We start from the raw sequence: 57,671 nt of genomic DNA on the forward strand, positions 1-57,671 counted from the left end.
CTATTGTATTTAATCAGGATAATGTTGAGATAAACTTTGTAGAAGTGGTCGGTGATGCAAGATTCGAACTTGCGACCCCTTGGACCCAAACCAAGTGCGCTACCAAGCTGCGCTAATCACCGATATATTCTATTTTTCATCGAAGGTAGAAGAAAAATGGGGTGGCTAATGGGACTTGAACCCACGACAACCGGAATCACAATCCGGGGCTCTACCAACTGAGCTATAGCCACCATAATTTCTTTGGCACGCCTGTGTTATATGGCACGCCCTAAAGGATTCGAACCTTTGACCCACGCCTTAGAAGGGCGTTGCTCTATCCAGCTGAGCTAAGGGCGCACAGTACCTTATAACAGGTTACTTTCAACTTTTTATAAAAAAAGAAAGTGGTCGGTGATGCAAGATTCGAACTTGCGACCCCTTGGACCCAAACCAAGTGCGCTACCAAGCTGCGCTAATCACCGACATTCGTATAATCACAAACTTTAAAACATGCTTGCTTTCAACGGGTGCGGATATTACCTAGTTGGCTGTTCTGCGTCAAACGTTTTTTACAAATAAATGTCCGTTCGCTCACTTTTACAGCAACCTTTACTTATCGTGAAACTATTTGGTTATTATTAATACTAACAACTAAATAATAGACGAATTAACTTTTACCTCAAAGATGATAACCAATATCTATAACATATCAAAAAATTCACCTACACCTACGATTGAATTTATGAGAAAATGCGTTGTTTTTTCATATCGACACCTTAGGAATTATGACTGCATCACTTATTGATGGCAAAGCCATCGCTCAACAATTAAGAACTTCGGTTAAAGAAAAAGTTAGTGCACGAGTAGCACAAGGTTTAAGAGCTCCGGGTTTAGCCGTTATTTTAGTCGGTAGTGATCCTGCTTCAGAAGTGTATGTCGGCAGCAAACGTCGCGCTTGTGAAGAAGTAGGTTTTGTTTCTCGGTCTTATGATTTGCCGGCATCTACAACAGAAGCAGAGTTATTAGATCTTGTATCCACATTAAATAATGATGATGAGATTGACGGAATTCTTGTACAACTCCCCCTACCTGTTGGTTTAGATGCAAATTTAGTGATTGAGCATATTGCTCCCAATAAAGATGTTGATGGTTTTCATCCTTCTAATGTTGGCAAGCTTGCCTTACGTTTACCAGGATTAAGACCTTGTACGCCTAAAGGCATTATGACGTTAATTCAATCTACCGGAGTGAAGCCTCATGGTTTAGACGCTCTAGTCATTGGTGCATCAAATATTGTTGGCCGCCCGATGACCTTAGAATTATTATTGGCTGGTTGCACCATTACTACGACACATCGTTTCACTAAAAACTTAGAAGAAAAAGTACGTAATGCTGATTTAATCGTGGTTGCCGTCGGTAAACCTAAATTCATTCCTGGCGAATGGATAAAAGAAGGTGCAATTGTTATCGATGTCGGTATTAATCGTTTAGACAATGGAAAACTAGTTGGTGATGTTGATTTTGATGTCGCGAAAGAAAGAGCCTCTTTTATTACCCCAGTTCCAGGAGGTGTTGGCCCGATGACAGTAGCTAGCTTAATTGAAAACACGTTAATAGCTTGTGAAAAATTCCATAGTTAGTCGCCGCCACTAAATCTAAATTAACCTCATAAAAAAACCAGCATATTGCTGGTTTTTTATTACTTATAATTAACCTTCAATAAATAATGACTACGCTTTACGCCAGGTGGTTTTTCCTGCGCTGTCTTCTAAAATAACGTTCAACGCTTTTAGTTTATCGCGCGCATCATCAGCGCTAGCCCAATCTTTATTAGCTCTAGCATCATTTCGCTGCTTAATTAAGGCTTCAATTTCTGCAACCTCATCATTATCACCACCGCCTTGAAGAAAGCTAGCAGGATCTAGTTGAAATAGACCTAAAATGTTTCCTAATGCTTTTAAGTTACCAGCAAGATATACACTTTCATTAGAACTGAGTTCATTTTTCGCTATTAAACTTTTTGCATGATTAAGCTGCTTAGCTAAATCAAATAACACTGACAATGCTTGCGGTGTATTAAAGTCATCATCCATTGCTTTGATAAACGCCAAAGCATGCGGTGATGATTTATCAAGTTGAAAACCTGTTGGTACATCAACATCACGTAATGCGGTATATATACGTTCAACAGATGCACGTGCTTGCTCTAAATTTTCCGTAGAATAATTTAGTTGGCTACGGTAATGCCCCGTGGTTAAAAAGAAACGTGTGGTTTCTGCATCATACTGTTTCAATACATCACGAATGGTAAAAAAGTTACCAAGAGATTTAGACATTTTCTCTTGGTCAACCTGCACCATCCCCGTGTGAATCCAATAATTCACGTAAGGGGTATCAAGTGCACAACAACTTTGTGCTACTTCATTTTCGTGATGCGGGAATTGTAAATCTGAGCCACCACCATGAATATCGAAATGTTTACCTAACACTTTGGCATTCATTGCCGAACATTCGATGTGCCAACCGGGACGACCAGCTCCCCATGGAGAATCCCAACTTGGCTCTTCTGGTTTTGCCGATTTCCATAAAACAAAATCCATAGGATTACGTTTTGTTTCATCGACTTCAACACGAGAACCTGATTGTAGTTGCTCTAAATTTTGGCCACTGAGTTTGCCGTAATCTGCATAGCTTGAAACATCAAATAACACATCGCCTTGTTCATTATCGCCAGCTATGTAAGCATGTTTTTTGGCGATTAACGTTTCGATCATTTCAATGATCTCTGGCATATGAGTTGTCACGCGCGGCTCAAGATTAGGGCGAGCCATATTTAATGCATCAAAATCTTCATGCATTGCAGCAATAGTACGTTCGGTTAATTGCTCGGTTGTTTCATTATTCTCAATGGCACGATTGATAATTTTATCTTCAACATCCGTTATATTGCGAATGTAATTAACGTCGTAACCAGAAAAACGCAGATAACGGGCAATATTATCAAAACTAATATAAGTTCTCGCGTGACCAATATGACATAAGTCATAAACAGTACAACCACAAACATACAAACCTACTTTACCGGGTTGAATTGGTGTAAAAATTTCCTTTTTACGGGTTAAAGTATTGTATATCTGTAACATGAGGTTGTCTGACTCCGAATTGAAAAGAATAATTTGAGATAAAATTTTCGATAATTGTACCCGAACTATTAACTATGGTCATCACTTCCCTTTACAGATTCTTGCTTTAGGTTACAATTCCCACATTATTTCTTATGAGTACATTAAAATGATCACATTTAAAACGACACTAGGTGATATCAAAATTGAATTAGATTTTGACAAAGCCCCCATCACCGCTAAAAACTTTCAACAATATGCTGAAGATGGCTTTTATAACGGCACTATTTTCCATCGAGTGATCAAAGGCTTTATGGCGCAAGGCGGTGGGTTTTCATCAGGTATGGGCGAAAAAGAAACCCGTGAATCGATAGAGAACGAAGCAAGTAATGGTTTAAGCAATAAACGTGGTACGTTAGCGATGGCTCGTACACAAGATCCACATTCAGCATCGGCTCAATTTTTTATAAACTTAGTGGATAATAACTTTTTAGATTTTAAAAACGAGTCTGTACAAGGTTGGGGTTACTGTGTTTTTGGTGAAGTGGTAGAAGGCATGGACATCGTTGATAAAATGACCTTAGTTGATACTGGTCGTTTAGGTCATCATGATGACGTACCAAAAGAAGAAATTCTGATTGAAAGCACGATTGTAGAATAAGTATCATGACAACACCTGATAAATCAGCCGTGACTTATTTCATAGCTGATTTACATTTAGCACAAAACAGGCCTGATATTACGGCCTGTTTTTTATCATTTTTAAAAAACGAAGCGGTAAACGCTGAAGCTTTATATATTCTCGGCGATTTATTTGAATATTGGATTGGCGATGATGATACGAGCGATTTTATTCATGAAATTGCTGCCGCCCTAAAAAGCCTTGCCGATAAAAATATTCCTATTTTTTACATACATGGTAATCGCGATTTCTTGTTAGGAAAACGCTACGCGAAAATGTCAGGCATGACGCTTTTACCGGAAGTCACTTTAATCGATTTATATGGTGAACCCGTAGTTATCATGCATGGTGATACTTTATGCACACGAGATGTCGACTATCAAGCATTTCGAAGAAAGTCTCGTTCGTGGTGGTGGCAAGCAATCATTAAAAGTTTACCCTTGTTTGTGCGAAGAAAAATAGCAGAAAACTACCGCTCGCAAAGCGCTGCCGCTACCGCGATTAAATCACAAGATATTATGGATGTTACTGAATCTGAAGTGGTGACATGCCTAGAGCAATATCAATCTCAAGTGTTAATCCATGGACATACCCACCGACCTGACACGCATCAACTAACCGCTAATAGTCTCCCAGCTCAAAGAATTGTTCTTGGTGATTGGTACGAACAAGGGGCTTGGCTTAAAGTAACACCTCAAAAAAAAGAACTGTTGTATAACCCACTATAAAGACGAAATGATTCACAATAATGCGTATCCTGTTGTACATATAACCTAAACGCACAAGCTTTTCATTTTTATACAAAAGTATAATTTACCTAACGACAAAATTCATCTAGACTATAAAAATGCTATTAGTAAGTTAGTGAGTTGTTAAAAATTAATTAATAGCAAAACGAGTATATAAGGAAGTTACGCTCATACTTAGCATTACTCATAGTATCCATTCTTCCTTACCAACAATGTAAATGATCCGTTCAATCATTTTTATAGAGTTTGGTTGTCGCTTATAAATGTTAACTGTTATCGGTAATAATTTTATCGTTTGTTGCCAAAGTTAGAGTTATTTTTAAGGAAGAGAAATGAATACTCAAGATACTTATCCCTCTGCTGTCAAACTTAGTGAAGAAACAATTAAGTTCCTCAGTAATTATGAAGTGGCGCCTACACCAATAAATTTTTCCGTCATTTATTATTATTTATCGAAAAAAGATGAAAAAATGAATCTTTTACTTGATGAATATATCAGTTGGAATGGCTCATTAGACGCCGTATTTATTGAATCAATCTTTCTCGAGTTTTTTTCAAATTCTGAAGATGTTGAAAAAGTATTTTTTACCCCTTTTGAAAACACTTTAACATCTACAATAGAACAGTTAGAGCGCCAAGCGATAAATGGCGAACAAATCACCAAAAATTTCAAAAAAGCGGATCGCGTACTCGCAAATTCTGATCAAGCCAATTCATTAAAACCGCTAGTGAATTTTATCAATTCCACTTTAATAGATTCCCAACAACAGCATAGCGAGCTGGCCTGTGAGCTTGAAAAAACTTATAAGCAAGTGAATCAATTGAAGTCACAATTAAAAGCCTCTCGAGAAGAAGCCATGCGAGACTCACTTACGGGGTTATACAATCGTCGAGGCTGTGAAGAAAAACTGAAAGATTTAACACTTGAAAGCACACATAGTTCTGTTTCAATTGATATTGATCATTTCAAGAAATTCAATGATGATTTCGGGCATACTATTGGTGATAAAGTCATTCAAAGAGTCGCCACTACCATTGAAGAACATATTAGTGCAGATGACTTTGCTGTACGCTTTGGTGGTGAAGAGTTTATGGTGGTATTAGCTAATAAAACTAAAGAAGAAGCTAGAAACATTGCCGAGAAAATTCGAATTGCTATTACAAATTTGAAATTAAAGAAGAAAAATTCGAATACCTATTTACCCTCTATTTCCATCTCAGCTGGTATCGCTGAATATCAAGAGTATCAAAATTGGAAGTCAGTATTTGAATTGGCTGATTCTGCGCTCTATCAAGCGAAACACGCGGGAAGAAACTGTTGTGTAGTTTTATAGGTGTTAATGCAAAACACGGTTATTTATCGCAACAAAAAAGTCAGCAATTACGCTGACTTTTTTACACTTAGCTATGAAATCACAAGTAACCGTATGATTTATTTATCAAGTTAACAATAAAATCAGCTTGTTTTCATGCTATCGATCCAATTGGAAACACGTAGCTCCAATGCTGATAATGGCAAAGCACCACCACTTAATACGGTATCGTGAAAACCTCTAATATCAAATTTGTCACCTAACATTTTTTCTGCAAGTGCTCTCAATTCCATTATTTTTAACATACCTATTTTATATGACGTCGCTTGTCCTGGTAATACAAGATAACGTCTAACTTCAGAAACAATCGCTTCTTCAGCAATAGGTGTTTTTTCTTTAAAATATTCAATCGCTTGTTGTTCAGTCCAACCTTTGGCATGCAAACCTGTATCAACAACCAACCTTACTGCACGCCACATTTCATTGACTAATCGGCCAAAATCAGAATAAGGGTCTTGATAGCCCCCCATTTCTTTGGCTAATAGTTCGGCATATAACCCCCAGCCTTCACTATAAGCAGTAAAGTTAGCTTGTGTTCTAAATTGAGGGATTGAGGTTAGCTCTTGCGCAATAGAAATTTGCATATGATGGCCTGGATTACCTTCATGATAAGCCACCCCTTCCATTTCATTTTTTGGCATTGCACTCATATCTGAAAGATGCGCATAGTAAACACCGGGTCTTGAACCGTCGGGGGTACCAGGAAAGTAATGTTGTGCAGCCCCATCTTGCTCTCTAAAAGGCTCTACACGTTTTACCACTAATTCAGCTTTAGGCAAAATACCGAAAAAATTTGGTAGTTGTTGATTAATTTCCGCTAAGTGTTTTTCGGTTTCGCTAATATAACCCAACCTTCCTTCATCTGTATTAGCGAAGAAAAACTGCTCATCAGTTTTAATGAAAGTAAAGAAGTCTTGTAAATCTCCTTCAAAAGCTACTTTGTCTTTAATTGCATTCATTTCAGTTGTAATACGAGCAACTTCTGAGAGCCCTAAACTATGAATTTCATCAGAAGTTAAGTCGGTCGTCGTTGAAGCTTTTAACATGAAATTATAAAAGTTATCACCATTAGGCTGACTCGACACCCCTTTTGAGTTAGCATCGGTATTGGCTAAATCTTTTTTGAACCAGGCAATGAGTGCTTGATAACTTGGCAAGAAACTATTATTTAATGCTGATTTTGCTTGCTCTTTAAGTTCTGCAGCACGTTTATCATCTATCTTGTTACTTGCAACTAAACTAGCAATTTTTCTTTGCGCATCAGCCCATAAAGGCACATCGTTATCACTTTCGACAAAAGGTGCACCATCAATTAAATTATTTGCTTGCTCAATAACTCCTTGATAGGCAAAACGAGGAGGTCTAACACCTTGACTAGCATTGACTTTAGCTCGAGCTAATAATTGTTCAATTGCCTTGGCCACGCCAGATATACGCTTATTATACGCTATCATATCCTGTTCATTTTCTACTTTATGAAAATTGATCAGAAATTGTGCGGCAAATGCCTGAACACCATTAAACTGGGTGAATATATATTGATTATGTTTATACTTTTGACCCGCTAACGCTTGCTCATATTGGTGTAACCAAACGCCATAAGAAGTTTTAGCTTCATCATCTAACTTTTCAAAATCAAACTGACTTTTTAAATCTTTTACCGTTTGTGCTTGCCACTCTAGTTGCTTTTTTTCTGCCGCTTCTGACATATCATCAACTTGATCATACTTTTCTTTTCGCCCTAAAAACGTCAACATCATTGGGCTCATTTGCAAACTTTCTTCATATTTAACGGCAAACCATTCATTTAAACGTTCACTTTCCGAAAGCGAAACTTCCTCAATGCTTGATATTTCCTTGGCAGTTGAAGCTTTGCTAGTGTCTTGTGAGGTAGAATTAGGCTGGCAGGCTGTTAAGAGACCTAATGCAACTAAGGTTAGTGCTATTTTCATGTATTCATTCCCTATTTTATTTTTATATCAGCGGTAAAAAGGCAAGCGGTTCTGTTCAATCCTTTAAGATAATAAACAGAACTTAGAAAAAATGCGAACATGTGGCAAAGTTCAAGCAGGTGAGCCACTATGAAACTTAAAATCATTGTCTGGAGAAGAAATTAAATCGGCTTCTATTTCCGCAAAAAATTGTATGCGTTCAGAAATATCTTGTCCTGATATTTCTTCTGCTAAAGTTAAATAATCTTGATAATGTCTTGCTTCACTGCGCAATAAAGAGAGATAAAAATCTCCTAATCGTTTATCAACATGCGGTGCTAACATTGCAAACCGCTCACAAGAACGCGCTTCGATAAAAGCGCCGACGATTAACTTGTCAACTAATGCGTCAGGCTCAAAAGTTTTCACATTGCGCAGCATGCCTTTTGCGTAGCGACATGGCGTAATACTTCTATATTCAACACCATACTCATCCATAATTTCTAACACTTGATAAAAATGATGTAACTCTTCTTTGATTAACACCACCATTTTATCGATGAGATCTTGACCGTATTTTGAATCTGACTTTGGGATCACCGCTTTGGTTAATTTGTTTTTCAATGGTAATTCCCGCCAATCCCCTTCCCGTTTATAAATAAACGTCTCAAAAGGTTCAAGCCACGCTAACAAGGCGTTCGCACTTTCTTTATCAACCGCATATTTACGAATTAAAAACATTGCACTTTGCGCAGCCTTTAACTCACAAATTAAGTGATCAATTAAAATTATGGCTAAATTTTCTTTCTTTATCGCTTCATCAATCCACGCTTGCGGGGTTGGACATTTTAGAAAAGATAAAATTGGCGTTAATAATTCCTGAGTCGACATCTGTGATCATTTTTCTTTTTAACTTAACAGTATGCGCCAATTTTATCATACGCTTTATAGCTTCACGTCATTTTTTTATATTAAATTGGACTTAAAAATATAACCTCGAATAACACTAAAAAATAACAAAGGCATCACAGTTTTCTTTTTGTCTTACCTTCAAATCGCACTAATGATAAAAATTTAAATTATGTTTTTCACATTAAACTTATGTTAAAAATATAGCTAATACATTAAAAAACAAACTAAAAATAAACTATTGTCTTTAGTTATACTAATATGAGTATTATGAATTTAAGAACTTACCTCTATTGTTTTTTCATTGCTGCCTATTTATGCAGCCTTAACGTATTAGCAGAAGAAGAAACAAACAAAGACAATATTCCTTTACATATCATTGCCCTAGAAAACAATTTTCCTTTTAGTTTTAGGTTACCCAATGGCTCTCCAAGTGGGCTGTATGTTGAGTTTTGGCAATTATGGGCAACAACTAACAATATCCCGATTAAAATATCATTGCTTTCTCTTGAAGAAGGTTTGCAATTAACCAAACAAAAAAACACCTTGCACGCAGGGTTATTTAAAAATAATGAGCGAGAACAGTGGTTAGACTTTACTTCACCTATTCATAATGTTCAGACCGGCGTTATTTACAAAAGAACTTTTGATAAATCCACGAAACTCAGTGAACTTGATGGAATAAAAATATCAACTAAACGCCTGAGTTTTCAAGAAGCTTATGTGCAAAAGAAATATCCCAATATTGACTTTGTTCAACACGAAAACTTTAATCAGGCGATCACCCGCTTATTAGCTGATACCAACAATGAAGTTCAAGGTGTTATCGCTGAATTACCCCATGCCATGGCAGAATTAGCAAAAATGGGGGTTAGTGGCGTTTTCGTTATTTCAGATGAAGTAATATTATCTAACAATGTTTATGGCTTAATAGCAAAAGGACAACCAACATTATTATCAAAAATAAATAAAGGCATCGACAGTATTCCCGTCGAAAAAGTCGTGGCGTTAGAAAAGCAGTGGTTCCCTACCCTAAAGCCATTTTTTGATTCATTACCGCATGTTCCATTATTAACCGATGAAGAAAACCGATGGTTATCTGAAAATAACCAATTCAGTTTAGGAGTTGACGTAAATTGGGCCCCTTTTGAATTTTATGATAATAAAGGTAACTACAGTGGTATTTCAGCTGATTATATCAAGCATGCTGAATCTCTTCTTAAAGTAAATTTATCTCCTCAAAAAAAGTTGTCTTGGTCACAAGCTTTTGACGAGTTTAAACAAGGTAAAATAGATGTAATGCCGGCTATTTTTTATACCGACGAAAGAGCTAAAAACATCAACTTTACAAACCCTTATTTTGAAATATCCTTGGTACTAGTCAGTAAAGCGAATGCGTTTTATGCCGAAAGTCTAAGCTCACTAGCCGGTAAAAAACTTGGGTTAATCACCGATTATGTCTATGACGAACTTATTCAACAACAGTATCCTAATATAGAATTAGTCAGTGTTAAATCTGTTGAAGAAGGATTAAAGCTATTGCAAACGGGGAAAATAGATGCCTTTATGGACTCTATTGCCGCTATTAATTATCAAATCAATAAAAATAAAATCAACGATATTATCATCACGGCATTTACCCCATACAGACTTGAGTTAACCATGGCGGTTCGTAAAGGGCTTGAACCTCTGATCCCTATTTTAAATAAAACGTTTCTATCTATGTCAGAAAAGCAACGTGCCGCCATCGCAAATAATTGGTTATCTATTCATGTGCAATCAGGTGCAAATATCACGACGATTCTTTTTTGGTCGCTACCAACCCTCGCCTGTTTAATCGTGATTATTTTCTTCTTTTATCGAATGAACCGCCGTCTAAAGAAAGAAGTGTCTATTCGCCAAGAAAATGAACAGCAATTAATTGCGACACAACGTGATTTAGCCGCTCAGAAAAAAGCAATGGACGTACATTCGCTCGTTTCAGTTTCAGATATCAAAGGAAATATAGTCTATGCAAACGACAAGTTTTGCGCGGTTAGTGGCTATACTCAACAAGAACTAATAGGTAGAAATCATAGTTTACTAAAGTCGGGGCAGCACCCTTCTTCCTTTTGGCGCGGCATGTACTTGATTGTTTCAAAAGGTGGTCATTGGAATGGTGAAATTTGCAATAAAACTAAAGCTGGCGAACGCTTTTGGGTTGATACAACTATAGTTCCATTCTACAACAATGAAAATAAACTGACCGGTTACATTTCAGTACGAACAGACATTACCCATCAAAAAGAAGCCATATCACGTTTAGCTGAAGCAAAAAAACAAGCGGAAGTTGCAAATGAGTCGAAAAATGAATTTTTAGCAAACATGAGTCACGAGATCCGTACACCAATGAATGGCGTAATAGGAATGACCAACCTTTTACTTGATACCGAATTAACCCAAGAACAAATTAACTTTGCTTCGACCGTAAAATACAGTGCTGAATCTTTATTAATTATCATTAACGATATTCTAGATTTCTCCAAAATTGAAGCGGGTATGTTAGATCTTGAACCACTTGAATTTAATTTAGGCTTATTATTACATGAACTTGGTAGCAGTATTGCTTTTCAGGCTCACGATAAAGGCCTGGACTTTATCTGCCCTGGCAATAGCATGTCCAAGCAGTCTTATATCGCGGACCCTGGTCGTATCAGACAAATACTCAATAATTTAATCAGTAATGCTATTAAATTTACTGACAAAGGTGAAGTTTCTGTATTTTGTCATGTCGTTGAACAGTCAAAGCAACGAACTAAATTATGCTTTGAAATTAAAGATACTGGCATAGGGATCAGTAAAGAGAAACAGCACCACCTTTTTGAAAGGTTTAGTCAAGCAGACAATTCAACGACTCGCAAGTTTGGTGGCACAGGGTTAGGTTTAACTATCAGTAAACAATTAGTTGAACTGATGGGTGGAGAAATTGGTGTAAAAAGCAGCCCAGGAAAAGGCTCAACATTTTGGTTCACATTAAATGTTGAAAATGCCAACTCCACTGTATCTAAAGAAACTTTAGTTAGCTTACAAAATCAAAAAATCTTAATCGTCGATGACAACTTAACAAACAGAACTTTATTAACACAATTATTAAATAAATGGCAGGCAAAAAACAGCGCTGTTGATTCAGGTAAAAATGCTTTAATAATACTTAATGAAGCGGCAGATCAAGGCACTCCATTCCAAATCGCTATTTTAGATATGCAAATGCCTGAAATGGATGGTGTTCAGTTAGGAAAAGCCATTAAAAACAGTAAAAAATTGGCAGATACACGCCTAGTAATGCTGACTTCTCAAGGGCTAAGAGGCGATACCGATACACTCAAAGCTATTGGCTTTAATGGTTATTTAAATAAACCAATTGATGAGACAATTTTGTATAAAACACTAAAAAAAGTGTCGGGTGTGCATGCTTCTGATAAAAAACTGACGAACCATTTAACTGCTCATCAAATTCCTCAATTTCAGGCTAGAGTACTCGTTGTTGAAGATAACGCCATCAATCAAAGAGTAGCGCAAGGCTTACTGGAAAAATTCGGCATACAAGTTGATCTAGCAGCAAATGGCAAAGAAGCGTTAACGTCTTTAAAAACGTTACCGTTTGATTTAGTGTTAATGGACTGCCAAATGCCAATAATGGATGGTTATGATGCAACGAAAAAGATACGAGAAGAGCACTCAGAAGTACTTAATAGAAAAATTCCAATCGTCGCGATGACAGCAAACTCAATGAAAGGAGATCAAGCTAAATGTATTGCTGTGGGAATGGATGATTTTATTTCGAAACCTGTTAACCCGAATAAATTGGAAGAAGTTTTAACCCGTTGGTTAAAATAGAATAACTAGGCCGATTCATTTAAAGTACCGCTTTTTTAAAAGCCTTCATTTGCCATTACTCACTCACAATAGTGCCTAAATTAATTCAAAAAAACGCGGTTAAGGTTACCCTGCTATGCTGTGTACCTTAGCAGGCAAGATTAACATGCTGAAATCTTATTTCTTGCTCCTATTTCGCAATAACTATCAAAAGTAAAAATCGAGATGAATTGACGTTCATGACACATATAAAAAAGGAGCGATTATTCGCTCCTTTAAACTTAGTGGTTAACGGCATTAATCAAAACCGTTTTCTAATAAAGTTATTTACTTTCATTTGGCACAGGAAAGCCACGTTTTTTCAAGATATACTTAACTTCAGGGTCACGACCACGGAATTTACGATACGCTTCTTTACGATCTGTTTCGTTACCTGTCGCTAATATCACAGAGCGGAAACGTTCAGCGGTTTCTTTATCCCAAACATTTCCTGCTTCTTCAAACGCTGCCCATGTATCTGCATCCATAGTTTCAGACCATAAATAGCTGTAATATCCTGCTGAGTATGAATCAGAAGAGAACAAGTGATTGAAGTGTGGCAAACGATGACGCATAACAATCTCTTTTGGCATATTAATTTTATTCAAGGTTTCACGCTCAAAGGCATCTGGATCAGTAACCGGCTCTTCGCGATTGTGCAACATCATATCGACAATAGCTGAGGATAAATATTCAACGGTGGCAAACCCTTCATTAAAGGTTTTAGATTTATTGATTTTATCCACTAATGCTTGCGGCATTGGCTCACCCGTTTCAGCATGTTTTGCGTAATTATCTAAAATGTAACGAGTCAGTAACCAGTTTTCATTTACTTGACTAGGATATTCCACGAAATCTCTTGGTGTGCCACCTAAACCTGGGTAAGTAATGTCATAGTTTAAGTAATGTAACGCATGACCAAACTCATGGAACAGGGTTGACGCATCATCAAGACTGATAAGTGTAGGTTGACCTTCACCGCCTTTAACAAAGTTATTGTTATTTGACGCTAACACATAACGGTTTTTACCGCCTAAATCATGCTGACTACGGTAAGTTGTCATCCAAGCACCGGAGCGTTTCCCCTCTCTGGCAAAATTATCAAGGTAGAAAAGTCCAATGACTTTATCACCACGTTTTACCTCAAACGTGCGCACTTCTGGATCAAAAACAGGCACATCACCCGTATTCTCTTTAAATGACATACCATATAGCTTACCTGCCGCATCAAACATCGCATTCACCATGTTATCCAGCTTAAAGTAAGGTTTAATTTCCGCTTCATCTAAGTCATATTTTGCTTTACGGACTTTTTCCGCATAAAAGCGATAATCCCAAGGGGCGATGGTAATATTTGCGCCTTCAGCATCTGCCACTTTCTGCATGTCAGCCACTTCTTCTTTTACACGACCAATTGCAGCAGGCCAAACTTTCATCATCAGATCCATAGCTGCTTCAGGATCTTTGGCCATTGTATCGGCCATGCGATAATGAGCGTGAGTTTTAAAACCTAACACTTTAGCGCGCTCAGCACGTAACTTTAAAATTTTCGCGATAGTGGCATTTGTATCGTTAGCATCACCATTATCACCACGATTAATATAGGCATTATATACTTTCTCGCGTAAATCACGTCTGGTTGAGTTTTGTAAGAAAGGTTGCATAACTGAACGAGTATTTTTCAGTGCCCAACCTTTTTTACCTTGTGCTTGTGCAGCACCCTGAATTGATGAAATAAAACTTTCAGGTAATCCTGCTAAATCAGCTTTATCAGTCAAATAAATATAGGTTTCTTCATCTGCTAATACTTTATTTGAAAATTCGTTAAAGGCTTTTGCTAACTCAGTATTAAGCGCAATAAGCTTTTCTTTATCATCACCTTTTAATAGAGCACCATTTCTGACTAATTGTTCATAATTACGCTCTACTAAACGTAATTGTTGCGCATTTAAATTCGCTGTTTTTCTGTTGTCATAAACCGTTTTCGTTTTTTCAAGTAACTTAGGGTCAAGCGTTAACTCATTAAAAAATGCGGATACTTTCGGCATCCATTCCCCTTGAATCTTACGCACTTCTTCATTGGATAAATTGCTAGAATGTACCCCCCAAATAGAGAACACTTCATCTGCGACGCTGCCAGCAAGTTCCATTGGTAAGGTAAAATTTTCAAAAGTTGCTGGTGCAGGATTATCGCGAATTACATTAATTTCTGATTTAACTCTTTCCATAACCGCTTGAAAGGCACCTGGAAAATCAGCAACGTTAATTTTATCCCAAGCAGGAACACCATCATAAGGTCCTTGCCAAGTTTGCAATATACTATTGTTTATTACGGCTGCGCCTTTTTCTTTCATTGCTGCAACTTTATTTTTGGCATTGGCCATTGTCTTTCCATGATCGTCAGCTATTGCTGGTGTGGCTGCTATGCCTAACATCGCAGCACTAGAAACGCTTAATAAGAGTTTCCGGCTTAAAATAGTGAATCGCATTGATACCTCTCTAAGTAATTAGCCTTTAAAATTTGGCCTTAAAAAAACGCCATAGGCGCATTCAGTAATTATTGAGAATAAACTATGCCAATGACCGTTACAATAACTGAGATCCGTTAAAGGTGTTTCTAAACATGTCTGGTTTGACATGGAAGTAAACATTTTTGAACATAATCCTCGTCTTATGCTTTAGGGTTTTAACGAGTAAAGACTCACAGCCCAACACTTAAAAAATCAATCTTAATAAAGAAAGCGAAAATGATATGTAAATTGGTGCTCAATCTTCATTCGATTGAAATTTTTCAACTATCATTGAAACTTCAACGACCATTGAATAAGCTTGAATAAATGTTCAATTTTACTAGGAGAGTTTCCATGCGTATTCGTATTTTATTAAAATCGATTTTGTCTGGTATTGCGTATTTAATTGGGGTAGCTAGCGTTAATCAAGCATTGGGAGTAGAACTTATCGAAGATAACGAGCAGTTGAAAGGTAAGGCGTTAGTTGAGCAATATTGTACCAGCTGCCATCGCATCAATATGATCACCCGCAGCTCTGGTTACAGTGTTAAGGATTGGAAACTCTTAACCCGCACCATGATTGATTTATCAAACCAACCGAAAATTGAACAGAAAATTTTTAACTATTTAGCAACACACTACTCGCCAAATACCCTACGTACTCCTACTCTCCTCGGTGGTGATACAAAAATTAGCTTTACTCAATGGCAAACGCCTACTTTAGGTCAACGATCACGTGACCCTATCGAGGCCGATGACGGGACTATTTGGTGGGCGGGTCAACGGGCAAATTTAATTGGTCAAATTAATCCCAAAACAGGTGAAATGAAAGAATACTTTTTGCCAGATAACGCCATGCCCCATTCAGTTACCACAGATCAGGCTGGTAATATTTGGTATACAGGCAATAAAAACGGCAGTGTTGGCAAATTAGATATTAACTCCAAAAAAATCACAGAATATAAAATGCCGGATGAAAATGCTAGAGACCCTCACACCGCGATTTTTGACGATAAAGGCATATTATGGTTTACCTTACAACACAGTAATATGATTGGCCGATTAAACCCTGAGAGTGGCGATATAAAACTTGTCACCATGAATGCACCTCGCTCAAAACCTTATGGTATTAAAATAGATAAAAATGGTACGCCTTGGGTGGCTTGTAACGGTAGAAATTGTTTAGTTAAAGTTAATCCCAAAACCATGAAATTAACCGACGTGATGTTACCAAATGAAGCAACGCGTGTCAGACGTTTAGATATCGCCAGTGATGGCATGATTTGGTATGTCAATTCATCACAAGGAAAATTGGGGCGGTATAACCCTTACACAGAAGAAATAAAGGAATGGCCATCACCTAGTGGCAGCAAATCGCACCCTTATGCAATAGCCGTCATAGATAAGATGGTTTGGTATAATGAATCAGGTATGCGACCAGATGCCTTGGTTAAATTTGACCCAACAACTGAAACATTTCAAAGTTGGGCAATTCCTTCAGGTAAAGTATATGCCGGTATTATCAGACATATGCGCGCTACTCGCGATGGCGATTTACTAATTCATCAAAGTAGCACCAATAAAATTATTAGAGTAAATATTGAATAAACAAACGCTAATTCGTTTATAAATCGCTCAGTTAGAATCCCTTTATTATCATCCGTGGGATATTAACTGAGCGATAAAATCAACTGATTATCGCTAACTTTGCTGATCGATAAACGCAATGGAATGCTCATTAAAGGCTGCCGGATTTTCAACGTTACATACATGTCCACAACGTTGAATAGTGTGCAATAAACTATTTTTATGCTGTTTAACCATGTCTTTGACGGGGCCAAGAAACATATGATCTTCTTTACCCATAATATATAAAATAGGTATATCGATTTCCTTTTCTTTAAAGTATTGCATTAAAGGATTTACTTCCATGGCTAATTTAAACCAGCGAAGAAACTCTTTTTGGCACAACCGTTTCGCTTCTCTAACGAACAATAATCGCGACTCTTTATGACGTTTTTTCGGCATCATAATAAAAGCAAATAACCGATATAACCACATATATGGCACACAATATTTAAAAGCATTACCTAAATAAACCAACGAGTTACTGCGAGTATTAAAGCGAGTAATTGCCCCACCAAGCACCATACTTGAAACATATTCTGGGGCTATTTCAGCTATGTTACGTATGATGATAGTACCTAATGATATCCCGACAAAGTGTGCATGTTTGATCTGGTTATAGTCCAAAACATCAATAATGTCTTCTGAAACACGATTGAAAGAATAATTATTATCGACAAACGATTTCACTAAGTTAGTTGATTTTCCATGTCCGCGAAGATCTAACAGAAGAATATTATATTTTTTCTGATATGCTCTGATTTGCCTAAACCAAATAGCAGAACTACCACCCGCACCGTGGATAAACACCACCCAAACTTTACTGGTTTTATGTGGGTAAATGGTATGAAAAAGAATTGATTTTTCCATCAACGAAAACGACCTACTCGAGATAAATGACAACTTAAGATCTTAAGTATAACGAATTATCAAACATTCTGAGAGTAAGTTTTTAAAAAACTAGCCTCCACCACACTAAATAAAGTAGTCGCTTTAATAAGTAGCTAAAAAAAGTGATAAAGAATACTTTATCACTTTTTATAACCTAAATTTTATTTTCCGCTTAATAGCTAAATATATTGGTTAAAATTCATTAAAATTTAGCGCTGATCCATAACCAAAGTTTATCCGTATCTACTTTGCCTGTTGCTACATCACCGGCAGAATAAGCTGAATATTTAATTCCTGCAGTATAATGTTTCGAAAACTTTTTAGTATAAACCGCATTGATTTCTGAACCAAAATCATCAACAGTATCACTTGCTTTATCGGCATTAAAATTATGATAAATAACCGCCCACTTCCCTTCCAACACCTTACCACTAAGACTGGCATATAAATCAGTTAACCCTTCTTTTGGCGTTGTTAAAAATTGATCCGACCAACCATTAAACTTATGTAATGTCGCTAATGGTGTAGAAAAGCCATACATACCTTCATCAGAACCAAGTAGTTCATAACCAACTTTTAAGCCTAAACCTGATACATGTGTGCCAAGTTCAGCAGATAAATAATGACTGGAAAAGCTCGTTCCTGCACTCTCAGTATCTTGTAATGCATAGTCGAATGAATACGTGAATTTTTGACTGTCGAACTTACTCGCACCATTAAAGCGTATTCCGTATGTATCAAGGGCATTGTCAATATCATTATCAATTTCTAGTAGATAGCTATACGCAGTTACCGTTCCTGCGCCTGTTTTGTAACTGGCATTGATTAAATGATCTTTTGAATCGATATCTTTAGCATCAGCAAAAATTCGATTTCGTTGCGTTATATAGGCGTACTTCAACGATAATTTTTCTGATGCTTGATAATCAAAGCTAATACCGTCGAACGTTTGTCTATCTTGTCGCCAGCCAACGTGACCAACAAATCGATGGTTATCCATGGTGATCACTTGACGACCCAGTTTTGCGGTAAAATTTGCTTGTTTGTATTGTAAAAGCATCTGATCAAGCTCGGTTGTTTCTGGATCGGCAATCACTGAATAATCATTATTTCTACCTAAGGTATTTTTATAATCATTTATACCTAAAACATTACGTGAATCTTCAAATTCTACCAATGACGAAAAGCCATTCACTGCTTTGCTAGCATAGCTTAATCGGGTACGTAACGTTAATGCACTTGCCTTTTTTAAGGCGTTATCTTGGTCAACACTTTCATAGCGTAAATTTAAGTCAACGGTTGCTTTGCCATTAGCTAAAGCAGTAGAAATATCATTTGCCATAACTGTCGTTGAATATGAACTCGCTAATGCTACAGCAAGATATAAAGTGGTTTTATTGAGTTTCATGCGTTATTTCTCTTTAGGGTTTTATTAAAATTCTTGCCGCTGATATTCATCAACAAAGGCACTGTTCTTTTAGTTATTATTTAATCTAAGCGCCTGTTAATTAATACGATAATAATGAATATACTGAACTGAGCTCTTCACTTGAAATATATCGATTCCTGACACTTTTGTGAGTTGTTTTTAGATCCGCGTATATTGAATAATTGAATATTATCATCGTTGGATTATGGCAAAGGATGATCACGATCAAGATATTGTTCTATTGTTTTTATTAATTAAAACAAGGTTATAAATTCTTGTATCCATAGCATATTGCATGAATTATATTTTTTATTTACAACCTTACTTTCCTAATAAAATTACTCGAAAAAATTAAATACGTTGCTCAATGACCATAAAAATTATGATCTCGCTGGCGATAACAACTGACAAACATCAATAATATTTTTTGCCACTATTGCTATTGAACAACTTTGATCGAGTGCCATTTTTCTTAGTGTCTTATGTGCCTCATTCGCACTCATTCGTTTTTGCTCCATCAGTAAATTTTTCGCTCTATCAATATACTTTTTGCTTTCAAGTTGCACTTTTGCTTGTTTCAATTCATTCCGTAAAGATTGCTCAGCTTTAAACCTTTCATTTGCCACTGAAATAATACTTTGGATTCTTTGCGGTAAAATCTCATTCACCACATAAGCACTGACTCCTGATTTAATCGCTTGTTGAATAACATTAGGTGAATCATTTTCAGAAAAAATAACAATAGGCAAAGGATGTAATTTATTTACTTCCGCTAAATTTTTTAGCACTTTATCACTGGGTGAATCTGTCACTAAAATCAATACTTCCGGAGAACATGTATCGATCAATTCCAAAATATTGTCACTGGCCGAAATATGTTTTATTACGTGATAACCAAAATCAATTAATGCTTTCTTTAACACTGAATGATTACTTGGGTGTTTTTCGATTAACATTACCGTGATTGATTTTTTCGCAAATTCAATCGGTAATATTTTATTTTTTAATGTTTGTTTCATAGTATGTCTCAATTGAGTTACCTGAATGTGTTCCCCATATATTTAAATATGGCATTACCTTTGGTATACAAAATCCGCACCATTATGAATAACCAATAAATATCAATAGGTTAAATAAATTTAACTCAAATAGGACAACGCGTTGCACCAAAATAAAAGTGCAATTGAAATAAAACAAACCAATTCACAAAATATTTGAATACGGCTGTTTATCACGCATAGATAGTAAAATGACTGACAGTTAAATGAATCATCAAACGAGGGTAATTAACACGGTAATATCGCTAGCGGCTTAACTATTCACTGAAAGTTCCGTAATATAAAACAATGTTTCCTGTTCAGATCATCTCAAATCAATAATTGAAAACGATATGTCACCAAAAAATAATATTAAAAAGCTGATTGATAAGCACCAAGACCTTGTTCATAGTGAGCATATAAAAGTTAAATCTCATGTACAGCGCGAGGAAGACGATTGGGTATTGAACACCATCATGATCGAGAATATTGATGTACCTTTTAAATATAAGCGAAAAAAGTTATATCGTTCGTTAAAAGGGCAACGCGTCAATATGACGTATTACCCAAGTTCTGAAACCATCGCAGGCTTTAATATTGAAGTGATGAATGTAGTCAGGATTAAGCTCAGTTAATAGTATTTTTAACTATATAAAAATTACATTTTTGCTCTTTTGATTATAAAAATATCCGTTTTTTTAAATTTCTTGGCTAAATTTCAATCTCTTCTTGACGTACGCTTTCAGTTATTTCATAAATAAGGTATCAACTATAAAAAAATAAAAAAGTTGAACGTAGATGTTGGAGCGGAAAATCAATCTCCGCAAACAACATATTTTGGGGACAGCAAGAGGTAATATTATGATCTTAAATCATATCTGGGGGCTTTATGCTCATCCAAAAGAAGAATGGCAAACCATAGAAAAACGTCATGAAAGTTTAATGTACAGTTTTGTCCATATACTAACAATTGCCCTGATTCCAGCAATTTGTAGTTATTATGCTGCCGCGCATATTGGTTGGACTATAGGAGCTGGAGATGCGATAAAAATATCTGAATCAAGTGCATTAGCAATGTCTGTTGCTATGTATGCTGGATTAGTGATTGGCGTATTTGCACTCGCTTATTTGATACAATGGATGGCAAAAACATTTGATGCAAAACCCGATTTCACACAAGCACTAGAACTTGCCGCTTATACAGCGACACCATTGCTAATGGTTGGTCTAACGGCACTTTATCCAGTGTTATGGTTTGTTACTTTAGCAGGTTTAGCTGCGCTTTCTTATTCCGTTTATTTACTCTACTCGGGGATTCCTATCATGATGAATATTCCAGAGGAAAAAGGCTTTATCTATGCAAGTTCAGTGGTTACCTGTGGCTTGGTATTATTAGTCTCACTAATGGCGATTAGCGCAATTATGTTTGGAATGGGCTTTGGTACTGAATATATTTCATAGCTCAATGAGCTAATCCTAAAGAGTAAGCACAAAAAAGGCACCTAAGGTGCCTTTTTTAATGAGCTAATAACACTTAACAGTCGTTATTCAGCACCTTCATTGTGCATATCAATAATTGAATCTGCATTTTTATCTGAGGTTTCTTTTGTTTCGTTATTACGCAATGCATCTAATCTTTCTAAATAACCTTGATCGATATCTTGTGTAACATATTGGCCATTAAAAACTGATGTTTCAAATGCTTTAATATCAGGATTCGCAACCGATACTGCGCTGACTAAATCTTCGATCGTTTGGAATATAAGTTTATCGGCACCAATTAAATCACAAATATCGTCTAATTCACGGCCATGAGCAATTAACTCTGTTGCACTTGGCATGTCGATACCATATACATTTGGAAAACGAATTTCAGGAGCTGCAGAGGCAAAATAAACTTTTTTAGCACCTGAGGCTCTAGCCATATCAATAATCTGCTCAGAAGTTGTGCCACGAACAATAGAGTCATCTACCAATAATACATTTTTACCTGCAAACTCAGCACCGATAGCATTAAGCTTTTGACGAACAGACTTTTTACGTTGCTCTTGTCCTGGCATAATAAAGGTTCTGCCAATATAACGATTTTTTACAAACCCTTGGCGGTAAGGTAAATCTAATGTTTGGGCAATTTGTAAAGCGGTATCACACGATGTTTCAGGGATCGGAATAACTACATCAATATCTTCATCCGCCCATTCTTGCTTGATTTTAGCCCCTAATTTTTTCCCCATTTCAACACGTGATGCATAAACAGATATTTTATCCATAGTAGAATCAGGGCGAGCAAAGTAAACATATTCAAAAATACACGGACTAAACCTAGGATTCTCTGCACATTGTTTGCTGAAAAACTGACCATTTTCAGTGATATAAATTGCTTCACCTGGTGCAACATCACGAACAAACTCAAAATCACAGGCATCTAAGGCGACTGTTTCAGAAGCAACCATGTACTCAGTGCCTTTTTCGCTTTCTCTTTTACCAAAAACAAGAGGACGAATACCATTAGGATCACGAAATGCCACCATGCCATTGCCAATCACTAATGCAACGGTTGCATAGGCACCACGAACACGTTGGTGAACATTAGCAATAGCAGTAAAAATATCATCCGGTGTTAACGTGAAGTTACCGATACTTTGTAATTCATGACCTAAAATATTTAGTAATAATTCAGAATCAGAAGTTGTGTTTACGTGACGACAAGCTTCTTTATAAAGCCATTCTTTCAATTCTTCAGCATTAGTTAAGTTACCATTGTGCGCTAAAGAAATACCGAAAGGTGAATTGGCGTAAAAAGGTTGTGCTTCTGAAGAACTCGACGTCCCCGCGGTTGGGTAACGGATATGGCCGATACCAATATTACCTTGTAATCGCAGCATATGACGCGTATGAAAAACGTCTTTAACTAAACCATTGCCTTTTCTTAGGCGAAAGGTGTTATTTTGAATCGTTACAATTCCTGCAGCATCCTGACCGCGGTGCTGTAGAACTGTTAAACCGTCATATAAATATTGACTTACCGGTGTATTACCAACAATACCAACTATACCACACATGGTGTTTTTCTCCGCCGAACTAAGCTTGTTTTAGAAAACTGGATGATTGTTTGAGGTATTCAAAAAACCATTCAATTATTAATTTGAATTCTGGGATTAACTGCGAACTTTGCCACCAATCACTTGATGTTGACGGAGTGAATGCATCCATAAAGAATAATACTGCACTTACGATCAATACCCCTCGTAGGGCACCAAAGACAATCCCTAATACTCTATCTGTACCTGATAGGCCTGTTTTGGTAACCAATTGACCAATAACGTAATTAACTAAGGCCCCTAAAATTAAGGTTGTTATAAATAGAATAGTAATTGCTGCGCCATTGCGCAGGAAAGGATCAGAAATATTAGTTAATAACGTGGCAAGTTTGGCATAGAAAGTACTCGCGATAAAAAAGGCACTGATCCAAATAATTAGCGACACAGCTTCTTTGACAAAGCCACGAACTAAACTAATTAAAGTGGAAATACCTATGACAGCCAAAATGGCATAGTCTATCCAAACCATAAATCGAGAGTTCTCAATTAAATTAACTAATAAATAGTGGCGCGCATTCTAACAGAACCACAAGCAATTTAGCTAATATTTTTATTATCTAGTTGGTGTAAATCGGGCAACTTTTCCTTGCACATTAGTTAACGTCTTTAATGCAGGGATTTTTTTCTCAAGACTGCTTTTAATTAATTCAGGTCCAACAAACACTTTCGTTAAGGTTCCATTTTTAGTTTTAATCGGTCGTGTAAAAACGGTATAGCCAGCTGCTTCTAGCTTTTTTACTAGTTCATTGACATTTTTCTTATGCCTAAAGCTACCAAGCTGTATTGCCCATGCTTGTTGAGAAACTGCTTTTTCCGGCATACTTTTTTTCACCACAGCTTGTGGCTTCACTTCATCGGTTTTAACACTCGCTAAAGGCTTTTCATCATTGAATGCTTTATTTTCTTGCACCCCACTATCAATAGCCGCAGTTGGTATGTCTTTATCTCCAGCATCGTCATCTAGCGCTATTTCTTCACTTATTTCGTCTTTGGGCAAACCCGCTAGTTTGTCATTAGGAAATGATTGGTTTTGCGGCTTAAAGTCGACTTTCGGTGCGGTTGGAATTTTATCAAATTCTTCTTGGTAGGTTTTTTTATCGCCATCAAGTACATCAGGTAAAAAAATAATCGCAACGGCTGCAACTATCATAGTACCGACTAATCTATTTTGAAAAGGTGTAGACAAGATAACTCCTAATTTAAAAAACCTTTAACTTGAGCAACAGTAAAAAATGATCCAAAAACAAGGATTAAATCACTTTCTTTAGCTTGTGAAAGAGCCATTTTATAGGCATCAATGACATTGTCAAAAGTTAATATTTGATTCGTGCTATTTGATATGTGGCTTTTGAGCTGTTCCGCATTAGCGCCTCTTGGCATATCTAGGCTTGCCATATACCAGCAATCAACTGCAGCCAATAATGGATTGAGCGTATTAAAGATATCCTTATCCGCCAACATTGCAACCACAGCATGAACTTTTGTCGCTGACAATAAAGGGATTTGTTCGACTAAGTATCGTGCAGCTAATGGGTTATGGCCAACATCTAGCATAATTTTACAATGGCCTGCGATCAATTCTGTTCGACCTGCAACTTTAGTCGATGTTATCAATGATACAAGTTTTGTCTCATCCACATTAATTCCAAGTAATTCAAGCACCATAATCGCGGTAGCTATATTATCTCGAGGAATAAAGGGTTGAGGTAAACGGTTAAAGGTATAATTATGACTTTGCCAACCCCAACCATGAGTGAGTTCGTTAAAATCAACATTAAAATCTACACCTCGAATATATACTTGTGTGTTAAGTTGTTTAGCATGTGCTAGAACAGATTGAGGCGGATGTTTATCACCGATAACTACGCGTTGGCCTGCCCGCATAATGCCGGCTTTTTCAAAACCAATGCTTTCTCTATTATCGCCAAGGAACGCTTGATGATCTAAATCTACCGTGGTGATCACAGCAATGTCTGCATCAATAATATTGGTAGCGTCAAGTCTGCCACCTAAACCAACTTCTAGAATGGCGAAATCAGGTTTTTCAACCATGATAATAAGTAAAGCTGCTAAGGTTGTATATTCATAATAAGTTAACGAGATATCACCACGCGATTGCTCTATGTTTTCAAAAGCAAGGATAAACGCTTTATCATCGACATCTTGTTTGTTAATGCGTAAACGTTCATTAAACTTTTCAATATGGGGAGACGAATAGACAGCAACTGAGCGATCTTCAGCTAATATAGCGTTTTCAAGAAAGGCACAAGTAGTGCCTTTACCATTAGTTCCTGCCACGGTTATAACCTGAGTAAATTCAAACTCAATAGCTAAATTTTCAGCAACCTTTGATATGCGCTCTAGACCCATATCAATTTCTGTACTGTGAATACTTTCTAAATAAGAAAGCCACTCATCGAGATTTCGACTTGAGTGGCTTTGAACGGTTTCTTTCATAAATGTATTGGACTTAATTAGTGTTTATTTAAACAATTAACTCACTTTTAAATCGTATCCAGTAAATTTAGCTAATAAACGCGCTAAGGTATCACGCATTTCACGACGATCAACAATCATGTCGATTGCACCTTTTTCTAACAAGAATTCACTACGCTGAAAACCTTCGGGTAACTTTTCACGAACAGTTTGTTCGATAACTCTAGGACCAGCAAAACCAATTAAAGCTTTAGGCTCAGCCACGTTAACATCACCAAGCATTGCTAAACTCGCCGAAACACCACCCATAGTTGGATCCGTTAATACCGAAATATAAGGTAAGCCTTTTTCACTCATTTTAGCTAATGCAGCACTGGTTTTAGCCATTTGCATTAACGAAAACAACGCTTCTTGCATACGAGCACCGCCACTTGCTGAGAAACAAACAAATGGCAAGTTATGTTCGAGACAGTATTCAACCCCTTTAACAAATCTAGCACCGACAACAGATGCCATTGAACCACCCAAAAATGAAAATTCAAAAGCTGCAGCTACCACAGGCATACCGTGTAATTCACCTTTCATCACTACTAATGCGTCTTTTTCACCCGTGCTTTTTTGTGCCGCAGAGAGGCGATCTTTATAACGTTTTGAATCTTTAAATTTAAGAATATCTTGCGCTTCAAACTCTTCGCCTAATTCAATACGTTCACCAACATCTAAAAAGCCTTCGATACGTTTGCGCCCACTGATTCTCATATGATGATCACATTTTGGACAAACCGACATTTGGCGCTCAAGTTCAACTTTATATAATACCGCATTACACGAATTACATTTACTCCAAACCCCTTCAGGGATATTACGCTTTTGGGTAGATTTTGCTTTCGGGAGAATTTTTTCAATCCAGCTCATAATTTCACTTAGCCTATGCACGAAAATCATTTAACAACTCATTTTGAGCCATTAAATATTAAAATTTTAATATTATCTAAATATAACCACTAATTAGAGCATATTTTACGGTATTTTGAATACAAAAAACTGGTCTGTTTTGTGTGTTTTCCTGTTATTCTAAAAATAAAGGACCTAATTGTCGTTTTGGGATATTAAATTCAGCCGGATAATCAACATCAACAAAATACAAGCCCTCGGCGGCGGCTGTCATCCCTGCAACACAACGATTCTTTGCTGCTAGCACTTCACTTATCCAGCTTACGGTTTCTTTTCCTTGCCCCACTCTCATTAAGCTTCCTGCAATATTCCTGATCATATGGTGCAAAAAAGCATTGCCTTTAACATCAAGAATTAAATAGTCACCTTGCCTACTTACATTACAGTGGGATAACGTTCTTACAGGTGAATGTGATTGACAATGCACTGTTCGAAAAGAGGTAAAATCATGTTCCCCAACCAAATATTGCGCGGCTTGGTGCATTAACTTTTCATCTAACGGGTAATGACAAAAGCTTAAACCATGACTGAGAATGGCAGAACGGAGCCTTTTATTATAAATAATATATCGATAACGCCTTGCTGTGGCACTAAATCTCGCATGAAACGATTCACTGACTTCCTGCACCCAAGAAACAGCTACATCTTGCGGAAGATGAGTATTAACACCTAATGTCCATGCCACATCTTTGCGCTTATTGTTGGTATCAAAATGCACCACTTGATTAGTAGCATTTACCCCTGTGTCTGTTCGACCAGCACAAACCACTTCAATAGGTTCGTTGGCAATTTTAGATAACGCAGTCTCTAATGTTTGCTGAACACTGACTACCGATTTTTGTCGTTGCCAGCCGCAATATTTACTTCCGTCGTATTCAATGCCTAAGGCATAGCGCATAACTTTCAAAACCTGTGTTAATTTTCGCGCATTATCTACTATTTTTAATGGTATTGCGAGTCGCGACTATCACGTTTATAACATTTATAACAACGACGACTATTGGATAATAAAAAACGGATATTAGCTCATAGCGAGGAAAGAAAAAGACAGGTGATAAAATTACTTTTTGATCACTAACGGTAAACAAAAAAGCAGCTATTTAAGCTGCTTTACTTCTATAGTTTAAACAAGTGTTAATTCATACTATCTAACAATTGTTGTGCTTCAAATTGTTGTTCTGCATCACCTATTTTAACCACATCTTGTAGGATCACTTCAGCATTTTCATTGTCACCAATTTCGATATATACTTTTGCTAAATCAAGTTTTGCAGCAACTCCGTTATCATCTTCTTCATCGACATCTATTTGATTTATATCACTGGTAAACTCAGGGAAATCACCTAAACCAACATCAATATTGGTTTGATCATAAGGCTCTTCTTTTTCAGTTGAGTCTGAAAGTGTATCTGATATTAATGAATCGACGGAAATAAAATCATCCTGACGCTTTTCTACTTGCTCCGATGTTTGCTCAGTGGTGTCATCATCTAAACTTTCAATACTGTCTGCAATTTCAAAATCATCTGATAAATCAAAGTCTTCATCGCTTGAAGTTGGTGCTTCTTCTTCAATATTAGCCAGAAGCTCGTCGAAATCTAAACTGTCTAACTCTTGAATATCATTGATTTCAGTTGCTTCAGTTTTTTCAACAATTTGTTCAGTTTCTTCTTCCTGATTGTCATCCGCCAGTAAATCCGCTAAAACGTTGCTATCAGTAAAATCTGGAGAAAGCTCAACTTGTGAGGTTGTTTGTTCATCATCCTCATCATTTAATAACTCGGTTAATGTCGACTCATCAAAATCACTTGAAATATCATTTAGAATTTCATCGTCAATAGGCGCATTAACATCAGCTGATTCATCCGTTGTAACCTCATCACTTATCGTATCGCCTAAATCATCGCCAATATCTAAAGATGAAAGTTCATCCTGATGATTATTATCGGCAACATCGGCAATCAGCGCATCTATGTCAATATCATCCTCGTCAGATATTGCTTCTTCTTGATGGGTAGCTTCGTTTGTAATTTCTTCTTCAGCTGAAGTCAAATCACTAAAGTCTGCAGATAAAAATGGCGCAACATATTCTTCAGAAAAATTGTCTATCTGCTCGTGATTTTTCGTATCTAATTCCGAATCATTATCACTTTCATCATTGCTCTTATCTTCTGCAGACTCTTCAATAGCAGAAGATTTTTGGGGTTCAGGAGCTGAATCCCCCGTCATTGAAGCCAGTAGCGCATCTATATCATCTGGATCGGTTAATTCGGCATTATCAGGTATTTCATCCACCGCACTTTCAGCTGCTTCGCTGGCAGTTTCAGACTCAGGCGCACTTGCCATTGAATCCATCAGCGCGTCAATATCATCTGGGTCGGTTAATTCGGCATTATCAGGTATTTCATCAGCCGCACTTTCAGTTGCTTCGCTGGCTGTTTCTGGCTCAGGCGCACTTGCCATTGAATCCATCAGCGCGTCAATATCATCTGGATCGGTTAATTCGGCATTATCAGGTATTTCATCCACCGCACTTTCAGTTGCTTCGCTGGCTGTTTCTGGCTCAGGCGCACTTGCCATTGAATCCATCAGCGCGTCAATATCATCTGGGTCGGTTAATTCGGCATTATCAGGTATTTCATCCACCGCACTTTCAGTTGCTTCGCTGGCTGTTTCTGGCACAGGCGCACTTGCCATCGAATCCATCAGCGCGTCAATATCATCTGGGTCGGTTAATTCGGCATTATCAGGTATTTCATCCACCGCACTTTCAGTTGCTTCGCTGGCTGTTTCTGGCTCAGGCGCACTTGCCATCGAGTCCATCAGCGCGTCAATATCTTCTGGGTCGGTTAATTCGGCATTGTCGGGAATGGCATCCACCGCACTTTCAGTTGCTTCGCTCGCAGTTTCTGACTCAGGCGCACTTGCCATCGAGTCCATCAGCGCGTCAATATCATCTGGGTCGGTTAATTCGGCATTGTCGGGTAATTCATCGGCAGACTCTGAGGCTTTCGTCGATTCAGGCTCATCAGTCTCAATTTCATCAATAATACTATCAACATTTAGCACATCATCAGTATCTTGACTTTCATCTTCATCACTAACATCAAGCAATAAATCATCTAACGAGCCTTGATCTAACATACCGCCTTCAAGAGGTTCAGCTTCTTCCGCTTTTTCATCTGTAAGATCATCGTCTATATTTGATAGAAGTGAATCTAAATCGCCTTGATCTAATTCTCCGCCTTCAAGCTCTTCAGCTGGTTCATCAATATCTAACGATATTTCTTCTAAATCATCGAGATCATCAAGGTCATCAAGATCACTCAAACTATCATCTAAATGAATAACTTCATCATCATCAAGAAGATCATCATTGAGTGAATCTAAATCAGCACTTAATAAGTCATCACCACTATCTTCCGATAAATCAATAGATAACTCATCATCTAATGATAATTCGTCATCTAACGACAGCTCATCATCTAAAGATAATTCATCGTCTAATGATAAAGAATCCTCAGCTTCTTGAGTGGGTTCAGATTTGGTTTCTTCTTTTGCTTTACTCTTTGCTTCAACCGATTTTTCTGTGTCGTTGCCTTCATGCTCTGTTTTTTTCTTTCGACGTAAGAAAAATACGACAGTGCCGATAATAATGGCCGCAGGGATACTCCCCATTAAGACAAGAAACCATGCACTCGTCATAAAGTTATTTTTTTCTAATTCGGCTTGTTGTTTTTCTAATAATAATTCTTGCTCTCGCGCCGCGGCTCTTTCTTCTTGTTTTAAAAGCAAAGCTTGCATTGCAGACAGTTGTTCTTTTAATTCATCAACTTCTTTAGCGGACTCTTGTTGAATAACTTCTAACTGTTCATTAAAGTTAGACAGTTGTTTATCAACCACTTGATTTTCTTTGAGTAATGCTTGTAAACCATCGATTGAATCAGAAACGTCATTTTGAATATTTTCTAAACGTTCTTTTTGAGAGTTATCATAGGTTTGTAATTTATCGTTAATCTCACTTTTTGCTAATTCTAAATCTTTTTTCTGGACACTCTGCTCAGGTGGTTTAGTCTCCTTTATTTTTTCAACGACTTTTGATTGCCACGTTTGATCGTCTTGATCAGATTTTTGTCGCGCAGTATAAGGGTTAATTTGTGCAATTTCAGATTTTGATGGTATGGCAAGATATTGACCATCAACTAAATGATTTAAATTGTTATCTTTAAAAGCCGCAGGATTTTTTTGATACAGCGCTTGCATCACTTGATAAATAGTAAGGCTAGGATCAGGGCGCACTTGTAAAGCTATATTCCATAAAGTATCGCTTGAACGAATAGGTCCATATCGTTCAAAAGGAAAAGCGTCCATACTTTTAGGACCGCGAATACGAATACCGCCTTCTTCTAACGCGAATGAATTAAGGCTGGTTGTACTAATGCTGATAAATATAACCTGCCACAGGCACAGGCGTAACAGTCGTTGCATTAAGATTTCCTAATTATTTTTATAGTTAGCCAATTGTTTGACTCGTCCAAGTACTGAAAAAACAAAGCAAAAATTATTCCAATGTCAAAACAGCGTATTTTTTATATCAATAGGTTTTATTTATTGAACCCTTTTTATAACAAAAAAACTCGTCGTTAACTATAACGACGAGTTTTTATTTTTCTTTAATAAATCTTGAACTTAGCAATAGCTAAGTGATTTCAGCATAATAGATTTTATTATAGATGCTCTTTTATTAATAATTCTGCGATTTGTACGCTATTTGTTGCAGCACCTTTACGAACATTATCGGCAACAATCCACATATTTAAGCCATTGTTATGGCTAATATCTTCACGGATACGACCAACATAAGTGTCGTCTTTACCGCTCGCATCACTAATTTGAGTTGGGAAGTCTTCGTCATTTTCACAAACAACAACACCAAGCGCCTGTTTTAATAATTCTTTCGCTTCTTCAGCCGAAATTGGAGACTTAGTTTCAATATGAAGCGCTTCAGCATGGCCAAAAAATACCGGTACACGAACCGCTGTAGGATTCACACGAATGCTGTTATCACCTAATATTTTATTGGTTTCCCACACCATTTTCATTTCTTCTTTGGTGTAGCCATTATCTAAAAACACATCAATTTGCGGGATCACATTAAAAGCAATTTGACGAGAAAAGTTTTTCGTTTCTACCGGCTTACCACTTAATAAATCAGCAGTTTGTTTAGCTAATTCATCCATTGCAGATTTACCGCCACCCGACACTGACTGATATGTACAAACATTAATTCGGTCAATACCAACAGCGTCTTGAATTGGTTTAAGCGCTACCATCATTTGGATGGTTGAACAATTTGGGTTGGCTATAATATTACGGTTACGATAATCCGCTAAAGCACTAGGGTTTACTTCTGGAACAACTAATGGAATATCATCTTCGTAACGAAATTCTGAAGTATTATCAATCACCACACAGCCTGCTTCACCCGCAATAGGGGCAAACTTTGCAGAAGTACTACCACCGGCTGAGAAAAAACCGATTTGGGCAAGACTAAAGTCAAAGGTGTCAGCATCGATCACTTCAATATTTTCGCCATTGAACTCAATTATTTCACCCGCAGAACGAGCACTTGCTAATGGATATAATTTATTAATAGGAAAGTCTCTTTCTTCAAGAATTTCCATAATTGTTTTACCAACTAAACCTGTTGCACCTAATATGCAAACATCAAATTTCTGTGTCATGCCCTTCTCTCTTTTACGCTTCTATTTACTGCTTACTGCTTTTTCGAAAACCGAGTTGATATAAAACATCACTCTCTATTTGTTTTGTCATCGCTATTTGAATGGCCGAAAATTCCCTGCGAGCTGGGTAAGTTTTACGAATATAATCAAATGAATGACAATTTACATGTTGATAGCCTATTTGTTGACGGAAAAGGCCATCGTCACGACGCACATCGTAAACTATTTTCACCAGTTGGTTTAGTAAAATTTCATCAAATTGTTGGTTTATTTCAATTTGATTGATACCTGATTCAGGTAAGAAATTTTCTAATGATTTTTCTTCACGAACCTCCAAATGTTGACATAATGCACGATAAAGCATTTCCGTACCACGAGCTTTTCCTTCTAAGCTATAACCAGCAATATGAGCAGTGGTGATTTCACAAAACGGAATTAACTCTTGCAAAATATTAGGCTCATTTTCCCAAACATCTAAAACAAGTTTCAGTGGATGTCCTGATTGCTTTAATCGCAATAACGCCTGATTATCTATCACTTCACCGCGACAGGCATTTATCAAAATTTGTTCGGCAGTTAATGCGGCTAAACGTTGTTCATCTAGAAGATGATAAGTTGGATGTTCGCCTTGGGTAGTTTTAGGTACATGTAATGAAATAACATCACAGCTTAACGCTTCCTCTAAAGTAACAAAATTTCGCTTATCAGAAGCATCTTGCTCAAGGTAAGGATCAAATAAGACATGCTGGATCCCTAATGCGGTTAATTTTTCACTCAATCGACTGCCCGTATTACCTGCACCAACAATACCTACCGTCATATCCAATAGTTTGAATTGATAACGTTCAGCCAATACAACTAGTGCAGACAGGACATATTCAGCAACAGACACAGCATTACATCCAGGGGCGGAAGTAAAGGCGATATTTCTCGAATCTAAATAATTTTTATCAATATGATCAAAACCAATGGTCGCTGTCCCTACGAATGTTAAGGCATGATTTTGCTTTAACAAGGTTTCATTAACCTGAGTAATAGAGCGCACTAACAGCACATCAGCATTGGCAACTTGCTCTGCAGTAAGGTCACGACCTGAAAATGGCGTTAACTCACCAAAGTCTGCAAAAAATTCTGCCGCAAACGGCATATTTTCATCATAAAAAATATTCATTTAAGTAAACACTTATTTTAGTTTTCACTACTAACTTGTTTCAACATTGTATTTTTCAAATCGACGTGCATAAATGCACTAATGGTTTGAAAGGCAGGAAGCATGTACATACACGTTCCTGTTCATCCATGAATCCGCGATATACCGTACATCCTGTACATACACGCTCCTGTTCATCCATGAACCCGCGATATACCGTACATCCTGTACATGCACGCTCCTGTTCATCCATGAACCCGCGATATACCGTACATCCTGTACATGCACGCTCCTGTTCATCCATGAACCCGCGATATACCGTACATCCTGTACATACACGCTCCTGTTCATCCATGAACCCACGATATACCGTACATCCTGTACATAAAAAAGCCACTGTAAAGTGGCTTAATGTAATAACGAATGAATTCGCAGTTATTTAAGTCTGTAACAAAGAAGAAACACGGAATTGATGACTATCAATGAGTATTTCTGATGCTGTTACAACGAAAAATAGCAAAGAATTAATCGTTATTTATATTTTTTCATTACTAATGTGGCGTTAGTCCCACCAAAACCGAAACTATTTGACATTACTAAATCAAGTTCAGCTTCACGAGCTTCAGTGACAATATCTAGGCCTTGTGCTTTTTCATCAAGCGTATCGATATTAATAGAAGGTGCTATAAAGTTATTTTCCATCATTAATAAAGAGTAAATCGCTTCATGAACACCCGCAGCACCTAAAGCATGACCTGTCATGGCTTTAGTCGCACTGATTGCCGGAGAATCATCACCAAACAATTCTTGAATAGCACCTAATTCTTTAACATCACCTACTGGCGTAGAAGTACCGTGAGTATTTAAATAATCCACTTTACCTTCAACACCTTCCATCGCTTGTTGCATACAGCGCACTGCGCCTTCGCCACTTGGCGCAACCATATCGTAACCGTCAGAAGTTGCACCATAACCGACGATTTCAGCATAAATATGTGCGCCACGTGCTAATGCATGTTCTAATTCTTCAACAACAACCATACCGCCGCCGCCTGAAATAACAAAACCATCACGGTCAGCATCATAAGTTCGAGAAGCTAACTCTGGTGTATCATTACGACCCGCTGATAATGCGCCCATGCCATCAAACATCATTGCTAATGACCAATGTACTTCTTCACCACCACCAGCAAAAACGACATCTTGTTTGCCTAATTGAATCAGCTCAACAGCATTGCCAATACAATGGGCACTTGTTGCACAAGCTGAACTAATTGAATAATTCACACCTTTAATTTTAAATGGGGTTGCTAAACAAGCAGATACTGTACTACCCATTGTTTTAGGTACGGCATAAGGGCCAACACGACGAATACCACGATTTCGTAAAGTGTCAGTTGTTGCAACAACATTTTCTGATGATGCGCCACCTGAGCCAGCAACAATACCGGTACGGAAATCAGAAACTTGTTCTTCTGTCAATTTAGCATCAGCGATCGCTTGCTCCATTGCAACATAAGCATAACCAGCAGCATCTCCCATAAAACGGAAGGCTTTACGATCAATATGATCTTTTGGTTCAAGTGAAGGTTTACCCCATACTTGGCTACGTAAGCCTTGTTCTTCAAAGCTGTCCGCTTTAGTTATACCTGAACGGCCTGCTTTCAAAGACGCTAAAACTTCTTCAGCGTTATTACCGATACTTGATACAATTCCTAATCCGGTGATGACTACTCGTTTCATTTAATTAACCATTTAAAATTTATAAAAATCGGGCATATCATACAGAAATTTACCCGGAAACTGGTCTGCTGAGTGTACACGTGTACTCTCATTTATTCAAACCATGACAATGTTGATGAATTATAGGTAAAATAGTCCTTGTGTATAGTGCTATTTATAAAAATTGATCATAAAGTGACCTCTATCAATAAAATAACGTTTCGAGACGACGGCTCTCCTTATTCTGAAAAATTTAACGACATATATTTTGATACCGAATCAGGATATCAGCAGAGTGAACACGTGTTCATAAAAGGCAATAATATTGCTGAAAATTTAATCAGAGGAGCAAAAGAATTTACCATTGCTGAAACTGGTTTTGGCACAGGGTTAAACTTTTTACTAACGTTAAAATTATATAAAAAGCTCGCGCAAAGTCACCAATTGCCTGTGTTGCATTTTATTAGCACTGAAAAATATCCACTCACGAAAAAACAATTAGTAAAATCACTAGCCAGCCTAAACGCTTTAACTGATGAAAAAGTCGAGCTGATTGCCTGTTATCCTGATTCGCCCGTGTATCTATCTGAACTTCAAGGCGAGCTACAACCTAGGCAAAAAGCAGAATGTTTGTTTTTTGATAATAGAATAAAGTTAACCATTTTCTTTGATGATTCCACAGCTGCGCTTAACGCGATAAAACTACCTAGAAAACAACAAGGACTCGTCGATGCATGGTATCTCGACGGTTTTTCACCCGCTCGAAACCCAGAAATGTGGCAAGACGCACTATTTGCCGAAATGGCTCGATTATCAAAACCACAAGCAACCGTCAGTACCTTTACTATTGCCGGTTTTATTCGACGAGGGTTAGAGCAAGTTGGTTTTCGGTTAGAAAAAAAACAATACTTAGGCAATAAAAATGAAATTTTAACCGGGAAATATCAGCAAAATAAACTTCAAGGTAAAGGTTACCAATTAAGACCACAGATCACTAAACCACAACATGTCAGCATTATTGGCGGAGGGATAGCATCAGCATGTGCGGCTTATTTATTAACGAAAAACGGCATCAAAGTTACCCTTTATTGTAAAGATATAAAAATCGCGCAAGGAGCGTCTAGCAATGCTATCGGAGCTTTGTTTCCACTTATTCATCAGCAACAAGACGACATTAGCCTGTTCTATCAAAAAGCCTTTTCGGTTGCATTAAACTTTTATAATGAACTTGACGCTCAAGGATATCATTTCAGCCATAATTGGTGTGGTTTACTCGAAATTTCATATAAATCGTCTTTTGAAAAGCGTCAACAAGCATTTGACAAAATTCAAGCTTGGCCAAATGAATTAGTCACCAGTATGGATAAATTACAAGCGAGCCAACAAGCACAAATTCCTTTAGAGCATGGCGGGTTGTTTTTTCCTCAATCAGGTTGGATAGCCCCACAAGAATTAGTCGAACAATTACTCAAAGCGGCGGCTCACACGAATCGTTTACGCATTGAAACCTCGACGCAAGTTTCGAGTATTTCACAACAAGATGACGACAGTTGGCGATTAAAAACCAATAAAGGCGAGTTTAATGCTTCTGTTCTAGTGTTTTGTGGTGGTGCTGACGGCATAAAAATAAACACAATCGATGACTTGCCTTTAAGTTCAGTAAGAGGCCAAATTACCTCAATGAAAACCAATAAACATCTTGGCAAATTGAATACGGTGATTTGTCATAAAGGTTATTTAACGCCTGAACATAAAGGAATACATTGTATTGGCGCCACTTTTGATAAAAACAGTTTTGATACTGTACCTCGAGACGAGGATGACCTGTATAACTTAACCATGTTAGAAAAGTGCTTACCCGAATTAAGCGCTAATATATCATCATGGCAGTTATCTGACATAGTAACCCGAAAAGCACGTTTACGCTGTATGACGCCTGATCATTTGCCAATAGTTGGCGCCATGCCAAATATAAAGGAACATATCGCAAATTATCAGCATTTAGCGAAAGATAAAAATTGGCGATTTTATCAACCAGCACCCCAGATTAAAAATCTGTATCTGTTAACGGGTTTGGGTGCTCGAGGGCTTTGTACTGCCCCTTTATTAGCACAAATTTTAACCGCTGATTTGACGGGCGCACCCTATCCAATTGATAGTGACATGCTCTTTAACCTCTCACCGAATCGTTTTGTGATCCGAGATATTATTAAACGAAAATATAGCTAAGCAAAAATTGAATTTTGTCTATATGACAGTCCAAAGCAGTTAATTTCAAAGGGATTCATTTGGCAGCTCATTGACAATAAAATCAATAAAACACCTAATTTTAGGCGACAAATATTTGCGACTTGGGTAAACCACAAAAACATCAATGGCAGGCTCTTGATAATCACTAAAGAGCACTTCTAACTGGTTATTTTTCAAAGTATCTTCTAATGCAAATTCTGGCAAACGTACTATTCCATGACCATCTAACGCCATTTTTAATTCAAGTTGTGCGCTATTACAAAGCAGTTTAGACTTCACATCAACCACAATCATTTTGTCATTCAATGTGCGGTAAACCCATTTATGTGGCAAGCGTAAATTACTATAACACAAGCAGTTATGTTCAGATAATTGGCTAGGATTTGTAGGTCGACCATATTTTTTAAGGTATTCAGCTGAAGCAACGGTTACTCCTTTTGATTGAAATATTTTTCGACAAATCAGGCTTGATTCTTCGAGCTGTTGAGTCGCCCTGATCACTAAATCGAATCCATCTAATACCACATCAACTTGTCTATCATTAAAATCAATGTCTAAGCTCATTAACGGATAGTGCTGAAGAAATTTCGATAATACAGGCTGAAGATAATTAAGGCCAAAACTAACAGGACAGCTGATTTTTAAAACACCTTTAATGGTTTCTTGGCTTTGATCTAATTCGCCTAAAGCTTGTTCGGCATCGTTTACCATTTGCTGACATTGTTGATAATACACTTCCCCTTCAGAGGTCAAACTAATAGATCGCGTAGTCCTGTTCAATAACCGCACTCCTAATCGAGCTTCTAATTTATTGACTTCTTTACTGATATATGAACTTGAATGCCCCGTTTTTTCTGCGGCAGCACTAAAGCCACGACAATTAACCACCTGGGTAAAAATTACGATACCATCAAATAAATTTGTATTAGAAGCCATTTGGAAACAGTTTATCCTTAAAAGTGATATTAATTACATATAACACTTAATATATACTAGCGCTAGTTTACAAAACAACCTGAATAACTTAAGGAGTTAACTATTATGAAAATATTAACCTTTGCCGCGAGTAGCAGTAGTAAGTCTATCAATAAAACCTTAGCTACCTATGCAGCTTCTTTGGTAAAAAGTGCAGATGTTGAAGTGTTAGATATCAATGACTATGAAATGCCTTTATTTAGCGAAGATAAAGAAGCTATATTAGGGCAACCGAAGGAAGCAAAAGCTTTCTATCAAAAAATAACGCAAGCAGATGCACTGATCATTTCATTTGCCGAGCATAATGGTTCATATACTGCTGCTTACAAAAATTTATTTGATTGGACGTCGAGAATAAATCAAAAACTTTTTCAAAATAAACCTATGGTTCTATTAGCGACATCACCGGGCCCTGGAGGTGCTGCAACCGTATTAAATGCAGCTGTAACATCAGCGCCATATTTTAATGGCGATGTAAAAGCCTCTCTTTCGATACCTAGTTTTTACGATAACTTTGATGTAGCAAAGAATACATTCTCGTCACAAGAGCTACTCACGAAACTAACTGAAGCGGTATCAAGTCTGAGTAAATAATTTGTCAGATTATTTCAGGTAATAAGAAACTCTTAAACGAGTAAAGTTTTTTGTAAACTTAACCAGTAATTATTCACAATGGCATTGTCTTGGGGAGTCAACTCAGTTTTAGCTTTGCTGAGCTCCTCGCTGACACGATCACAAAGTTCAACACTAATGACTTGGTTTTCATCGCCAAATTGAGCGGCGACTAAGGCGATAAAACCTCGAATATAACTACTGGCAAATAAAGTATCACTGTCAGCTTCTTCTGCTACTAATTCATCAAAATATTGATATAACGCTTGTAAATTCATCGCTTTCACGCATGTATCCTTTGTATGATTATTTTGTTAGGTTGACTTTTATTGTGGGCTAGCAACAGGATATAACACTTGATCATGATACCCTGTCGTTACTGTCATAAAACCAGCGAGTAAATTATCCACATCACTATCTCCGGTATCAGCAATCAGCGGTCTTGATTGCAGAGCGCTAAGTTTGGTTTTTGTGGCAATAATGATAATATTTTCTTTACCAATCGCTTTTATTACGCGAGGACTCAATTGCTGATTACCACGTCCAAATATATGACCTTGACCACCAATTAAGGTGATCACCAACTTAACGTTTGTCGCTGAGTTATCTTGAAGGTATTGCCATAATTGAGGTTCAGTAACATCATTTGCCAATAACCTTTGTTGTTGAACCAAATCAACCCCTAAAAGGGTATTTTCTAATCCTAACTCTGCCATTAAATAAGCGGTTGTTGATCCTGAGCCAATTATAAATAACTGTTCATCCATTTGATTAATAACATCAGCAGCAATGTCTTGTAACACCAATTCATCAGACTCTTTCCCACCCGATTTAACCGCTTGAATATAACGTAGCTCACATGGCACTTTCATTTCACCAAATCGTTTGGCTTTTACAATACCTTGACGAAATAATGATTCGTCAATATCCATCACATCCGCTTCTGTTAATGTAACCAACTGGTTTGTCACCATCATTTCAACTACTCGCCCTGCCGCTTTCGGTGTAACAGCATAAACACCTGAATGTATTTTACAGCCTGCAGGCACCCCTAATACAGGAAAAGTGCCACCAACCATATGACAGACGTTTCGTGCAGTGCCATCACCACCGGCAAATAACAATAAATCTATATCTTCCGCTAATAAAGCTGTTACGGTATCTTCAGTATCTTGCGAAGTTGTATCAACTGACGGGGCTTGATAAACCACTTTGACTTTAAAACCCAAAGTACGAGCGATGTCTTCCCCCATCAATGCATTTGCAGTGTAAATTTCAATATTCTCTTGATAAGGGACTAAAATTTCTAACGCTAATTTAGCTCTGTCATTTGCTTTTGCTTGAGCACCTAATAATTTAGCTTTATCAGCAATCCCTTCCCCGTCACTCCCTTTTAAGGCAACACTACCGCCAATACCGGCAATAGGATTAATAATTAAACCTAGTTTAAATAGACTCATATGACTCTTTTTCATAAATAAATTGTTCTATGCTAAGTGGTAAAGTAACCTGATAAAAAGTCGCCAATGCCTCGATAAATTGTTGCGCGCGTGATGGAAAGCCTTGTTGAATATACACTTTAACTTGTTGGTAAACCGCATGTTTAAATTGAACCGTATTCGCCTGTGCACCGTTTAAATTATCCGCAGAAACAGAAAATGCTTTTCCTGAAGCGACACAAAAAGCCCATTCAATTGCTTGTGGCTTAATTTCAACTTGCTCAAACCGTTTTTGTTGCTCGGCATTTCGTCCATCAGGTAAATACCAATAACCAAAATCTTCTAACAGGCGACGAGCCTCACCCGCTAAACACCAATGAGAAATCTCATGAAGTGCGCTCGCAAAAAAGCCATGAGCAAAAATAATTTGATGATAACTACATTGTTCACTCGAAGGTAAATAAAGCGGTTCATCACCACCTTTTACTAATCGAGTATTATACGTTTGATAAAAGCATTGCTCGAATAACTTTATCAAATCCTGATAGTCGTGTTTCATACGGCAAATGAATCGAAGAAAATTGTCGGTATTTTAACGAAAATTGGCGACAAAAAACATCGCCAATTTTATCACTAAAGATTTATTTTTTTTCAGGTGAATTAGGTAAGTGTTTTACCGCGCTATTAATTAATAGGTAGCCGCTGATCCCAGAGATAAGGGAGCCGACAACTATGCCTAATCTATCTTGAAAAAGCGGACTTGTCGCGTCTTGCTCGAAAGCAAGTGAACCAACAAATAAACTCATGGTAAAGCCAACGCCACATAACATAGCAACGCCATATAACAAGGTCCAATTTACATTATCAGGCAACTTTGCCATACCGAGTTTAATTGCTATAAAACAAAAACCAAAGACACCAATTTGTTTGCCAACGACTAAACCTAAAATGATCCCAAGCGGTACAGGGGATATAATTTGTTCTAGACCGACACCGCTGAAATTGATCCCTGCATTAGCAAAAGCAAAAATTGGCAAAATAATAAACGCAACTAACGCGTGTAAATTATGTTCAAGAGACTTTAACGGTGAAGGCTCGCCTTCTTTGCCTTTAATAGGAATAAATAATGCTAATATAACCCCAGCTAATGTGGCATGAACACCTGATTTTAACACGGCAACCCATAAAATAATGCCGATAAAAATATAAGGGGCGGTATCGGTAACCCCTTTACGATTTAACATAAATAAAAGTGTTAACATTACTGCCGAAATACTCAACGATAGCAACGACAATTGTTCCGTGTAAAAAAATGCGATAACAATTATTGCGCCTAAATCATCAAAAATCGCCAGTGAAGTTAAAAATACTTTCAGCTGTAAAGGCACTTTCGAACCAATAATCGCTAAAATTCCTAATGCAAAAGCAATATCAGTTGCCGTAGGTATTGCCCAACCATTTAACGCAACTGGATTATCATAATTAAGCATGGCGTAACAAAGCGCCGGCACTAACATACCACCGATAGCACCTATTGCTGGCAAGGTAATTTGTCCTGGCTCTGATAAGTCACCTTCTAGAAATTCTCTTTTCAGCTCTAAACCTACTAAGAAGAAAAATAACGCCATCAGTCCATCATTAATCCACAATAATAAAGGCTTAGCTATTTCAAAGGATCCAACGGCAATTACTACAGGAATATTTAGCAGCATGTCGTAATAAACTGACCAAGGAGAATTAGCAACAATCATGGCAAAAATTGCCGTAACCATCAGAATAATCCCACTTGATGCTTCTAACTTTAAAAAATCTTGAATTGACTTAATTGGCATAAAACCTCAATTTTCCACTGCTTTTATTTGCGACATAATATGTCACAAATACGCGTGATGATCATCCATTTTTTACTAAATAGCTTAGTTCAACTCAATAAGAAAAAACAATGGCGCGTCTTTAATTCGGAATAAACTGACTTTATCGATAATAATTTCTTTTATTATCTGTTTTCACTGGTTTTTCAAACAATAATAAGTGTAGTATGCAATTAATAATCAGATGTAAATGAATGAGTAAACAATAACAAATGAAAAAATTAGACGAAATCGATTTACGAATACTCACCATTCTTTATAAAAACGCAGATATCACCAATAAAGAATTAGCGTCGCAAATAGGCATTGCGCCATCTACCTGTTTAGAGCGTGTGAAACGAATGAAAACAAATGGCATTATTAAAGGTGCTTTTGTTGATATTAACTTTAAAAGTATTGGCGGGAATATAGAAGCGATTGCCGCGATACGGCTGCAACCTTACTCAGAGGAAATCGTCAATAAATTACGAGACGACTTATTGAAACTACCAGAAATAGTCAGTTTATATCATATGGGGGGGAGTTATGATTACTTTATCCATATGTCCGTTAGAGATAGTGAACACTTACGTCAATTTGTCTTTAATGCCGTAACCTCAAGAGATGAAGTGACAACTGTTGAGACCTCTTTAATTTTTGAGCATAGCCGAAGTGGCGTTTTACCTAATTTTGAAGAGGAATAGTTATTCTCAATAACAACAAAATCTTATTCTTTTTTTGCTTGGTGAGTATAAGTGTATTTGGCTAAAAGTTTATCCATCTCACCACTTTCTTGAAGCGCTCGAATATGATCATCTAATAATTGTTTTTCACGAGTAAATTCAGGCCGTAAAATAATATTGAGGGGTACACTGCTTATTGGTTGATTGGCATGATAAAGTTGTTTGCCCTCAAAGAAGGGCAATTGCATAATATTGATGGCATTAAATTCGTTCATCACTAAATAATCACAGCGTTTTTTAAACAGCATTTTTAACATCGATAAATGGTTTGATGCATCGACTCTCATTAGTCGTTTACTGTCAAAATAAGAATTTAGCTTTGGATAAAAATAACTTTTTCTCGTACATACAGTGTTAATTTTTTTAGACTCGGCAAGAGAAAAGTTTTCGGGGAATTCACGAGGACTGTATAAAAAACTTCGGTGCTGATGAATTGGAATCGTTGATATCACCTTTTCTGGTTGTTTCAGCCAAGCCACACTTAACATCATCATGTCAGCTTTGTTAGCATATATTTGTTCTTCACTTCTTTTTCGACTATTTGAAACAAACCGATAATTGAGCGATTGCATGCCATGTAATATATCAGGGATCACTCCTACGTATGAATTTTGATCATGATCAAAATACAAGTAAGGTAGTGACCCAGGATCATTTACCACAAATAAAAGTTGCTCATCTGCTTTAGCCAATAAAGTAAATAAACAACTACAAAACACCATAAATCTAAGCAAAATATTCTATTCCCTTAAATAAAGATTATTGGCACTATTTTCAGTAAAATTTCTAACGATAAAAGTGACAAAATCTATAAAACAGAAAAGTCTTGGCTCTCATAATACAAAGGCGTCATAGTTCCACAATTGACAAATTTATACAGTAATTCATTTTCTTTAGGAACGGCAGAGCTGGTATTAAAACGGCCTAAGCAGCCCGCTTCTACATCAATATGAAGAATATGATCATAGCTAGGGGCTTTCTGGATGCGATGTATATATAATTTATTATTTTTATTTATGTTTACAACATCATACTCTTGTTTATTCGAAGAATCGGTTAAGTCCACCATGTCTCTGACATACATCAATTTAGCAAAGGTAAGTGGGATATTTTCATAGACAAGCATGCCATCTCGCTCAAAATGCCCTGAATATACATCGGCATTAATCACCATTTTTTCACCGCGCATAAGTCGTTGCAAGTTAAATGGTTTAGGTTTAATAGTGACTAAATCCCCATCCCTGACACTTTGTAAAAGTGCTAAATCTTTATTTTCAAGTTTATAAATTAGTTGTACGTTATGAGGCTTATGATACAAGGGAAGATGAGAAGCATAAATACTCGATGATTTCGTAAATAATACCATACCATGAACTCCTACATAGCCTGGATCTAACGGCGGTAATTCCGCAGCTTCCTCTGCAGACAAAGTAAAAGAACACATGAAACTTACGACAATAAATAATATTTTGGCCATGAAAAATACTTCTGTAGGATTACTAATTTATATTAAATTATCCAAATATTCCCTTAGCAAAAATAGGCAACATTGGAAACATTGGAAACATTCAACGATTCAAGATTGAGTATAGAACAATTTAATACGCTAAAAAAAGCCATAGAAAATTTATTTTCTATGGCTTTAATTTTTTGACTATTTCTGAAAGACTTAACTTTTTAAATCATCAAAAAAGTTTTTTACGCTGTCGAAAAATCCAGTTTCTTTTGGGTTATGCTTGGTTTGATTTTTACCCATTTTTTCTTCAAGTTGACGCAATAAGTCAGCTTGATCACCGGAGAGATTCACGGGAGTTTCAATTACCGCTTTACACATTAAATCGCCCGTCGCATGACTTCTTACTGATTTAACACCTTTACCTCTTAAGCGGAACATTTTACCTGTTTGTGTTTCTTTAGGTATTTTCAGTTTAACTTTACCGCCAAGGGTTGGCACTTCAATTTCACCACCTAAAGCTGCAGTCGTAAAACTAATTGGCACTTCGCAGTATAAGTTATTTTCTTCACGAACAAATATCGGATGATCTTTAACATGCACTTGCACATACAAATCACCAGCTGGCGCACCATGCTCACCTGCTTCACCTTCACCTGATAGCCTAATACGATCGCCTGTATCAACACCTGCAGGTACTTTCGCATTAAGGGTTTTAGTTTTTTCTACTCGACCTTGACCACGACAAGAAGTACAAGGGTCGCTAATGACTTTACCTTTACCTGAACAAGTTGGACACGTTTGTTGCACTGCAAATAAACCTTGGCGCATTTGTACTTGGCCGTGGCCATGACAAGTCGAACAAGTTTTAGCACTTGTGCCTTTTTTCGCTCCAGAGCCATCACATGGCTCACAAGCGACATAAGTCGGTACTTTAATTTCTACAGATTTACCTTTTACGGCATCTTCTAAGCTCATTTCAAGGTTGTAACGTAAATCACTACCACGACGTTGACGAGATTGACCACCGCCACGTCGACCGCCACCAAAAATATCACCAAAGATATCACCGAAAGCATCACCAAAGTCTTGACCACCGCCAAAGCCGCCACCACCGTGACCACCTTGTTCAAAAGCAGCATGACCATATTGATCATATGCCGCACGCTTTTGATCATCACTTAGAATTTCATAAGCTTCTTTAATTTCTTTAAACGTCTCTTCTTTCGATTTATCACCTTGAGTACGATCGGGATGATATTTCATCGCTAAACGTTTATAAGCTTTTTTTATTTCTCTTTCGCCAGCATCTTTTGTAAGGCCAAGCGTTTCATAATAATCGCGTTTTGACATAATTCTCTTTACTTCACATCTATTGATATCAATTTGGTTAATTACTTATTGGATAAAAAATAACTAATAAAATTAATACGTTAGCAAGAATAATAAAACAGAATAAAGCGCCGATAACGATCGACGCTTTATTATTTATCAACCTTAATGAACTAAGGTTGTAAAGCTTTAAGCTAGTTAGTTTCAGTACAAGGCGGAAGCACGGAGCTTGGTTTACCAAGTGAGTACTTCCAACGCAGTAATGGGACTAACTAGCGATAAGCTTTTCAGCCGACTTATTTGTCGTCCTTAACCTCTTCAAACTCAGCGTCTACTACATCATCAGCTGGAGCTGCGTCGCCTTCAGGAGCTGCACCTTCTGGTGCGCCACCTTGTGCTTGAGCTTTCGCTTGTGCAATTTCCATTAACTTAGCTGAAGCTTCGATAACCGCTTGAGACTTAGCTTCAATCGCTTCTTTATCATCGCCTTTTAAAGCAGTTTCAAGTTCCGCTAATGCCGCTTCGATTTTCTCTTTATCTTCTGCAGGTAAATCATCACCGGCTTCTGTAATTTGAGTACGAGTAGCGTGGATCATGCCGTCAGCTTGGTTACGTGCTTGAACTAGTTCTTCAAACTTCGCATCTTCATCAGCATTTGCTTCCGCGTCACGTACCATTTGTTCTACTTCATCGTCTGATAAACCAGATGAAGCTTTAATGGTGATTTTTTGTTCTTTACCTGTGTTCTTATCTTTAGCCGTTACATGTAAGATACCATCGGCATCAATATCGAAAGTTACTTCGATTTGTGGTGTACCACGTGGCGCTGGATCAATACCTTCAAGGTTAAATTGACCTAAAGACTTGTTAGCCGAAGCTTGCTTACGCTCACCTTGTACAACATGCACAGTTACCGCCGCTTGGTTATCGTCAGCTGTTGAGAATGTTTGTGATTGCTTCGTTGGGATAGTGGTATTTTTATCGATAACTTTCGTCATCACACCGCCCATTGTTTCAATCCCTAATGATAATGGCGTAACATCTAAAAGAAGTACGTCAGTCACATCACCAGAAAGTACACCCGCTTGAATTGCTGCACCAGAAGCTACTGCTTCATCAGGATTTACATCTTTACGAGGCTCTTTACCAAAGAACTCTGACACTGCTTTTTGAACCATTGGCATACGTGTTTGACCACCAACCAAGATAACATCATTCACATCACTTACTGATAAATCAGCGTCTTTAAGTGCTTGTTTAAGTGGTTCTAATGTAGCTTTAACCATATCTTCAACAAGTGATTCTAGTTTTGCACGCGTCACTTTAATGTTCATGTGCTTAGGACCAGAGCCATCTGCCGTAATGTAAGGTAGGTTTACATCAGTTTGTTGTGCAGAAGAAAGTTCACATTTCGCTTTTTCTGCAGCTTCTTTCAAGCGTTGCATTGCTAATGGATCTTTTGTTAAATCCATGCCTTGGTCTTTTTTGAATTCTTCAACTAGGTAATTGATTAAGCGGTTATCAAAATCTTCACCACCTAAATGCGTATCACCGTTAGTCGCTAATACTTCAAAAGTGTGCTCACCTTCAACTTCATCAATTTCAATAATTGAAATATCGAATGTACCACCACCTAAATCATAAACAGCAACAACTTTATCGCCTTGTTTTTTATCCATGCCGTAAGCAAGAGCAGCAGCCGTAGGCTCGTTAATAATACGTTTTACATCTAAGCCCGCAATACGGCCAGCATCTTTCGTTGCTTGACGTTGTGAGTCATTGAAGTAAGCAGGAACTGTGATTACCGCTTCAGAAACGGTTTCACCTAAAAAGTCTTCTGCCGTTTTTTTCATTTTCGCTAAAACTTCTGCTGAAACTTGTGGTGGAGCTACGTTTTTATCACGTGCCGTTACCCAAGCATCACCGTTGTCTGCTTTAACAATACCAAAAGGCATAATGCCGATATCGCGTTGCACTTCACTATCATCAAAGCGACGACCGATTAAACGCTTAATAGCAAATAATGTATTTTTAGGATTTGTTACTGATTGACGTTTAGCTGGTTGACCCACTAACGTTTCACCATCTTCTGTATAAGCGATGATAGAAGGTGTTGTACGATCGCCTTCTGCATTTTCAATAACACGTACTTTGTCGCCATCGAGTACAGCAACACATGAGTTTGTTGTCCCTAGGTCAATACCAATAATTTTGCCCATCTTGAGGATCTCCGAATACTAAATTAAATTAATCTGTTGTTGAAAACTAAATTGGGGGCGAGAAAATTGTTTTCAACTCTTTTTGTTAAAAAAAGTAAAAAAAATGACATATTTTTTGAAAATAACAAATAAAGCAGAATTACAGGCAAATTTACACAAATCCTGCGTGCTTTTCTCGAGCGTCTTATTCAATGTAAACCCATAAAAAAACCAGACATCATGTCTGGCTTTTCTGGGTGCTTATACATTGAATTTATGCTGAAGTATCTACGGCAGGGGCAGCTTTAGATACCATCACCATTGCTGGACGAATTAATCGACCATTTAATTCATAACCTTTTTGCATTACCGCAATAACAGTATTTGGCTCAACACCTTCAACTTCTTGCATCGACATCGCTTGATGAAGCTCAGGGTTAAAAGGTTGATCTTGAGGATCAATCGCTTTAACACCAAACTTCTCTAGTCCTGACAATAAACCTTGCAGAGTTAAATTAACGCCTTCAAAAGTAGCTTTTTGCTCTTCAGCTTCCGCATCAATGGTTGCTAAACCACGTTCTAAGTTATCCACGACAGTTAACATTTCAGCGGCAAATTTTTCTAATGCAAACTTGCGTGCTTTCTCAACGTCTTGTGCACTTCTTCGACGCACATTATCAACTTCTGCTTTTGCTCGAATCACCGCATCTTTTTGATCCGCTACTGTAGCTTGAGCTACTGATAAAGAGAGCTCTAATTCATTTATTCTTTCTTGCTCAGGACTAATATTATCAGCGGCTGCATCTAACTGCACTTCAACTTGCTCTTCTGCTTCACCAATAATTTCTGCGGCTAAATCTTCTGCTGAAATTTCTTCAGCACTCTTATTCTCTGTAGACTTGTTAGTCATGAAAAACTCCAAGATAAATCGTAAAATGCGACTAATTAAAACTAATATTGTGCTAATTATGGGGGCTTGTTTAAATGATTCAAGAACAAATGTGAAACATTTATAAAAAAGTCAACTTTACAAGTTTCCAAAATAGCGCCAAACTGCTGTTAACCGTGTAAAATCCCTAATTATAGCGAATATGAGTAAACTATATAAAACAATCGGCTTAATTGGTAAGCCAAACCATAAGGGAGCAGGCATTACTATTAATGCTCTGTACCAATTCCTTTCAACGCAAGGTTATCAAATTCTTGTGGAAAATTCGGTAGCGAGTGCTCTCGAATTTAATGATATTAATATTCGTTCAGTCACTGAAATAGGTGATCAAGCAGATCTTGCCATCGTTGTCGGTGGCGACGGTTATATGTTAGGTGCCGCACGCGTTTTATCTTGTTATAACATCGGTGTTTTAGGGGTTAACCGCGGTAATTTAGGTTTTTTAACTGATTTATCGCCGGATGATATCAACGAACCATTAACTAAAATATTAGCGGGTGAGTCTCGTTCAGAACAACGATTTATTATCGAAGCTGAAGTCTATCGCCATGGCAAACTAAAAAGCTCTAATAGTGCGGTTAATGAGGCAGTATTGCATGCGGGTAAAGTTGCTAGCATGATTGAATTTGAAGTGTATATCGACGGCAGTTTTATGTTTAGCCAACGCTCAGATGGTTTAATCGTTTCAACACCTACTGGTTCAACGGCTTATTCAATGTCTGCTGGCGGACCTATTCTAACCCCAAATTTAAATGCATTGTCCTTAGTGCCAATGTTCCCCCATACATTAACTAGTCGTCCGATTGTAGTTGACGGGAATAGTGAAATTAAATTAGTGCTCGCTAATGAAAATTACGAAAACTTACAAGTCAGTTGTGACGGCCATGTTATTTTAGCTGTGATGCCTGGTGATGAAGTGATCATTAAAAAGAGTAAAAATACCCTTCGATTAGTGCATCCCCTCGATCATAATTATTTTAATGTTTTAAGAAGTAAACTAAGTTGGGGACATAAACTTTATTAAAAAAATAAACACTCTGCGTGCCGCCAGTCTTTTCCTCGTTCTACTTGTAGGATTTACTTCAGGTATCGCCAAGTGTGGTCAATCACCAAAGATTGATATAATTTGGGCTACTGACTCGTGGGAAGGTTTTACAAATCGCGACGGCACGGGTATTTATCATGAAATTTTTAATAAAGTTTTTGAGCACTCCCCTTACAACGTATCCGTACAGTATTTACCTTGGAAAAGAGCATTAAACCAAGTCGCCATTAATCAAGCACAAGTTAGTGGCGCTTTACCTAAAAGTGACAAATATCTTTTTGCCGACCTTCCTATTTTAACTCAGCCTTTAAGTATTTTAACACGCGCAAAACAACCTTTATCGTTAACTCAGATTAAAACCTTAGTTGGTGTATGGCCTTTGACATATACCGAACAATTGATGCAATCTGATATCTCGCAATTTTTAGACGGAATTACTGCACATTATAGGGCTGATGCAATGGCTTTGTTGCAAAAAAACAAAGTAGATTATTATTTGGATATTAGATCCATCCTAGAACTTCATTTAGCTAGTTTGCCGATAGAGCAGCAAAGTCATTATCAGATTCAAGATTTATCAACATTAAATTTATATTTAATTTTTAGTAAGGATGAACAAGGTATCGCGCTAAAAAAATATTATGATACAACCACAAAACAGTTATTAGAGCATAATACCCTCCAAGCTATTTATAAAAAATATAACCTTTCTATAAAAGTTGATGATAAAACCATCACGGAAAATTAAAATAATTATTGCAAATAATCTAAACACTGTATAAATTAACACCTAAGTATTTATACAGTGATTTGGGTTGGTTATGTTATTACATTTAAACATTCAAAATTTTGCAATTGTCCGAGCGTTAGATATTGACTGGCGTAATGGGATGACTACCATTACAGGCGAAACCGGCGCAGGTAAGTCGATTGCCATAGATGCATTAGGGTTATGTTTAGGCGATCGTGCAGTCACTGATGTTGTTCGACCTCATTGTAAAAAAGCAGAGTTGTCAGCCACTTTTGACATCAACAATAATAAAATAGCAAAGCAATGGTTAGAAAAAAATGACATTTCATTTGACGATCAAGAATGCATACTTCGCCGATTGATCTCTGCCGAAGGAAGATCTAAAGCATTTATAAATGGCAGCCAAGTACCTTTAGCGCAACTGAAAGAAATCGGACAATACTTGATCAACATTCATGGCCAACATGAACATCAATTAATAGTCAAAGCTTCACAACAACGTCAGATATTAGATGACTATGCAGATCATAAAAATTTAATCGAAACCTTGCAGTATTATTTTAAGCAATGGCAAACATTAAATCATGAATGCAACAAGTTACAAGAAAGCCAATCTCAACGAAATGCCCAACGTCAATTATTACAATATCAAGTCAATGAACTGGATGAATTTGCCTTAGCTGAAGGCGAATTTGAACAACTAGAAACGGATTACAAACGACATAGTAATAGCCAGCAACTATTAGATATTTCTTTACAAGCATTACAAGATTTGTCCGAAAATGAACAATTTAATATTACAGATAGTTTAAGAACGACTTGTGAACAAATTAATCATCTCGCTAGTTTAGATCCAAATATTAAGCCGTTGGCTGCACAACTTAATGAGAGTTTATTACAACTAGAAGATGTAAATAGCGAACTAAGACATTATTACGAGCGTTTAGAGTTAGACCCACAAACCTATCAAATCATTGAGGAGCGATTTTCAACCGCGGTTCAATTAGCAAAGAAACATCATGTTCCCCCAGAGAACTTAACTAAATTTCACCAGCATTTAAAACAAGAATTAGCATTGATCTCAGGCGATGAGTCACGTTTAGATAATATTTATCAAGAAATTGAAACCGCAGAAGCTAATTACATCTCTAGCGCAAAAGCGTTAACTCAATCTAGAGTTTCAGCTGCCAAGACCTTAAGTACAAAAATTACGGAAAGTATGCGCGAACTAAATATGGAACACGGCCAATTTCAAATAAGTGTGACTCAAAACGAAAACGAAAAACTCACCTCTCATGGCTTAGATGATATCAACTTTTTAATTAGTTTAAACCCAGGTCAACAATTAGCCGCCATGAATAAAGTAGCCTCAGGAGGCGAGCTATCAAGAATAAGCCTAGCGATGCAAGTGATCCTTGCAGACAAAGTTATAACGCCAACGTTAATATTTGATGAAGTTGATGTTGGTATTAGCGGACCAACAGCCGCAATGGTTGGCACAAAACTGCAACAATTGGCAACCAACACCCAAGTTATTTGTGTAACTCACTTGCCCCAAGTTGCGTCTAAAGGGCATCAACAATTATTTGTGACGAAACTTACTGATGGTGAACATACAGAAACAAAAGTTACGGAACTAAGTAACGATGGCCGAGTCCAAGAAATTGCTCGCTTGTTAGCCGGTGATAAAATTACCGATAACAGCATTGCAAATGCCCAAGAATTACTAGCAAGCTGAACAGAAAGTGAAATAAACTAAAAAACTTTTGTATCTGATGGCTGGCTTAGTTATTATCCCCGTTCACAGTTTATAGGATAAATACATCATCATGTTGTTTCGAGTTTTAGCTTTAAGTTTAGTTTTATCAATTTCTGCCTGTTCAAGCTGGGTCTTCCGGATTGATATTCCACAAGGAAACTATTTAGAGCAAAAAGATGTCGACAAGTTGCAAGTGGGTATGACCAAAGAACAAGTAAAGTTTGTACTCGGTAGCCCGGTAGTTTTAGATGCTTTTAATAAGGATACATGGCATTACGTTTATCGTTTTAAGTCAGGTAGAAGTGAAAATTTAAACGCGAAAAAACAATTTACCGTGAAATTTGAAGATAACAAACTAGTTTCTGCTGAAGGCGATTTCGAATTACCAGAAAGCTACCACACACCAATGGTTAACTAACCTAAAACATTTAATCCCCTTTAATCGAATTCACAGGAGCTTAATATTATGCTCCTGCAATATCGATATACCGCTAACTACAGTGATATCGATAATACAATAATGTTATTCGGATTTAGCACGTCGAGGATCAACCCGTCCACCGGTTACTTTATCAGCTCGACCTTCTTCTTTGGCTTTTTCAGCACGACGTTTACGCACTTCTTTTGGATCAGCAATTAACGGACGATAAATTTCAATTCTATCTAAATCATTTACCGTATCAGTGAGCTTAGCAGTTCGATTCCAAATCCCGACCTTATTTACCGTTAAATCTATTTCTTTGAAACTTAACAAAATGCCTGATGCGATAATAGCCTGCTCAACCGTTACTCCCTCTTCAACCTCTAAGGTTAATAACGCTTGCTCCGTTGGTGTGCCATAAACTACTTCAATCTTTATTAATGTTTGTTTTTCATCAGCTTGTGAGCTGTTTATGTCTAAACTATCCAACTTTTGCTCCATAAACATCTTTTGCACGTTGCGTAAACGCTTGAACCATATTATTTGCTAAGCTATTAAATACTCGACCAAAAGCTAAATCAAATACCTTACTCGAAAATTCATAATCTAAGTGTAAACTTATTTTACATGCTTCATCTGATAACGAAGTTAATTGCCAACTTCCGGTTAAAGATTTAAATGGACCGTCGACGAGCGTCATCTTAATTTCACTATTTGATATTAGCGTATTTTTAGTGGTGAACCATTTTTTCAAACCGCCTTTGGCCACCAATAAACCTGCAACCATTTCATGCTGATCTTCAGAAATAATTTTACTATCGCCACAATCGGGGATAAATTGCGGATAAGCAGCGATATCGTTGATAAGTTGATACATTTGCTCAACACTAAACATGACTAACGCATTACGACTAATTGACGCCATTTAACCCCCTAAAAATAAAGCGATATCATAGCAAAGCTTATCAAAAAAGGCATTAACCTAAATCAAGTTTGGAAAAATCAAAAATAGTCATTTAATTAGCGATAATTCTCCGTATAATGTCGCCGTTAACAATGGAAAGATAATGGCAAAAAAGAAATTAAAAAAATCAAATAGCAATACGATTGCACTCAATAAAAAAGCGCGTCATAACTACTCTTTAACGGATAAGTTTGAAGCGGGATTAAGTTTGCAAGGTTGGGAAATAAAAAGTATCCGTAGCGGAAAGGTAAACATTTCCGATTGTTACGTGCATATTAAAAACCGCGAAGCTTATTTACTGGGTGCTGAAATCATGCCCTTAAACGCGGCTTCAAGCCATGTAGTTTGTGATGCTAATCGGGATCGTAAATTATTATTAAATCGACGCGAGTTAGATAAACTTATTGGCGCGGTAGAACGTGACGGTTATTCATTAATTGCAACAGCAATGTACTGGAAAGCTTGCTGGGTAAAACTTGAGTTTTATTTAGGTAAAGGCAAAAAAGATCACGATAAACGTGCAGATATCAAAGATCGTGAATGGGCCGTTGATAAAGGTCGCTTAATGAAAAATAAAAATTTAGACCGTTAGCACGCCACCAGAAAACAGCGTAGCCAATCCTCTGGACAATTTTTATCAACTCCCTAGCTCAGATAAAAATTGTCCACAATAACCTTTCACCAGTTTTCATCACAAATATGGGGATTCTTCCCATGAAATATTCCCGTCGACTAAAACCGATAAAGTTGGACAAAAAGTCAATATCCTTTCTGGCTCAAGGTGAAAAATGATGCTACTTTTAAACCTTAATCATGCTTATTCCTTCTAGCTAACAAACTGTAAAGGCCACTCATATGAAAGAACAATCGACTCAAATTCCACAAGAAGCGTTTGATTGGTTTGACGATTATGCCCATGGCGGAATGGACCGTCGTGACTTTATGAAAAAATTAACCACTTTAGTTGCCTTAGGTTACTCAATGACAACGCTAACTTCAGCCCTATTGCCTAATTATGCTTTAGCTGAGCAAGTATCTTTTAATGATGATGATATTATTGCAAGTTACCAAGAATTTGATTCTCCTCAAGGCCATGGCAAAGGCCGAGGGTATTTAGTAAAGCCAACAACTAAAAAGAACACTTATCCAGTGGTATTAGTCATTCATGAAAACAGAGGTTTAAACCCATACGTAAAAGACGTAGCAAGGCGATTAGCAAAACAAGGTTTTATCGCCTTTGCACCTGATGCACTATTCCCTGTAGGTGGTTACCCTGGCAATGATGATGACGGTAGAGCAATGCAACGCAAGCTAGACCGAGGTAAAATTCAGCATGATTTTGTTGCTGCAGCCAACTTTTTAAAGTCACAACCTTATAGCAATGGTAAATTAGGTGCTGTCGGTTTTTGCTTTGGTGGTTATATGGTGAATTATTTAGCCGCTGTCGATAGCAAGTTATTAACGGCTGGTGTACCTTTTTATGGAACTCCGGCAACGAAAGAACTGAGAAAAAATATTAAAGCATCTATGATGATCCAACTAGGTGAGTTGGATGAAAGAGTCAATAAATCTTGGCCAGAATACGAACAAGACTTAAAAGCGCAAAATGTAGATTATCAAATGTATATGTATAAAAACGCTAAACATGGCTTTCACAATGATTCTACGGCCAGGTACGATAAAGAAAATGCTGAATTAGCATGGCAACGTACAACGGCATTTTTTAAAGAGAAATTAACTTAATGATAAATAACCGTTGGACTTGAGTTTGGCGGTTAATTTTTTGCTGAGTGACTAAGTATTGATATAACAATTATTTAAAAGAAAGGTACTCTAAGTTGCATTTGGACCTGGGGGGAATCGAACCCCCGTCCAGAAAGCCTAGACCTTCGGTACTACATGCTTAGTCGATTATTTATTTAACCAATTAGACGCCAACCGACAGGCTTCGTCATGGTGAGCTTAATACTATTTCGCGGTTCAGCCTTAAGCGTGCTTCCCTCGCTATCCTATTTGGGGTGACCATCAATCCTCTAAACAACAGGACAATTTATGAGGTGATGGCTAGCCTTAAGCGGCTAGTGCGAACGTTTCGTCGTTTGCAATTATAGTTTTGCGGCTTTTTACCAGGCCAACCGCCCCTGGGCATGCACCTCAAGCTTCGTGAATCCTGTCGAATCCTAGATCAAGCCCGTTGCAACGGAGCACATGTCATATATAGTTATATACATGTCAGTGCAGGTCCAAATGCAACCTAGATGTCCAACTATTCTATCACAGTAAATTTAGCCGACAACGGTTATTTAACAATTTAACGCTATTCGACTAATTTACGAACAATGTTACCCATCGTAGTTTATATGACTATTGTCTATTTTATAAAATGTCGCTTGAACATAGTCTTTCGGATCACCTGAATTGTTTTGATTATAAACACCGGCTTTAAAATACATATATTGGCCACCTGAATCATATCCGCTGTTGCTCATATCAATGACTTCGGTAATATCTGATTCGCCAGATCTGGTTAATGTGAATGTAAGAAAATTGCCAGACACCGAAATTTGATAGCCAAATCGTTCATTTAATTTGATGCCATTGGCTGGGTTTTCGGCACTTTTAGACCGCGTACCAATTAATTCGTAATAAGTATCATCGCCATCTTTAATTTCATGCGCTAAATAAATGGCACCTTTCTCGTTGTTAGGTAATTTTCGATAATAAACACGAATGGGTTCGTCATCATTTGCATGTATTTGACCTATGATAACCCGTCCTACTTGTGAGCTATCCCCTGTTTCTGTAACGAAATTTACCGACAACTCAGCAGTTAGCGTACCATCCACTCCTCCGGCCGCAGATTGATCACTTGCTGGTGCACTGGAGAACACCCAATTGTTTTTGTTCACCCCTTGGGTACTTATATTTGTATTCCCGCGTCTTAGCATCTCTCTTAATTCCGTGCGGGTATATTTGGTATTTGACGACGTTTTAGCGCCTTCGATAGGCGCTCTAAAAACCATGCCCCCTTCTTTATCTAAAAAGAAGAATTCAGCATTAAAATAATTATCGTTGAGTGTTGATTCATAAATACTTTTCGCTTTTGAATTGGTGCTTTCATCAACAGGAATACTTAAATACCAATCGTTTAGTTCTATCGACGAAGTTATGTTCTCCCGACAACCAAACGCTTCAACCTCAACGATATGATTACCATCACTTTTATCACTGCCATTGGCAATTATTTTAATATACTTGGCAGAACTTTCGGTTACCGCTATATATTCACTACGGTTTGTTTGTGAGTTACTTATTGCCGAAGTTAATACCGGTAACCATTCTTCTTTATCTTGAGAAGTTGCTATATCAAAACTATAGCTTCTTTCATCAGTATTTAACCAGGCGATTGAAATCCCTTTTACTAGTGAAGTTTCATCGAGGGTTAGAATTAAATCATGTTGTTCATTAGAGGTAGACCAGCGATTCGTTTCTAAAAATGAACCATCTATCGCTTTACTCGCTTCAAAGCCTTGCATTTGCGACTGAACCGATGCTTGTGCTAATTCGAGCTTATTTAAACTTGCACAAGTAATAAGCTCAATTTCAACTTCTGGCGTTTCAGGTGTACTTGGTTGCTCTTGAACGGGGGTTTGCACTACTTCGTCAGATGATGATGAACCACAGCCTT

At 37.3% G+C, this 57,671-nt stretch carries 47 protein-coding genes, 4 tRNA genes and 1 other RNA gene (1 of these 52 running past the window's edge); 17 read left to right on the forward strand and 35 right to left on the reverse strand.

Going from position 1 to position 57,671, the window contains the following annotated elements; genetic code table 11:
• Positions 1 to 45: 45 nt before the first annotated feature.
• The 4 genes from ABXH06_RS00005 to ABXH06_RS00020 form a co-directional block, all read right to left on the reverse strand.
• Positions 46 to 122 (reverse strand) — tRNA-Pro (locus ABXH06_RS00005).
• 35 nt (positions 123 to 157) lie between these two features.
• A tRNA-His gene (locus tag ABXH06_RS00010) sits at positions 158 to 233 on the reverse strand.
• Between the two features lie 29 nt (positions 234 to 262).
• Positions 263 to 339 (reverse strand) — tRNA-Arg (locus tag ABXH06_RS00015).
• 48 nt (positions 340 to 387) lie between these two features.
• Positions 388 to 464: transfer RNA gene (locus ABXH06_RS00020), tRNA-Pro, on the reverse strand.
• A 303-nt stretch (positions 465 to 767) separates the two neighbouring features.
• On the opposite strand from ABXH06_RS00020, the gene folD reads away from it, so the two are divergent.
• Positions 768 to 1,622 (forward strand): bifunctional methylenetetrahydrofolate dehydrogenase/methenyltetrahydrofolate cyclohydrolase FolD, encoded by an 855-nt coding sequence (gene folD / locus ABXH06_RS00025; RefSeq protein WP_311577292.1) that lies wholly within the window; start codon positions 768 to 770, stop codon positions 1,620 to 1,622.
• Positions 1,623 to 1,712: 90 nt separating this feature from the next.
• Here folD and cysS read toward each other — a convergent pair whose 3' ends face one another.
• Positions 1,713 to 3,125: a cysteine--tRNA ligase gene (cysS, locus tag ABXH06_RS00030; protein WP_353516863.1), complete on the reverse strand. Its 1,413-nt coding sequence runs from the start codon at positions 3,123 to 3,125 to the stop codon at positions 1,713 to 1,715.
• A 148-nt stretch (positions 3,126 to 3,273) separates the two neighbouring features.
• Between cysS and ABXH06_RS00035 the strand changes: the two genes are divergently transcribed.
• The 3 genes from ABXH06_RS00035 (at position 3,274) to ABXH06_RS00045 (ending at position 5,869) form a co-directional block, all read left to right on the forward strand.
• Positions 3,274 to 3,765, forward strand: coding sequence for a peptidylprolyl isomerase (locus ABXH06_RS00035; RefSeq protein ID WP_353516864.1), 492 nt, complete (start codon positions 3,274 to 3,276; stop codon positions 3,763 to 3,765).
• A gap of 5 nt (positions 3,766 to 3,770) precedes the next feature.
• A complete protein-coding gene (locus tag ABXH06_RS00040) occupies positions 3,771 to 4,514 on the forward strand; it encodes a UDP-2,3-diacylglucosamine diphosphatase (RefSeq protein ID WP_353516865.1) in 744 nt (247 codons plus the stop codon).
• A 353-nt stretch (positions 4,515 to 4,867) separates the two neighbouring features.
• Positions 4,868 to 5,869 (forward strand): GGDEF domain-containing protein, encoded by a 1,002-nt coding sequence (locus ABXH06_RS00045; RefSeq protein WP_353516866.1) that lies wholly within the window; start codon positions 4,868 to 4,870, stop codon positions 5,867 to 5,869.
• Between the two features lie 122 nt (positions 5,870 to 5,991).
• Here ABXH06_RS00045 and ABXH06_RS00050 read toward each other — a convergent pair whose 3' ends face one another.
• Both ABXH06_RS00050 and miaE read right to left on the reverse strand, forming a co-directional pair.
• Complete coding sequence (locus tag ABXH06_RS00050; protein WP_353516867.1) at positions 5,992 to 7,860, reverse strand: DUF885 domain-containing protein; 1,869 nt, start codon at positions 7,858 to 7,860, stop codon at positions 5,992 to 5,994.
• A 111-nt stretch (positions 7,861 to 7,971) separates the two neighbouring features.
• Complete coding sequence (miaE, locus tag ABXH06_RS00055; RefSeq protein ID WP_353516868.1) at positions 7,972 to 8,730, reverse strand: tRNA isopentenyl-2-thiomethyl-A-37 hydroxylase MiaE; 759 nt, start codon at positions 8,728 to 8,730, stop codon at positions 7,972 to 7,974.
• Between the two features lie 288 nt (positions 8,731 to 9,018).
• Between miaE and ABXH06_RS00060 the strand changes: the two genes are divergently transcribed.
• Positions 9,019 to 12,624, forward strand: a complete 3,606-nt coding sequence (locus ABXH06_RS00060) for a response regulator (RefSeq protein WP_353516869.1) — start codon at positions 9,019 to 9,021, stop codon at positions 12,622 to 12,624.
• Between the two features lie 302 nt (positions 12,625 to 12,926).
• Here ABXH06_RS00060 and ABXH06_RS00065 read toward each other — a convergent pair whose 3' ends face one another.
• Complete coding sequence (locus ABXH06_RS00065) at positions 12,927 to 15,131, reverse strand: M3 family metallopeptidase (protein WP_353516870.1); 2,205 nt, start codon at positions 15,129 to 15,131, stop codon at positions 12,927 to 12,929.
• A 375-nt stretch (positions 15,132 to 15,506) separates the two neighbouring features.
• Between ABXH06_RS00065 and ABXH06_RS00070 the strand changes: the two genes are divergently transcribed.
• On the forward strand, positions 15,507 to 16,760 hold the full coding sequence (locus tag ABXH06_RS00070; RefSeq protein WP_353516871.1) for a Vgb family protein: 1,254 nt from the start codon (positions 15,507 to 15,509) through the stop codon (positions 16,758 to 16,760).
• A gap of 93 nt (positions 16,761 to 16,853) precedes the next feature.
• On the opposite strand, the gene ABXH06_RS00075 is transcribed toward ABXH06_RS00070, so the two are convergent.
• From ABXH06_RS00075 to ABXH06_RS00085, 3 genes are all read right to left on the reverse strand, one after another.
• Positions 16,854 to 17,648, reverse strand: a complete 795-nt coding sequence (locus ABXH06_RS00075) for an alpha/beta fold hydrolase (RefSeq protein ID WP_353516872.1) — start codon at positions 17,646 to 17,648, stop codon at positions 16,854 to 16,856.
• A 223-nt stretch (positions 17,649 to 17,871) separates the two neighbouring features.
• The gene (locus ABXH06_RS00080; RefSeq protein WP_353516873.1) at positions 17,872 to 19,077 is read right to left on the reverse strand and encodes an alginate export family protein; all 1,206 of its coding nucleotides are present in this window, start codon (positions 19,075 to 19,077) and stop codon (positions 17,872 to 17,874) included.
• 401 nt (positions 19,078 to 19,478) lie between these two features.
• On the reverse strand, positions 19,479 to 20,117 hold the full coding sequence (locus tag ABXH06_RS00085; protein ID WP_311577349.1) for an ANTAR domain-containing response regulator: 639 nt from the start codon (positions 20,115 to 20,117) through the stop codon (positions 19,479 to 19,481).
• Positions 20,118 to 20,488: 371 nt separating this feature from the next.
• Here ABXH06_RS00085 and ABXH06_RS00090 point away from each other — a divergent pair, with 371 nt between their 5' ends.
• The gene (locus tag ABXH06_RS00090; RefSeq protein ID WP_311577352.1) at positions 20,489 to 20,770 is read left to right on the forward strand and encodes a hypothetical protein; all 282 of its coding nucleotides are present in this window, start codon (positions 20,489 to 20,491) and stop codon (positions 20,768 to 20,770) included.
• Positions 20,771 to 20,996: 226 nt separating this feature from the next.
• A complete protein-coding gene (locus tag ABXH06_RS00095; protein WP_311577355.1) occupies positions 20,997 to 21,596 on the forward strand; it encodes a Yip1 family protein in 600 nt (199 codons plus the stop codon).
• Between the two features lie 83 nt (positions 21,597 to 21,679).
• Here ABXH06_RS00095 and purF read toward each other — a convergent pair whose 3' ends face one another.
• The 10 genes from purF to fabB all read right to left on the reverse strand — a co-directional run bounded on the left by purF (position 21,680) and on the right by fabB (position 35,263).
• Positions 21,680 to 23,197, reverse strand: a complete 1,518-nt coding sequence (gene purF / locus ABXH06_RS00100) for an amidophosphoribosyltransferase (protein WP_311577358.1) — start codon at positions 23,195 to 23,197, stop codon at positions 21,680 to 21,682.
• A gap of 19 nt (positions 23,198 to 23,216) precedes the next feature.
• Positions 23,217 to 23,705, reverse strand: coding sequence for a CvpA family protein (locus ABXH06_RS00105; protein ID WP_311577361.1), 489 nt, complete (start codon positions 23,703 to 23,705; stop codon positions 23,217 to 23,219).
• 84 nt (positions 23,706 to 23,789) lie between these two features.
• Positions 23,790 to 24,422 carry an SPOR domain-containing protein gene (locus ABXH06_RS00110; protein ID WP_311577364.1) on the reverse strand — a complete coding sequence of 211 codons (633 nt, stop codon included), beginning with the start codon at positions 24,420 to 24,422 and terminating at the stop codon, positions 23,790 to 23,792.
• Positions 24,423 to 24,430: 8 nt separating this feature from the next.
• Positions 24,431 to 25,693: a bifunctional tetrahydrofolate synthase/dihydrofolate synthase gene (gene folC / locus ABXH06_RS00115; protein ID WP_353516874.1), complete on the reverse strand. Its 1,263-nt coding sequence runs from the start codon at positions 25,691 to 25,693 to the stop codon at positions 24,431 to 24,433.
• 36 nt (positions 25,694 to 25,729) lie between these two features.
• A complete protein-coding gene (accD, locus tag ABXH06_RS00120) occupies positions 25,730 to 26,587 on the reverse strand; it encodes an acetyl-CoA carboxylase, carboxyltransferase subunit beta (RefSeq protein WP_311577369.1) in 858 nt (285 codons plus the stop codon).
• A gap of 154 nt (positions 26,588 to 26,741) precedes the next feature.
• Positions 26,742 to 27,524 carry a tRNA pseudouridine(38-40) synthase TruA gene (truA, locus tag ABXH06_RS00125; protein WP_353516875.1) on the reverse strand — a complete coding sequence of 261 codons (783 nt, stop codon included), beginning with the start codon at positions 27,522 to 27,524 and terminating at the stop codon, positions 26,742 to 26,744.
• 236 nt (positions 27,525 to 27,760) lie between these two features.
• The gene (locus ABXH06_RS00130; RefSeq protein WP_353516876.1) at positions 27,761 to 31,114 is read right to left on the reverse strand and encodes a FimV/HubP family polar landmark protein; all 3,354 of its coding nucleotides are present in this window, start codon (positions 31,112 to 31,114) and stop codon (positions 27,761 to 27,763) included.
• A gap of 239 nt (positions 31,115 to 31,353) precedes the next feature.
• Positions 31,354 to 32,370: an aspartate-semialdehyde dehydrogenase gene (locus ABXH06_RS00135; protein ID WP_353516878.1), complete on the reverse strand. Its 1,017-nt coding sequence runs from the start codon at positions 32,368 to 32,370 to the stop codon at positions 31,354 to 31,356.
• 25 nt (positions 32,371 to 32,395) lie between these two features.
• Positions 32,396 to 33,541: a 4-phosphoerythronate dehydrogenase gene (locus tag ABXH06_RS00140; protein ID WP_353516879.1), complete on the reverse strand. Its 1,146-nt coding sequence runs from the start codon at positions 33,539 to 33,541 to the stop codon at positions 32,396 to 32,398.
• Between the two features lie 510 nt (positions 33,542 to 34,051).
• The gene (gene fabB / locus ABXH06_RS00145) at positions 34,052 to 35,263 is read right to left on the reverse strand and encodes a beta-ketoacyl-ACP synthase I (RefSeq protein WP_353516880.1); all 1,212 of its coding nucleotides are present in this window, start codon (positions 35,261 to 35,263) and stop codon (positions 34,052 to 34,054) included.
• A gap of 174 nt (positions 35,264 to 35,437) precedes the next feature.
• On the opposite strand from fabB, the gene mnmC reads away from it, so the two are divergent.
• Complete coding sequence (gene mnmC / locus ABXH06_RS00150) at positions 35,438 to 37,471, forward strand: bifunctional tRNA (5-methylaminomethyl-2-thiouridine)(34)-methyltransferase MnmC2/FAD-dependent 5-carboxymethylaminomethyl-2-thiouridine(34) oxidoreductase MnmC1 (RefSeq protein WP_353516881.1); 2,034 nt, start codon at positions 35,438 to 35,440, stop codon at positions 37,469 to 37,471.
• Positions 37,472 to 37,516: 45 nt separating this feature from the next.
• Here mnmC and ABXH06_RS00155 read toward each other — a convergent pair whose 3' ends face one another.
• Complete coding sequence (locus ABXH06_RS00155) at positions 37,517 to 38,428, reverse strand: LysR family transcriptional regulator (RefSeq protein WP_353516882.1); 912 nt, start codon at positions 38,426 to 38,428, stop codon at positions 37,517 to 37,519.
• A 105-nt stretch (positions 38,429 to 38,533) separates the two neighbouring features.
• On the opposite strand from ABXH06_RS00155, the gene ABXH06_RS00160 reads away from it, so the two are divergent.
• Entirely contained in the window at positions 38,534 to 39,061 is a 528-nt protein-coding gene (locus tag ABXH06_RS00160) for an NADPH-dependent FMN reductase (RefSeq protein ID WP_353516883.1), read from the forward strand.
• Positions 39,062 to 39,093: 32 nt separating this feature from the next.
• Here ABXH06_RS00160 and ABXH06_RS00165 read toward each other — a convergent pair whose 3' ends face one another.
• The 4 genes from ABXH06_RS00165 to nhaA form a co-directional block, all read right to left on the reverse strand.
• A complete protein-coding gene (locus ABXH06_RS00165; RefSeq protein ID WP_311578884.1) occupies positions 39,094 to 39,357 on the reverse strand; it encodes a YfcL family protein in 264 nt (87 codons plus the stop codon).
• A 48-nt stretch (positions 39,358 to 39,405) separates the two neighbouring features.
• A complete protein-coding gene (locus ABXH06_RS00170; protein WP_353516884.1) occupies positions 39,406 to 40,539 on the reverse strand; it encodes an ATP-NAD kinase family protein in 1,134 nt (377 codons plus the stop codon).
• Positions 40,526 to 41,077: an elongation factor P hydroxylase gene (locus tag ABXH06_RS00175; protein ID WP_353516885.1), complete on the reverse strand. Its 552-nt coding sequence runs from the start codon at positions 41,075 to 41,077 to the stop codon at positions 40,526 to 40,528. Before ABXH06_RS00175 ends, ABXH06_RS00170 begins: the two co-directional genes overlap by 14 nt.
• 82 nt (positions 41,078 to 41,159) lie before the next feature.
• Positions 41,160 to 42,350, reverse strand: a complete 1,191-nt coding sequence (gene nhaA / locus ABXH06_RS00180; RefSeq protein ID WP_311577508.1) for a Na+/H+ antiporter NhaA — start codon at positions 42,348 to 42,350, stop codon at positions 41,160 to 41,162.
• 251 nt (positions 42,351 to 42,601) lie between these two features.
• Here nhaA and ABXH06_RS00185 point away from each other — a divergent pair, with 251 nt between their 5' ends.
• Positions 42,602 to 43,072: an Lrp/AsnC family transcriptional regulator gene (locus tag ABXH06_RS00185; protein WP_311577511.1), complete on the forward strand. Its 471-nt coding sequence runs from the start codon at positions 42,602 to 42,604 to the stop codon at positions 43,070 to 43,072.
• Between the two features lie 23 nt (positions 43,073 to 43,095).
• Here ABXH06_RS00185 and ABXH06_RS00190 read toward each other — a convergent pair whose 3' ends face one another.
• The 5 genes from ABXH06_RS00190 to grpE form a co-directional block, all read right to left on the reverse strand.
• Positions 43,096 to 43,845, reverse strand: a complete 750-nt coding sequence (locus tag ABXH06_RS00190) for a substrate-binding periplasmic protein (RefSeq protein WP_353516886.1) — start codon at positions 43,843 to 43,845, stop codon at positions 43,096 to 43,098.
• 74 nt (positions 43,846 to 43,919) lie between these two features.
• Entirely contained in the window at positions 43,920 to 44,588 is a 669-nt protein-coding gene (locus ABXH06_RS00195) for a hypothetical protein (RefSeq protein ID WP_353516887.1), read from the reverse strand.
• Positions 44,589 to 44,780: 192 nt separating this feature from the next.
• Complete coding sequence (dnaJ, locus tag ABXH06_RS00200) at positions 44,781 to 45,917, reverse strand: molecular chaperone DnaJ (RefSeq protein ID WP_311577521.1); 1,137 nt, start codon at positions 45,915 to 45,917, stop codon at positions 44,781 to 44,783.
• 275 nt (positions 45,918 to 46,192) lie between these two features.
• Positions 46,193 to 48,115, reverse strand: a complete 1,923-nt coding sequence (dnaK, locus tag ABXH06_RS00205) for a molecular chaperone DnaK (RefSeq protein WP_311577524.1) — start codon at positions 48,113 to 48,115, stop codon at positions 46,193 to 46,195.
• Between the two features lie 253 nt (positions 48,116 to 48,368).
• Positions 48,369 to 49,004: a nucleotide exchange factor GrpE gene (gene grpE, locus ABXH06_RS00210; protein ID WP_353516888.1), complete on the reverse strand. Its 636-nt coding sequence runs from the start codon at positions 49,002 to 49,004 to the stop codon at positions 48,369 to 48,371.
• Between the two features lie 181 nt (positions 49,005 to 49,185).
• Here grpE and nadK point away from each other — a divergent pair, with 181 nt between their 5' ends.
• The 4 genes from nadK to ABXH06_RS00230 all read left to right on the forward strand — a co-directional run bounded on the left by nadK (position 49,186) and on the right by ABXH06_RS00230 (position 53,016).
• Positions 49,186 to 50,067 carry an NAD(+) kinase gene (gene nadK, locus ABXH06_RS00215; protein ID WP_311577531.1) on the forward strand — a complete coding sequence of 294 codons (882 nt, stop codon included), beginning with the start codon at positions 49,186 to 49,188 and terminating at the stop codon, positions 50,065 to 50,067.
• Positions 50,068 to 50,467: 400 nt separating this feature from the next.
• Positions 50,468 to 50,836 carry a transporter substrate-binding domain-containing protein gene (locus ABXH06_RS17860; RefSeq protein ID WP_432280207.1) on the forward strand — a complete coding sequence of 123 codons (369 nt, stop codon included), beginning with the start codon at positions 50,468 to 50,470 and terminating at the stop codon, positions 50,834 to 50,836.
• 73 nt (positions 50,837 to 50,909) lie between these two features.
• Positions 50,910 to 52,577: a DNA repair protein RecN gene (gene recN, locus ABXH06_RS00225; protein WP_353516889.1), complete on the forward strand. Its 1,668-nt coding sequence runs from the start codon at positions 50,910 to 50,912 to the stop codon at positions 52,575 to 52,577.
• Between the two features lie 91 nt (positions 52,578 to 52,668).
• Positions 52,669 to 53,016 (forward strand): outer membrane protein assembly factor BamE, encoded by a 348-nt coding sequence (locus tag ABXH06_RS00230; protein ID WP_353516890.1) that lies wholly within the window; start codon positions 52,669 to 52,671, stop codon positions 53,014 to 53,016.
• Positions 53,017 to 53,121: 105 nt separating this feature from the next.
• On the opposite strand, the gene ABXH06_RS00235 is transcribed toward ABXH06_RS00230, so the two are convergent.
• Together ABXH06_RS00235 and ABXH06_RS00240 are read right to left on the reverse strand one after the other, a co-directional pair.
• Entirely contained in the window at positions 53,122 to 53,520 is a 399-nt protein-coding gene (locus ABXH06_RS00235; RefSeq protein WP_353516891.1) for an RnfH family protein, read from the reverse strand.
• Positions 53,501 to 53,944 carry a type II toxin-antitoxin system RatA family toxin gene (locus tag ABXH06_RS00240; protein ID WP_311577544.1) on the reverse strand — a complete coding sequence of 148 codons (444 nt, stop codon included), beginning with the start codon at positions 53,942 to 53,944 and terminating at the stop codon, positions 53,501 to 53,503. The genes ABXH06_RS00235 and ABXH06_RS00240 overlap by 20 nt, the downstream gene beginning before the upstream one ends.
• A 142-nt stretch (positions 53,945 to 54,086) precedes the next feature.
• Here ABXH06_RS00240 and smpB point away from each other — a divergent pair, with 142 nt between their 5' ends.
• Positions 54,087 to 54,575, forward strand: a complete 489-nt coding sequence (smpB, locus tag ABXH06_RS00245; protein WP_311577548.1) for an SsrA-binding protein SmpB — start codon at positions 54,087 to 54,089, stop codon at positions 54,573 to 54,575.
• Positions 54,576 to 54,838: 263 nt separating this feature from the next.
• Positions 54,839 to 55,726, forward strand: coding sequence for a dienelactone hydrolase family protein (locus ABXH06_RS00250; RefSeq protein ID WP_353516892.1), 888 nt, complete (start codon positions 54,839 to 54,841; stop codon positions 55,724 to 55,726).
• Between the two features lie 101 nt (positions 55,727 to 55,827).
• On the opposite strand, the gene ssrA is transcribed toward ABXH06_RS00250, so the two are convergent.
• Positions 55,828 to 56,176, reverse strand: a transfer-messenger RNA (tmRNA) gene (ssrA, locus tag ABXH06_RS00255).
• Positions 56,177 to 56,325: 149 nt separating this feature from the next.
• Positions 56,326 to 57,671: the 3' portion of a polysaccharide lyase family 7 protein gene (locus ABXH06_RS00260; protein ID WP_353516893.1), read on the reverse strand. The gene runs 49 nt beyond the window's last position; the window shows 1,346 of its 1,395 coding nt (coding positions 50-1,395); its start codon lies beyond the right edge, outside the window; the stop codon is at positions 56,326 to 56,328.

It is taken from the genome of Thalassotalea sp. SU-HH00458, from assembly GCF_040362795.1.
Classification (GTDB): Bacteria; Pseudomonadota; Gammaproteobacteria; order Enterobacterales; family Alteromonadaceae; genus Thalassotalea_H; species Thalassotalea_H castellviae.

Coding starts and splice junctions, on each gene's coding strand:
- folD (WP_311577292.1), top strand. CDS start 768: ATGACTGCATCACTTATTGATGGCAAAGCCATCGCTCAACAATTAAGA.
- cysS (WP_353516863.1), bottom strand. CDS start 3,125: ATGTTACAGATATACAATACTTTAACCCGTAAAAAGGAAATTTTTACA.
- ABXH06_RS00035 (WP_353516864.1), top strand. CDS start 3,274: ATGATCACATTTAAAACGACACTAGGTGATATCAAAATTGAATTAGAT.
- ABXH06_RS00040 (WP_353516865.1), top strand. CDS start 3,771: ATGACAACACCTGATAAATCAGCCGTGACTTATTTCATAGCTGATTTA.
- ABXH06_RS00045 (WP_353516866.1), top strand. CDS start 4,868: ATGAATACTCAAGATACTTATCCCTCTGCTGTCAAACTTAGTGAAGAA.
- ABXH06_RS00050 (WP_353516867.1), bottom strand. CDS start 7,860: ATGAAAATAGCACTAACCTTAGTTGCATTAGGTCTCTTAACAGCCTGC.
- miaE (WP_353516868.1), bottom strand. CDS start 8,730: ATGTCGACTCAGGAATTATTAACGCCAATTTTATCTTTTCTAAAATGT.
- ABXH06_RS00060 (WP_353516869.1), top strand. CDS start 9,019: ATGAATTTAAGAACTTACCTCTATTGTTTTTTCATTGCTGCCTATTTA.
- ABXH06_RS00065 (WP_353516870.1), bottom strand. CDS start 15,131: ATGCGATTCACTATTTTAAGCCGGAAACTCTTATTAAGCGTTTCTAGT.
- ABXH06_RS00070 (WP_353516871.1), top strand. CDS start 15,507: ATGCGTATTCGTATTTTATTAAAATCGATTTTGTCTGGTATTGCGTAT.
- ABXH06_RS00075 (WP_353516872.1), bottom strand. CDS start 17,648: ATGGAAAAATCAATTCTTTTTCATACCATTTACCCACATAAAACCAGT.
- ABXH06_RS00080 (WP_353516873.1), bottom strand. CDS start 19,077: ATGAAACTCAATAAAACCACTTTATATCTTGCTGTAGCATTAGCGAGT.
- ABXH06_RS00085 (WP_311577349.1), bottom strand. CDS start 20,117: ATGAAACAAACATTAAAAAATAAAATATTACCGATTGAATTTGCGAAA.
- ABXH06_RS00090 (WP_311577352.1), top strand. CDS start 20,489: ATGTCACCAAAAAATAATATTAAAAAGCTGATTGATAAGCACCAAGAC.
- ABXH06_RS00095 (WP_311577355.1), top strand. CDS start 20,997: ATGATCTTAAATCATATCTGGGGGCTTTATGCTCATCCAAAAGAAGAA.
- purF (WP_311577358.1), bottom strand. CDS start 23,197: ATGTGTGGTATAGTTGGTATTGTTGGTAATACACCGGTAAGTCAATAT.
- ABXH06_RS00105 (WP_311577361.1), bottom strand. CDS start 23,705: ATGGTTTGGATAGACTATGCCATTTTGGCTGTCATAGGTATTTCCACT.
- folC (WP_353516874.1), bottom strand. CDS start 25,693: ATGAAAGAAACCGTTCAAAGCCACTCAAGTCGAAATCTCGATGAGTGG.
- accD (WP_311577369.1), bottom strand. CDS start 26,587: ATGAGCTGGATTGAAAAAATTCTCCCGAAAGCAAAATCTACCCAAAAG.
- truA (WP_353516875.1), bottom strand. CDS start 27,524: ATGCGCTATGCCTTAGGCATTGAATACGACGGAAGTAAATATTGCGGC.
- ABXH06_RS00130 (WP_353516876.1), bottom strand. CDS start 31,114: ATGCAACGACTGTTACGCCTGTGCCTGTGGCAGGTTATATTTATCAGC.
- ABXH06_RS00135 (WP_353516878.1), bottom strand. CDS start 32,370: ATGACACAGAAATTTGATGTTTGCATATTAGGTGCAACAGGTTTAGTT.
- ABXH06_RS00140 (WP_353516879.1), bottom strand. CDS start 33,541: ATGAATATTTTTTATGATGAAAATATGCCGTTTGCGGCAGAATTTTTT.
- fabB (WP_353516880.1), bottom strand. CDS start 35,263: ATGAAACGAGTAGTCATCACCGGATTAGGAATTGTATCAAGTATCGGT.
- ABXH06_RS00155 (WP_353516882.1), bottom strand. CDS start 38,428: ATGGCTTCTAATACAAATTTATTTGATGGTATCGTAATTTTTACCCAG.
- ABXH06_RS00160 (WP_353516883.1), top strand. CDS start 38,534: ATGAAAATATTAACCTTTGCCGCGAGTAGCAGTAGTAAGTCTATCAAT.
- ABXH06_RS00165 (WP_311578884.1), bottom strand. CDS start 39,357: ATGAATTTACAAGCGTTATATCAATATTTTGATGAATTAGTAGCAGAA.
- ABXH06_RS00170 (WP_353516884.1), bottom strand. CDS start 40,539: ATGAGTCTATTTAAACTAGGTTTAATTATTAATCCTATTGCCGGTATT.
- ABXH06_RS00175 (WP_353516885.1), bottom strand. CDS start 41,077: ATGAAACACGACTATCAGGATTTGATAAAGTTATTCGAGCAATGCTTT.
- nhaA (WP_311577508.1), bottom strand. CDS start 42,350: ATGCCAATTAAGTCAATTCAAGATTTTTTAAAGTTAGAAGCATCAAGT.
- ABXH06_RS00185 (WP_311577511.1), top strand. CDS start 42,602: ATGAAAAAATTAGACGAAATCGATTTACGAATACTCACCATTCTTTAT.
- ABXH06_RS00195 (WP_353516887.1), bottom strand. CDS start 44,588: ATGGCCAAAATATTATTTATTGTCGTAAGTTTCATGTGTTCTTTTACT.
- dnaJ (WP_311577521.1), bottom strand. CDS start 45,917: ATGTCAAAACGCGATTATTATGAAACGCTTGGCCTTACAAAAGATGCT.
- dnaK (WP_311577524.1), bottom strand. CDS start 48,115: ATGGGCAAAATTATTGGTATTGACCTAGGGACAACAAACTCATGTGTT.
- grpE (WP_353516888.1), bottom strand. CDS start 49,004: ATGACTAACAAGTCTACAGAGAATAAGAGTGCTGAAGAAATTTCAGCA.
- nadK (WP_311577531.1), top strand. CDS start 49,186: ATGAGTAAACTATATAAAACAATCGGCTTAATTGGTAAGCCAAACCAT.
- recN (WP_353516889.1), top strand. CDS start 50,910: ATGTTATTACATTTAAACATTCAAAATTTTGCAATTGTCCGAGCGTTA.
- ABXH06_RS00230 (WP_353516890.1), top strand. CDS start 52,669: ATGTTGTTTCGAGTTTTAGCTTTAAGTTTAGTTTTATCAATTTCTGCC.
- ABXH06_RS00235 (WP_353516891.1), bottom strand. CDS start 53,520: ATGGAGCAAAAGTTGGATAGTTTAGACATAAACAGCTCACAAGCTGAT.
- ABXH06_RS00240 (WP_311577544.1), bottom strand. CDS start 53,944: ATGGCGTCAATTAGTCGTAATGCGTTAGTCATGTTTAGTGTTGAGCAA.
- smpB (WP_311577548.1), top strand. CDS start 54,087: ATGGCAAAAAAGAAATTAAAAAAATCAAATAGCAATACGATTGCACTC.
- ABXH06_RS00250 (WP_353516892.1), top strand. CDS start 54,839: ATGAAAGAACAATCGACTCAAATTCCACAAGAAGCGTTTGATTGGTTT.